This window comes from Cupriavidus sp. H19C3 (assembly GCF_049393815.1).
GTDB lineage: Bacteria > Pseudomonadota > Gammaproteobacteria > Burkholderiales > Burkholderiaceae > Cupriavidus.
On the sequence record NZ_CP184985.1, the window covers coordinates 3,713,641 to 3,770,355 of the forward strand.

Consider the following 56,715-nt stretch of genomic DNA (forward strand, 5'->3'; position numbering starts at 1 on the left):
GAGGGCAAGGCAGGCGAGGGCAAGGCAGGGGAGGGCGAGGCAGGGGAGGCTGCCGCGCGGCCCCACGGCGCGCCGCCCGCCGACGACCGCGTGCCGCACCAGCTCATGATGTCGGCCACGCCGATCCCGCGTACACTCGCCATGACCTACTACGCTGACCTCGACGTCTCGGTGATCGACGAACTGCCGCCCGGGCGCACGCCGATCGTCACGCGTCTGGTCAACGACGCGCGCCGCGACGAAGTGATCGCACGCGTGCACCACGCCGCCGCCGAAGGACGTCAGGTCTACTGGGTGTGCCCGCTGATCGAGGAGAGCGAGGCGCTGCAGCTGCAGACCGCGGTGGAAACTTTCGAGACGCTGGTGGCGGCGCTGCCCGACCTGCGCGTGGGCCTCGTGCACGGGCGCCTGCCGCCGGCCGAGAAGGCGTCCGTCATGGAAGACTTCAGCGCCAACCGGCTGCAGGTGCTGGTGGCCACCACGGTGATCGAGGTGGGCGTGGACGTGCCCAACGCCTCGCTGATGGTGATCGAGCACGCCGAGCGCTTTGGCCTGGCGCAGCTGCACCAGCTGCGCGGCCGGGTCGGGCGCGGCAGTGCCGAGTCGGTCTGCGTGCTGATGTACCAGGCGCCGCTGTCGCCCACCGCGCGCGAGCGGCTGGCCACCATGCGCGAGACCACCGATGGCTTCGAGATTGCCCGCCGCGACCTGCAGATTCGCGGTCCCGGCGAGTTCCTGGGCGCGCGCCAGTCGGGCGAGGCCATGTTGCGCTTTGCCGACCTGGAGACCGACGCCTGGCTGGTCGAGTATGCGCAGGAGGCGGCCGAGGCCATGCTGGCGCACTATCCCGAGGCGGTCGAGGCACATCTGTCACGCTGGCTGGGCGGCCGCGAGCATTTCCTCAAGGCCTGAACTTTGTATGGATTGCAGCACAATCACGCGCGGCTCTGACAGCGCCGGCAATAGAAGCTAAAATCTATCGCCTAACCGAACCTGATAAGTCATGACGCTCACCGAACTCAAGTACATCGTCGCCGTCGCACGCGAACGCCATTTCGGCCGCGCGGCCGAGGCGTGCTTCGTGTCGCAGCCGACCCTCTCGGTGGCCATCAAGAAGCTCGAGGACGAACTGAACGTCCAGATTTTCGAGCGCGGCACTTCGGAAGTCTCGGTAACCGCCATCGGCGAGCAGATCGTGGCCCAGGCCCAGCGCGTGCTGGAGCAGACCATGGCCATCCGCGAGATCGCCAAGCAGGGCAAGGACCCGCTGGCCGGACCGCTGCGGGTGGGCGTGATCTACACGATCGGGCCGTATCTGCTGCCGATGCTGGTCAAGCAGATGATCGAGACCGTCCCGCAGATGCCGCTGATGCTGCAGGAGAACTACACCAACAAGCTGATCGAGCTGCTCAAGCAGGGCGAGATCGACTGCGCGATCATGGCCGAGCCGTTCCCGGACTCGGGTCTGACGGTGCGTCCGCTGTACGACGAGCCGTTCGTGGTGGCGGTGCCGCGCGGTCACCAGCTGGCCGAGCAGCGCGCCGTGGATCCGGACGAGCTCAAGCAGCAGACCATGCTGCTGCTCGGCAGCGGCCATTGCTTCCGCGACCATGTGCTCGGCGTCTGCCCCGAGCTGTCGCGCTTCTCGCAGGCGGCCGACGGCATCCAGAAGACCTTCGAGGGTTCCTCGCTGGAGACCATCCGCCATATGGTGGCCAGCGGCGTCGGCATTACCGTGCTGCCGCGCACCTCGGTGCCGGACCTGAAGCCGCGCAACGACATGCTGGCCTACGTGCCGTTTGCCGACCCGGTGCCGGACCGCCGCGTGGTGCTGGCCTGGCGCAAGAGCTTTACCCGCCTGCCTGCCATGGAAGCGCTGGCTGCCGCAGTGGCGGCATGCGATCTGCCGGGTATTCGCAGGATCTCCGACAAGCCGGTTGCGGAGGCCGTGGCAGCCTGATCCCGCCGGCCTGGACCGAACTCCCGGTTGGGAACGTGCCCTTCCCCGTCTTGCCTTGTAGATGGCCTGGCGGGGAAGGGCACGTTGCATTGGGGCCTGTCGCTGGCCCGGCCGTATCCGGACGTTGAACGGTCGACATAGCTATCGCCTATGCAATAGTTATAGATAATCAACTTCTCGTTAATCATAGCCACGCCTACACTAGGCCCATCGGAACACTGCTTCCAACCACTGCATTCGACGTCAGCCGGGAGACCCCCATGAACCGAGCAAGGACCATCCGGCAATTCATGCACAACGTGGTCAGGTGCCTGGCCGGTGTAGCGGCGGCCTACTGAAGGCCCCCTGGGCAGGAAACACTGTGTTGACGCGGACGCCAACGAGGAGAGTTGCATCATGACCATGTTCAGACTGTTTTTGCACGACTACCGGCAATTGCGCACGGAGGCCGCAGCCGCCCCGCGCGCCAGCGAGGCGGCGCGGCTGCGGTACAAGCTGTGGCGCAAGGAAATCGGCCTCGCCGTTGTCACACTGGGCGCCATGGTGATGTTTCTGGATGCCACGCGCGTGCTGGCGGGACTGACTGGCTAGTGCGTGTGCAATTTCTGATGCGATAATGCCGCGACCCCTCGGGGTATCTCCTCGTGGCATGACTCGCATTACCGGAACGGAGCTGACCTACCATGGCAAAGAAGAATGAGATGAGTGTGAACATCGGCATTTCCGACAAGGACCGCAAGAAAATCGCGGAAGGGCTGTGCAAGCTGCTCGCGGATACCTACACCCTCTACCTCAAGACCCATAACTTCCACTGGAACGTAACGGGTCCGATGTTCAACACGCTGCATCTGATGTTCGAGCAGCAGTACAACGAACTGGCGCTGGCCGTCGATTCGATCGCCGAGCGTATCCGTGCACTGGGCTATCCGGCCCCGGGCACCTACAAGGAGTACGCCAAGCTGTCGTCGATCGCCGAGGAAGACGGCGTGCCCGAGGCAACCGAGATGATCCGCAAGCTGGTGGAAGGCCAGGAAGCCGTGGTGCGTACGGCGCGCTCGCTGTTCCCGGCAATCGATGCCGCCGGCGACGAGCCGTCCGCCGATCTGCTCACGCAACGCATGCAGACGCACGAAAAGACCGCGTGGATGCTGCGCGCGATGCTGGCCTGATGGCCACCGCGGCGGCGCTTCCATAGGCCGTCCGCGCCGCGCTGGTTTCCCCGCGACGCGCCCCGGGCATACAATGCCGGGGCGCGTTTCCGTTTCTGCTCTGTCAATCATGTCCCAGCCCGCCGCCGCCCCCCAATCGCCCAGCCGCCTGGCGCTCTACGCCAGACTGGTGCGCATCGACAAGCCCATCGGCACGCTGCTGCTGCTCTGGCCGACGTTATGGGCGCTGTGGATGGCGTCGGGCGGCGTGCCCGACTGGGGCATCTTCGCCATCTTCTTTGTCGGCACGTTCCTGATGCGCTCCGCGGGTTGCGCCATGAACGACTGGGCCGATCGCGACTTCGACAAGCATGTCAAGCGCACCCGGGAGCGGCCGCTTACCGCGGGGCTGATCGCAGGCTGGGAGGCGCTGGCCATCGCGGGCGGGCTGGCGCTGATCGCGTTCCTGCTGATCCAGCCGCTCAACGCACTGACCCGGTGGCTGTCGGTGGCGGCGCTGATCGTGGCCGGTACCTATCCGTTCTTCAAGCGGTTCTTCGCGATTCCGCAGGCCTACCTCGGCATTGCGTTCGGCTTTGGCATTCCGATGGCGTTTGCCGCCGTGCAGGGCACGGTGCCCGCGGTGGCGTGGGTGATGCTGGCCGCCAACGTGTTCTGGTCGGTGGCGTACGACACCGCGTATGCGATGGTCGACCGCGACGACGACCTGCTGCTCGGCATGCGGACGTCCGCCATCACCTTCGGCCGTTTCGATGTGGCCGCCATCATGCTGTGCTACGCCGGCTTTCTGGGCCTGATGGCATGGGCCGGCATGCAGTTCGATCTCGGCTGGCCGTACGCGCTGGGCCTGCTGGCGGCCGCGGGCTGCGCGCTCTATCACTACACGCTGATCCGCGGGCGCGACCGCATGCGCTGCTTTGCCGCGTTCCGCCACAACAACTGGCTCGGTGCCTGCGTGTTTGCCGGCACCGCGCTGGCATACGTGTGGCGCTAGGCGCGGCACGCGCCCCGGCGCTCGTCGCGCCAACGGGGCCGGGCCATACCCGACCCGATGGGCCGGGCGGCCCGCCGCTTCAATCCTTGCCGAACTCCGCGCCCATCTCGCGGCCACGCGCCGCCGCGGCATGCATGGCGCGCACGAAGGCATCGGCGATACCGCCGGCCGCCATCGTCGTGAGCGCGGCATAGGTGGTGCCGCCCTTCGAGGTTACGCGCTCGCGCAGCGTAGCCACCGGTTCGGTCGACTGGCCCGCCAGCGTGGCGGCGCCGCGGAAGGTCTCCACGGCGAGCTTGCGTCCCTGCTCGGCGCTCAGGCCAAGTTCGGTGGCGGCACGCTCCATCGCTTCGATGAAATAGAACACATAGGCCGGACCGCTGCCCGAAAGCGCGGTCACGGCGTCGATCTGCGCATCGTCCTCGACCCACACACACTGGCCGACCGCTTCGGCCACGGCGGTGGCGATCGCGCGGTCCTGCGGCGACAGTCCCACCGCCGCGGCCAGTCCGGTCATGCCCATGCCGGCCAGCGCCGGCGTATTGGGCATGGCGCGCACCAGGCGCGCATGGCCGCCGAACCAGCGCTGCATGTCCTGCAGGCGGATGCCGGCCGCCACGCTGATCACGAGGCCACCGCCATCGGCGCGCGCGGCCAGGTGCGGCGCGAGCTGGGCCGCCGCGTCGCGGAACTGCTGCGGCTTGATGGCGAGCACCAGCACATCGCTGGTGCCGAAGGCCGCGTCGGGGGCCTCCTGCGTGGGCACGCCAAAGGTTTGCGCCAGGCGCTTGCGCGCGTCGGCAAACGGATCGACCACGCGAATCGCGCCGGCCGGCACGCCGCGCGCGATCAGGCCGCCGATCAGCGCGGACGCCATGTTGCCGCCGCCGAGAAAGCCGAAGGTGAGGGTATCGAGCATCGTGTCTGTTCCGGTCGGAATGGAAGAATCTTGATCAGGGCGCACGTGCGGCAAGCCCGTACGTAAAGTGCAAACCACCGCGGCAAACCACCGCGGAAACCACCGCGGAAACCACCGCGGAAACCATCGCCCAAGCCTCAGGCGGTGCGCGGCCGCGCACCGAAGATCGCGGTGCCGATGCGGACCAGCGTGGCGCCCTCGGCGATGGCCGCGGCCATATCGCCGGACATGCCCATCGACAGCGTATCCACCTCGAGCCCCGCCTCGCGCAGCTGGCCGAGCAGCACGCGCATGGCGGCAAACGGACGGCGCTGCGCGGCGGGGTCGTGCGCCGGCGCCGGAATTGCCATCAGGCCGCGCAGGCGCAGCCGCGGCAGCGCCGCGATGGCGCGCGCGAGCGGCAGCACCTCGGCTGGCACCACGCCGCTCTTGCTGTCCTCGCCGCTGATATTCACCTGGATGCAGACCTGCAGCGGCGGCAGGGTGGCGGGGCGCTGGTCCGACAGGCGCGCGGCGATGCGGAGCCGGTCGATCGCATGCACCCAGTCGAAATGCTCGGCCACCGGGCGCGTCTTGTTGCTTTGCAGGGGACCGATGAAATGCCACTGGAGTTGCGCGCGCAGGTCGGCCAGCGCCGCGATCTTGTCGATGCCTTCCTGCACGTAGTTCTCGCCAAAGGCGGTCTGGCCGGCGTCGAAGGCGGCCCGTACCACGGCGGCGGGAACGGTCTTGGAAACGGCCAGCAGCGTGACCGCGGAGGCGGGTCTGCCGGCTTGTTGTGTGGCCGCCGCGATGTCATTTTTCACAGCTTGCAAGTTGGCGGAGATTGCAGACATAATCCGGCGGACATACCAAAAAGAAGTGCCAAAGGTCGGGTCCAAGGACGGTGTTTGAAACCCCAGGTGTAAAACCCCGGACCGGCACACAACAACAAGTCGTCAATTTAGGGTGGGGTCATTATAGATGGACATCGCGCAGCTATTGGCTTTCGCCGTCAAGAACAAGGCGTCCGATCTCCACCTCTCGGCGGACATGCCGCCGATGGTGCGTATCCACGGCGACATGCGCCGGATCAACGTTGCGGCAATGGGACACAAGGATGTCCACGCCATGGTGTACGACATCATGAGCGACGCGCAACGCAAGACTTACGAAGAACGGCTCGAGGTCGATTTCTCGTTCGAGATCGGCGGCCTGTCGCGTTTCCGGGTCAATGCCTACAACACGCAGCGCGGCGCCGCCGCGGTGTTCCGTACCATTCCGTCGAAGGTGCTGACGCTGGACGACCTGCGGGCGCCGGCCGTCTTCGCCGATCTGTGCATGAAGCCGCGTGGCCTGGTGCTGGTGACGGGACCGACCGGCTCGGGCAAGTCCACCACGCTGGCGGCGATGGTCGACCATCGCAACGATAACGACATGGGCCACATCCTCACGGTGGAGGACCCGATCGAATTCGTGCACAGCTCCAAGAAGAGCCTGATCAACCAGCGCGAGCTCGGGCCGCATACGCACTCGTTTGCCAACGCGCTGCGCTCGGCGCTGCGCGAGGATCCGGACGTGATCCTGGTGGGCGAACTGCGCGACCTGGAGACCATCCGGCTGGCGCTGACCGCGGCGGAAACCGGCCACCTGGTCTTTGCCACGCTGCACACGAGCTCCGCCGCCAAGACCATCGACCGTGTGGTCGACGTGTTTCCGCCCGAGGAAAAGGACATGGTGCGCACCATGCTGTCGGAATCGCTGGAAGCGGTGATCTCGCAGACGCTGCTCAAGACGCGCGACGGCAACGGCCGTACCGCGGCACACGAGATCATGATTGCCACCCCGGCCATCCGCCACCTGATCCGCGAGAACAAGATCGCGCAGATGTACTCGATGATGCAGACCAGCAGCGGGCTCGGCATGCAGACGCTGGACCAGTGCCTGTCGGACCTGATCAAGCGCGGCATGATCAACTACAACGACGCGCGGGCCATTGCCAAGAACCCCGACGCCTTCATGGGCTGAGGACGCGCCATGCTCGACAAGGATTCCGCCTCCAGGTACGTCAACGACCTGCTCGAACTGATGGTGAACAATCGCGGCTCGGACCTGTTCATCACGTCCGAGTTTCCGCCCGCCATCAAGGTCGATGGCAAGATCACGCCGGTCTCGCAGCAGCCGCTCAATCCGACCCAGGCGCTGGGTCTCGTGCGTTCGATCATGAACGAGCGCCAGGTGCAGGAGTTCGACCGCAGCAGCGAGTGCAACTTTGCCATCACGGCGCCCAACGCGGGCCGCTTTCGGGTCTCGGCGTTCATCCAGCAGGGCAAGGCCGGGATGGTGGTGCGGACCATCAATACGCGCATTCCGTCGGTGGCGGATCTCGACCTGCCCGAGTCGCTGCACGATATCGTGATGGCCAAGCGCGGCCTCGTGATCGTGACGGGCGCCACCGGCTCGGGCAAGTCCACCTCGCTGGCGGCGATGCTCGATCACCGCAACGCGCATTCGTACGGGCACATCATCACCATCGAGGATCCGATCGAATACGTGCACGCGCACCAGAACTGCATCGTGACGCAGCGCGAGGTCGGCATCGACACCGAGTCCTGGCACGTGGCGCTCAAGAACACGTTGCGCCAGGCGCCCGACGTGATCCTGATCGGCGAAATCCGTGACCGCGAAACCATGGAATACGCGATGCAGTACGCCGAAACGGGCCATCTGTGCCTGGCCACGCTGCACGCCAACAACGCCAACCAGGCGATCGACCGCATCGTCAACTTCTTCCCCGAGGAAAAGCGCCAGCAGTTGCTGATCGACCTCTCGCTGAACCTCAAGGCGATGATCTCGCAGCGCCTGCTGCCGCGTGCCGGCAGGAAGGGGCGCGTGCCGGCCGTGGAAATCATGATCGGCACGCCGATGGTGGCGGACCTGATCTTCAAGGGCGAGATCCACGAGCTCAAGGAAGTCATCAAGAAGTCGCGCGAGCAGGGCATGATCTCGTTCGACCAGGCGCTGTTCGAACTCTACGAGGACGAGAAGATCAGCTACGAGGACGCGCTCAAGAACGCCGACTCGCTCAACGACCTGCGCCTGATGATCAAGCTCCATAGCAAGCGGCACCGCGATACCGATATCGCGGCGGGCACCGAACACCTCAACGTGATCTGAGGCAGCCGCGCCGCGCCGGCCGCGGCACGGGTTTGCTATCCTCGCAGCTGCCGGGCCCGCTCCAGGGTCCGAGGGAGGCCGTCATGAGCAATGTCTACCAGTTCGAAGCCAATGCCCTGTCGGGCCAGCCGGTGCCGCTGTCCAACTTCCGGGGCAAGGTGCTGCTGATCGTCAATACCGCCAGCGAATGCGGTTTCACGCCGCAATACGCGGGCCTGCAGATGCTGCAGGACACCTATGCCGCGCGCGGCCTGGAAGTGCTGGGTTTTCCGTGCAACCAGTTCGGCAAGCAGGAGCCCGGCGATGCGGCGCAGATCGGTGCGTTCTGCGAAGCGCGCTTTCATGTCACCTTTCCGATGTTCGCCAAGATCGACGTCAATGGCGCCGATGCGCATCCGCTCTACCGCTGGCTGACCGCCGAGAAGCCCGGCGTGCTGGGCACGCAGGCGATCAAGTGGAATTTCACCAAGTTCCTGGTGCGGCGCGACGGCACGGTGTACAAGCGCTATGCGCCGACCACCAAGCCCGAGGAACTGCGGGCCGACATCGAGACGCTGCTGGCCGATCCGGGCGCGTAGGCGTCAGCGTGTCTGATTGCCCCATCGCCGTCAGCCTGCCCCGTCGCCCTCAGCGTGCCTCGCCGGCCTCGTTGGTCTCGCTGGTCCCGTCCGGCTGCATCGCGCGCAGGAAGCCGTTGAGCGAGCGGTCCGGGGTCTCGTGATAGTGCTGGTCGAGCATATGAATGGCGCGGCAACGGTCGAGGCGGAAGGTGCGATAGTCGCCGCGCGTCGTGCACCACGCCGCCAGCAGCCAGACATTGCCCCAGAAGAACAGCCCGAGCGGCTGCACCACGCGTAATGTCATGCGTTGCTGCGCATCGCAGTAGTCGAGCTGCAGCAGGCGCTGGGTGTTCATGCCCTGGTGCACCACGTCGAAAGCCTGTCGCACCGCGGGCTGGTTCAGATATTCGGGCGCAAAGATGCGGCTCTGCTGCGCCGCCACGCGGCGTGGCGGCGGCAGCGCGGCAACCAGCTTCTCGAGCGCGGGATCGGCGGCCGCGGCCAGCGAGCCGCCACCCCATGCCTTGAGCAGGCGCAGGCCGGCCACCATCGCCTCCACCTCGAGCCCGGAAAACATCAGCGGCGGCACTTCGTAGTCGGCACGCAGCCGATAGCCGATGCCGGCTTCACCCTCGACCGGCACACCGGACAGCGAAAGTGCCTGGATATCGCGATAGACGGTCCGTTCCGATACGCCGAGGCGCTGCGCGAGCAGGGCCGCGGTGGTCAACCGGCGGCCGCGCAGTACCTGCACGATCTGGAAGAGGCGGTCGGCGCGTCGGCTCATGGGCGCTGCGGTCAGGCGGCCGCCGGCTCGTGCAGGCCGATGCGGTTGCCCTCGCTGTCGGTGATATGGGCGTAGCGGCCCATGTCATCCGGTAACTGCACGGGGCCATGCACGGTGCGGCCGCCGGCGTACGCCACGCGCTGCAACACCGCGTCGAGGCCGGGCGCGTTGAGGTACGGCACCGGGCCGTAGAACGCGCTCGAACGGTAGCGTTCGCCGGAGACCAGCGCACCGGCCGGGCCGTCGTGCGGGAATACCGCGAGGTCGACGTCGCCGACGGTGGCGCGGCGCAGGCGCGTATCGAGCACCGTCTCGTAGAACTGAACGGCGCGTTGCATGTCGACGACTGGAATTTCCAGCCAGTTGATCAGGGCATTGGACATGATGGCTCTCCTCGGGCATCGATGGGAGTGCGCATCTTGCGCGGAGGCTCCTGACAACGTGCTGTCAGGAGCCTGTCAGGGGCCGGCACGCGCGTGCTCAGTGTGGCATCCATGCGGCGAGCAGCGGCACCATGATGGCGGTCAGCACGCCGTTGAGGCCCATGCCGAGCGCGGAGAACGCGCCTGCTTCCTGGTTGACCTGAAAGGCGCGCGCGGTGCCGATGCCGTGCGCGGCGACACCGGTGGCAAAACCGCGCACGGTGTAGTCGCGCACGCGCAGCAGATTGAGCAGCCCGGTGGTGCTGACCGCGCCGATGATGCCGGTGGCCATGACCAGCACCGCGGTCAGCGAGGGCAGGCCGCCGATCTTCTCGGCCACGCCCATCGCGATCGGAATGGTGACCGACTTGGGCGCGAGCGAGCGCACCACGTCGGGCGAGGCACCGAGCGCCCACGCGATGCCGACCGCCGACACCACCGCGACGAACGAACCCGCGAGCAGCCCGGCCAGCAACGGCAGTACCTGCGCGCGCAGCTTGGGCAACTGCAGGTAGAGCGGCACCGCGAGCGCCACCGTGGCCGGGCCGAGCAGAAAGTGCACGAACTGCGCGCCGTCGAAGTAGGTCTTGTACGGCGTGCCGGTGACGGTCAGCACCGTTACCAGCAGCGCCACCGAAATCATCACCGGATTCGCCAGCGGCGAGAAGCGCGCGCGCTCGTAGACGCGGTAGGCAAACACGTAGGCCAGCAGCGTGGCGGTCAGTCCGATCAGCGGGCTGGCGGCCAGGTAGACCCAGATCTCGTTGAGGCGCGGCGCCATCATGCGTCGTCTCCCGCCGGCGGCTTGCGCATCAGCGCGCGCGTGACCAGTGCCGTGGTGGCGATGGCGAGCCAGGTCGATATCACCAGCGAGACCACGATCGGCAGCCACTCACTGCCGATGGTGCGCGCATGGACCATGATGCCGACGCCGGCCGGCACGAACAGCAGCGACAGATGCTTGAGCAGCTCGCTGGTGGTGCCCTGGATCACGGGCAGCAGGCGGTTGTCGAAGGCCAGCCAGCCGAACAGCAGCAGCATGCCGATCACGGGGCCCGGTACGGGCAGGCGCAGCGCGTAGCTGATTACCTCGCCAATGGTCTGGAAGACCAGCAGAATCGCGAAGGTCTGGAGCATGGGGGCGTGGGGGCGTGGGGCACGGAGTCCGGATGGCCCCTATGTTACGCCGCTTGTGACGCCGCTTGTGACGCCGCTTGTGACGCCGCGTATGACACCTTTGGCGTGGTTGCCCCTGGCGTTGCGTCCGTGGCCATGCCGCGTGCCCGCGCCGGTGCCGGCACGGGCCCGGGCCCGGCCTGGCTCACCCAGGCAGAGCCGGCAGATCAGGCGGCCAGCATGCGGTCCACCAGCTCCACCCAGTGCATCACCGGCGTCTCCGTGCCGCTTTGCAGATGCGTGATGCAGCCGATATTGCCAGTCACGATGCTCTCGGGCTCGGTCGCCGCGAGCTTGGCCAGCTTGTCGTCGCGCAGACGGTACGACAATTCGGGCTGGAGCACCGAATAGGTACCGGCCGAGCCGCAGCACAGATGGCTGTCGGCGCAGAGCTTGACCTCGATGCCGAGCCCGGTCAGCAGCGCCTCCACCTTGCCCCGCACCTGCTGGCCGTGCTGCAGCGTGCAGGGCGGATGCCAGGCCACGCGCCGGCCGTCGCGCGGTACGGCCCCGGCCAGGCGATGGAGGTCGTCGGCGAACTCCGGCAGGATCTCGGCCACGTCGCGCGTGAGCGCGGACACGCGCGCGGCGCGCTCGGCGTAGGCCGGATCGTTGCGCAGCAGGTGGCCGTAGTCCTTGACCATCGCGCCGCAGCCCGAGGCGTTCATCACGATGGCCTCGACGCCGGCTTCAATATGCGGCCACCAGGCGTCGATATTGGTCCGCATGTTGTCGAGGCCGCCGGCGTGGTCGCCGGTATGAAAGCGGATCGCGCCGCAGCAGCCGGCTTCGCGCGCGACCACGGTCTGCACGCCCAGGCGGTCGAGCACGCGCGCGGTGGCCGGATTGATGTTGGGCGACATGGCCGGCTGCACACAGCCTTCGAGCAGCAGCATCTTGCGCGCATGCGCGGTTTGCGGCCACTTTTGCGGTATTTTGCCCGGCACGGCCATCCTGGTGGCGGCGGGTACCTTGTTGCGCAGCGTGGCCGGCAGCAGCGGGCGCACCAGTTGCCCCATGCGCAGCGCAGGGCCGAACAGCGCCGGACGCGTCAGGGTTTCGCGCAGCGCCCAGCGCTTGAGGCGGTCGGCGGGCCGGCGCTCGATGCCTTCGCTGGCGAGCACGTCGTCCACCACCTTGCGCCCGATATCGACCAGGCGCCCGTAGCGCACGCCCGACGGACAGGTCGATTCGCAGTTGCGGCAGGTCAGGCAGCGATCGAGATGCAGGCGCGTGGTCTCGGTGACGGGGCTGCCCTCGAACACCTGCTTCATCAGGTAGATGCGTCCGCGCGGGCCGTCGAGCTCGTCGCCGAGCAGCTGGTAGGTGGGGCAGGTGGCGGTGCAGAAGCCGCAGTGCACGCATTTGCCGACGATGGACTTGGCTTCCTCGCCCTCGGGGGTGTTGCGCAGGAATTCGGCCAGGGTGGTTTGCATGGTGGGACGATCGTTGCGGTTCAGAGACCGGGATACATGCGTTGCGGATTGAAGATGCCGGCGGGATCGAAGGTCGCCTTCAGGCGCTGGTGGATCGCCATCAGCGGCGACGCCAGCGGCGTGAACACACCCACCGACTTGTCGCCGTTGCGGAACAGCGTGGCATGGCCGCCGGCCGCCTGGGCGGCCGCGCGCACGGTCTCGGCGGTGGCGGTGCCATCGTCGGGGCCGAGCCACCAGCGCTGGCCGCCGCCCCATTCCACGAGTTGCGCGCCGGGCAGCGGCAGTACCGCGGCGGTGGTGGGCACCGCGATGCGCCACAGCGCGCGGCCTTGCGTGAGGGCCGGGGCAAAGAACGCATGGGTCTGCTCGCGCAGGCCCTGCCACAACGCTGCCGCTTCGGCGTCGTCGACGCGCTCGCCGCCGAGCTTCTCGCGCGCGGCGCGCACGGCCGCGGTGGCACCCGCCAGCCGCACATGCAGCACGCCGTCGTGCCATGCCGACGCCGCCACCGGCAGCGGCTGTCCGCCCCAGCCATTGAGACGGTCGAGCGCATCCGGCTGCGGCAGCGCAAAGCGCACGGTGGCATCGTCGAACGGCATCGGCAGTACCTTTACCGACACCTCGAGAATCAGGCCGAGCGTGCCGAGCGAGCCGGTCAGCAGGCGCGACACGTCATAACCGGCCACGTTCTTCATGACCTGGCCGCCAAAATTCATCACTTCGCCATGCCCGTCCATCAGCTGCGCGCCCAGCACGAAGTCGCGCAGCGCCCCCACCGCCAGGCGGCGCGGACCCGAGAGGCCGGTGGCGACCGCACCGCCCAGCGTGGCGGTGCCGGGCGCGGCAAAGTGCGGCGGCTCGAACGCGAGCATCTGGCGCCGGGCGGCCAGCGTGGCCTCGATCTCCGACAGCGGTGTGCCGCAACGCGCGGTGATCACGAGTTCGGCGGGATCGTATTCGACGATGCCGGCATGGCCGCGCGTGTCGAGGATGTCGCCCGCCAGGGCCTGGCCGTAGAAATCCTTGCTGCCGCCGCCACGCAGGCGCAGCGGTGCGCGCGCGTCGCTGGCGCGGCGGATGGCATCGCGAAATTCGTCGAGCATGGCTTGCATGGAAGACCGTGGGGAGAAGCGGAGATGGGGTTGTAATCGGTCACCGCCGCGTCAGAAGCGCGGTAGCTCCGGGTGGGGTAGCAGGCCACGGCTGACGTGCATCCTGCCGTATTCGGCGCAGCGCGCGAGCGTGGGAATGGCCTTGTCCGGATTGAGCAGCCGCGCCGGATCGAAGGCCGCCTTCACGCCGAAGAACGCCTCGCGTTCCGCCGGCGAGAACTGCACGCACATCGAGTTGAGCTTCTCGACGCCCACGCCATGCTCGCCCGTGACGGTGCCGCCGAGCTCGACGCACGATTCGAGAATATCGGAGCCGAACAGCTCGGCACGATGCCACTGGTCTTCGTCGGCACCGTCGAACAGGATCAGCGGATGCATGTTGCCGTCGCCGGCATGGAACACGTTGATGCAGCGCAGCCCGTACTTGTGCTCCATCTGCTCGATGCGCTTGAGCAGCGTGCCGATATGCTTGCGCGGAATGGTGCCGTCCATGCAGTAGTAGTCGGGCGAGATGCGGCCGGCGGCGGGGAACGCGTTCTTGCGTCCGCTCCAGAAGCGCAGGCGCTCGGCCTCGCTCTGCGACACCGTGATGCGCGTCGCGCCCGAGGCCCGCAGCACCTCGCTCATGCGTTCGATTTCCTCGGCCACTTCCTCGGGCGTGCCATCGGACTCGCACAGCAGGATGGCGGCGGCGTCGAGATCGTAGCCGGCCTGCACGAATTCCTCCACGGCGGCCGTGGCGGGCTTGTCCATCATCTCGAGTCCGGCCGGGATGATGCCGGCGGCGATCACGTCGGCCACCGCGTTGCCGCCTTTTTCCACGTCGTCGAAGCTTGCCATGATCACCTGCGCGAGCTGCGGCCTGGGAATCAGGCGCACGGTCACTTCCGTCACCACCGCGAGCATGCCTTCAGACCCGATCACCGTGGCCAGCAGGTCCAGGCCCGGCGCGTCGGGCGCCTCGGAGCCGAACACCACCACCTCGCCCTCCATCGTCACGCCGCGCACGCGCAGCACGTTATGAACGGTCAGGCCGTACTTGAGGCAATGCACGCCGCCGGAGTTCTCGCTGACGTTGCCGCCGATGGAGCAGGCGATCTGCGAGGACGGATCGGGCGCGTAGTACAGGTTGTAGGCACCGGCCGCCTCGGAGATGGCGAGGTTGCGTACGCCGGGCTGGACCACGGCCGTGCGCGCGCGCGGATCGATCTCGACGATGCGCTTGAACTTGGCCAGCGACAGCACCAGTCCGCCCGCGATCGGCATCGCGCCGCCGGAGAGGCTGGTGCCCGAGCCGCGCGGCACCACGGGCACCTGCAGCCGATGGCACAGGCGCAGGATCGCGCAGACCTGTTCCTCGTTGTCGGGCAGGACCACCGCGTCGGGCACCTGGCGATAGGCCGCGAGGCCGTCGCATTCGTAAGGCACGGTGTCTTCGGCGCGCCACAGGATGGCGGCCTCGGGCAGGATGCGGGCGAGTGCGGCCAGCAAGGCGTCGCGCCGGCCGGCGGCCGCATCGGGCGCGGGGGCTGGCTCGCTGGCAATCGTGGTGGCGTCGTACGGGGCGTTCATGGCAACTCCTGTGGCGATGCGGCAGGCAAGCGGCGCCATGCCGGGATCGAGCGGCTGACTATAGCGCAGGCCCCATGCGGCCGGCGCGTCGGCCAGCGTGAATTCGGCATGGCAGCCCGATCAAAAATGCTCATGCCGGCGTGGGCGGCGGCGCTGCCCGCGCGCACCCGGGGCGCGCCTGCCGGGCCGTGGCGGCGCCCTTTTGTCGCGGCGCCGGGCGCATTGCCGCCGCGCGTGCCGCGCGGCCCTCTCCAGCTTAGATCACCAGTCCAGACCCAGCAGCCAGTCGACGAAATAGCGCGCCTCGGGCTTGAGCGGCGCCTGCTCGCGCTCGACGATGTAGTAGCCGTGCGGCGACACCGACTCGACGTCGAGCAGCTTGATCATGGTGCCCGCCTGCAGCCACTGGCGCGCCATGCGCTGGCGCACCAGCGCCACGCCCTGGTTGGAGGCGATTGCCTCCAGCAGCAGGCCGATATCGTTGAACTGGGGCCCGGTCTGCGGCTCCGGCCAGTCGAGCCCGGCGGTCTCGAACCACGGCCGCCACGGTTCCAGCGGGCTGCGCAGCAGCACGAGGTTGTGCAGATCCTCGGGCCTGGCGATGGTGCGGCCGTTGATGCGGTCGTAGTACTCGCGCCCGCACGCCGGGAACACCGGCTCCACCAGCAGGCGCGTGGTCTTGAGGTCCGGGTAGCGCCCGGTGCCGTAGCGGATCTCGACGTCGGTATCCTCGGCCTTGACGTCGAGGAACGGAATGGCGAGATGCAGTTCGAGGTCGATATGCGGGTACAGCGCGCCGAACTCGGGCAGCCGCGGCACCAGGTGCTGGCGCCCGAACGTGGGCGGAATGGCCACACGCAGGCGCGTGCGCATCTTGTTGTACTCGGGGCGCGCGAGTTCGTTGAGCGACTTGAGCGCATCCTGCACATTGCGCTGGTAGCGCGTGCCCGCCGCGGTCAGGCGCAGCGCGGCATTGGAGCGCACGAACAGGTCCTCGCCCCACAGCTCCTCGAGGTTCTTGATGCGGTGCGACACCGCGCTCGGCGTGACCGAGAGCTCCTCGGCCGCGCGCGCAAAGCTGCCCAGCCGCGCCGCCGCCTCGAAGGCGATCAGCAGGTGCAGCGGCGGGACGCGCTGAAAAACCGATGCCATCGGCGGCCTCCTAGCGCGGCGCGTGCGCGTCGGGCGCAGCGTGCGGCTCGCGCACGGCGCTGAAGATCTTGCCCGGGTTGAGGATATGGTTCGGGTCGAGCGCGTCCTTGATCGCGCGCATCAGGTCGAGCGCATCCTCGCCGTGTTCCTGTACCAGGAAGTCCTTCTTGTGCAGGCCCACGCCGTGCTCGCCGGTACACGTGCCGCCCATCGCCAGCGCGCGCTCGACGATGCGCCGGTTGATCGCTTCCGCCTCGGCCATTTCCTCGGGCCGGGCCGGGTCGACCAGGATCGCCACGTGGAAGTTGCCGTCGCCGACATGGCCGACGATCGGGCACGGCAGGGACGAGGCCAGCAGGTCGCGCTCGGTTTCCGTCACGCACTCGGCCAGGCGCGAGATCGGCACGCACACGTCGGTGGTCACCGACTTGCAACCGGGCTTGAGCTGCAGCATGGCGAAGAACGCGGTATGGCGCGCGTTCCATAGCCGGCTGCGGTCCTCGGGACGCGTGGCCCACTCGAAGCCCTGGCCGCCGTGTTCGGCGGCGAGCTGCTGCACGGTCTCGGCCTGCTCGCGCACGCCGGCCTCGGTGCCGTGGAATTCGAAGAACAGGTGCGGCGTCTCGGCCATGGTCATGCCGTCGTGCCGGTTGATGGCGCGAATGGCCAGCGTATCGAGGAATTCGACCCGCGCCACCGGCACGCCGAGCTGGATCGTCTCGATGGTGGCGCGTACCGCGTCGCCCATGCTCGGGAACGCGCACACCGCGGCGGAAATCGCCTCGGGCTGCGGATACAGGCGCACGGTCACCTCGGTGATGATGCCGAGCGTGCCTTCGCTGCCGACGAACAGCCGGGTGAGATCGTAGCCGGCCGACGACTTGCGCGCCTGCGTGCCGGTGCGGATCACGCGGCCGTCGGCGGTGACCACCGTCAGTGCCAGCACGTTCTCACGCATGGTGCCGTAGCGCACCGCGTTGGTCCCTGACGCGCGCGTGGCGCACATGCCGCCGAGCGACGCATCGGCGCCCGGATCGATCGGGAAGAACAGGCCGGTGTCCTTGATTTCCTGGTTCAGCTGCTTGCGCAGCACGCCGGTCTGCACGGTCGCGGTCAGATCCTCGGCATGCACCGCGAGCACGCGGTTCATCTGCGACAGGTCGAGGCTGATGCCGCCCGCCACGGCGAGCAGGTGGCCTTCCAGCGAGGAGCCGGCGCCGTAGGGGATCAGCGGCACCCCATGCGCGTTGCACAGGCGGGCCACCTCGGCCACTTCCCCCGTGGTGCGGGCAAAGACCACGGCGTCCGGCAGCGCGGGCGGAAACGGCGACTCGTCGCGGCCATGATGCTCGCGTACGCCGGCGGACACGCTGAAGCGGTCGCCGAAGCGGGCGGCCAGCGTCTGGGCCACGCGCTCGGGCAACGGGCGGCGCGCGAGCGCGGCGGCAGGGGTGGGGTGGTTCATGCGCAGGTCTCCGGCTTGGATGCGGCGGCTCGCCAGGATCGCCAGGGTCGCCGGGATCGGGAAGACCCGGGCAGCCGCCGGAATCCGCCTGGCTCCGCTGGGGAAGGGGGCGCCGTCAATGGAATGAGCGACATTCTACGCCGGCCGGCACCCGCGACCCCGCCAGTGTTTCCCGCAGTGCGCCCGCGCACCCGTCGCGGCGCGCATAATGTGCGCCACATCGTCCGCGCCAGCCGGGCGGCACCACCGGCGTGGATCCGCCGCGTGGACTACGGCCGCGTGGATGACCGAAGCGTGGATGACCGAAGCGGATCGCGCGGATCCACCTGACCCCCTGAACCCCCTGGACCAACGAGGAGACGGCATGGGCAACCGCCTGTCGAAGATTGCCACCCGCACCGGCGATGCCGGCACCACCGGCCTGGGCGACGGCAGCCGCACCGGCAAGGACAGCCTGCGCATCGCGGCCATCGGCGACGTCGACGAACTCAACTCCCACCTCGGCCTGCTGCTGACCGAGCCGGGCGTGCCCGACGACGTGCGCGCCGCGCTGCTGGAGGTCCAGCACGACCTCTTCGATCTCGGCGGCGAACTGTCGATCCCCGGGTATACCCTGTTGCAGTCCGCGCAGGTGGCCCGGCTCGATGGGTGGCTCGACCACTACAACGCCGCGTTGCCGCGGCTGGCCGAATTCATCCTGCCCGGCGGCGCGCGCGCGGCCGCCAGCGCCCACGTCTGCCGCACGGTATGCCGCCGCGCCGAGCGCGCGCTGGTGGCGCTGGCGGGCGCGGAGCCCGTCAACGAGGCGCCGCGCCAGTACCTGAACCGCCTGTCCGACCTGCTGTTCGTGCTGGCGCGCGTGCTCAACCGCGCCGCCGGCGGCGACGACGTGCTGTGGCAGCGCGGGCGCCCGGGCTGAAAAGTTATACGTGAAGCACTATCCGCACGTCCACGTGACAGGGCGCGACCTCGCGATTAGCCGAGAAAATTACTCGGATTTGTCATTTTGGCCCTTGAAATGGCCCCGGACGGCCACATTTCGCCCTCAGGTTGAATTGCAGCCCCCTCCTGAATGGCGGGCTCAATAGGAGAGAACACAAATGGGTAAGATCATCGGTATCGACTTGGGTACCACCAACAGCTGCGTTGCGGTGCTGGAAGGCAACACGCCCAAGGTCATCGAAAATTCGGAAGGTGCGCGCACGACGCCCTCGATCATCGCGTACATGGAAGACGGCGAGATCCTGGTCGGTGCTCCCGCCAAGCGCCAGGCCGTGACCAATCCGCGCAACACGCTCTACGCCGTGAAGCGCCTGATCGGCCGCAAGTTCGAAGAGAAGGAAGTCCAGAAGGACATCGGCCTGATGCCGTACGCCATCGTCAAGGCCGACAACGGCGACGCATGGGTGGGCGTGCGCGACCAGAAGCTGGCGCCGCCGCAGGTGTCCGCCGAAGTGCTGCGCAAGATGAAGAAGACCGCCGAGGATTACCTGGGCGAGCCGGTCACGGAAGCCGTGATCACGGTGCCAGCCTACTTCAACGATTCGCAGCGCCAGGCGACCAAGGACGCCGGCCGCATCGCGGGCCTCGACGTCAAGCGCATCATCAACGAGCCGACCGCGGCCGCGCTGGCGTTCGGCATGGACAAGAACGAGAAGGGCGACCGCAAGATCGCCGTGTATGACCTCGGCGGCGGCACCTTCGACATCTCGATCATCGAGATCGCGGACGTGGACGGCGAGAAGCAGTTCGAAGTGCTGTCGACCAACGGCGACACCTTCCTCGGCGGCGAGGACTTCGACCAGCGCCTGATCGACTACATCATCGCCGAGTTCAAGAAGGAACAGGGCGTCGACCTGTCGAAGGACGTGCTTGCGCTGCAGCGCCTGAAGGAAGCGGCCGAAAAGGCCAAGATCGAGCTGTCGAGCTCGCAGCAGACCGAGATCAACCTGCCGTACATCACGGCCGATGCCTCGGGTCCGAAGCACTTGAACCTCAAGATCACGCGCGCCAAGTTCGAGGCGCTGGTCGAGGAACTGATCACGCGCACGATCGATCCGTGCCGCACCGCGATCAAGGACGCCGGTGTGCGCGTGTCCGACATCGATGACGTGATCCTGGTGGGCGGCATGACCCGCATGCCCAAGGTGCAGGAGCAGGTGCGCGAGTTCTTCGGCAAGGAAGCCCGCAAGGACGTGAACCCCGATGAAGCGGTAGCCGTGGGTGCCGCGATCCAGGGTTCGGTGCTGTCGGGCGACCGCAAGGACGTGCTGCTGCTGGATGTGACGCCGCTGTCGCTGGGCATCGAGACGCTGGGTGGCGTGATGACCAAGATGATCAGCAAGAACACGACCATCCCGACCAAGCATGCGCAGGTGTTCTCGACCGCCGACGACAACCAGCCCGCGGTGACCATCAAGGTCTACCAGGGCGAGCGCGAAATGGCCACCGGCAACAAGCTGCTGGGCGAGTTCAACCTCGAGGGCATTCCGCCGGCACCGCGCGGCACGCCGCAGATCGAGGTGTCGTTCGACATCGACGCCAACGGCATTCTCCATGTGGGCGCCAAGGACAAGGCGACCGGCAAGGAAAACCGCATCACCATCAAGGCGAACTCGGGTCTGTCGGAAGACGAGATCCAGCGCATGGTGAAGGATGCCGAGGCCAATGCCGAGGAAGACCGCAAGGCCCGCGAACTGGCGGACGCGCGCAACCAGGCCGATGGCCTCGTGCACTCGACCCGCAAGGCGCTGACCGAGCATGCCGACAAGCTGGAGCCGGGCGAGAAGGAAAAGATCGAGACCGCGATCCGCGAGCTGGAAGAGGCCGCGCGTGGCGGTGACAAGGCGGACATCGACACCAAGGTGACCGCACTGTCCGAAGCCGCGCAGAAGCTCGGCGAGAAGGTCTACGCCGACATGCAGGCCAAGGCCGGCGAGGGTGCCGCGGGTGCCGCGGGCGCCGGTGCTGCGGGCGCGCAGCAGGCGCAGCCGCAGGACGACAACGTCGTGGACGCCGAATTCAAGGAAGTCAACGACAAGAAGTAATCGGGAGCGGGCGGCGGTGCAGGTGATGCCGGTGCCGCCCCCGACCCCACGCCGGGCGACGGAGGTTCGACATTCGCGGTGCCAACCGCGGTCGGATACCGCGCTCGGCTTTTTTGCTTATTTTTCTGCTTACAGCGTGCCGTCGTGCGAACGCGCGACGGCAGGCCAATCAGGTAAGAGCCACCATGGCAAAACGTGACTACTACGAAGTGCTCGGGGTAGGCAAGAACGCGAGCGACGACGACATCAAGAAGGCCTATCGCAAGCTCGCGATGAAGTATCACCCGGACCGCAATCCGGACAACAAGGATGCCGAGGAGCATTTCAAGGAGGCCAAGGAGGCCTACGAGATGCTCTCCGACCCCGACAAGAAGGCGGCGTACGACCAGTACGGCCACGCCGGCGTGGACCCCAACATGGCCGGCGGCTTTGGCGGCGGCCAGGGCTACGGCGGCTTTGCCGAGGCCTTCGGCGATATCTTTGGCGACATCTTCGGCCAGCAGGCCGGGCGCCGCGGCAATGGCCCGCAGGCCTACCGCGGTACCGACCTGCGCTACAGCATGGAGATCTCGCTGGAGCAGGCCGCGCATGGCCACGAGGCGCAGATCCGCGTGCCGCACTGGGACGAGTGCGACCACTGCCACGGCAATGGCGCCGAGCCCGGTTCGTCGGTGGAAACCTGCCCGACCTGCAACGGCATTGGCCAGGTGCGGGTGTCGCAGGGCTTCTTCACGATGCAGCAGACCTGCCCGAAGTGCCACGGCAGTGGCAAGTTCATTCCCAAGCCGTGCACCAAGTGCCACGGCCAGGGCAAGCTCAAGTCGCAGAAGACGCTCGAGGTCAAGATTCCGGCCGGCATCGACGAAGGCATGCGCATCCGCTCGTCGGGCAACGGCGAACCCGGCATCAACGGTGGCCCCCCGGGCGATCTGTATGTCGAGGTCCATATCAAGCCCCACCCGGTATTCGAGCGTGACGGCGACGACCTGCACTGCCAGATGCCGATCTCGTTCGCGACGGCGGCGCTGGGCGGCGACATCGAGGTGCCGACCCTGAGCGGGCGCGCCAGCTTCCCGGTGCCGGAAGGTACCCAGGCCGGCAAGACCTTCCGCCTGCGCGGCAAGGGCATCAAGGGCGTGCGCTCGGGTTACCCGGGCGACCTCTACGTGCATGTGGCCGTGGAGACGCCGGTCAAGCTGACCGAGTCGCAGAAGGAGCTGCTGCGCCAGTTCGACCGTTCCGTGCACGAAGGCGGCTCGCGGCACAGCCCGCAGGAGCAGTCGTGGCTGGACAAGGTGAAGAGCTTCTTCAGCTGAGTCCGGTGGCGGAGGTGCCAGCGCAGGTGCTGACGGCCTCCGTCGCGCCCTTCGTCCTGCTCGACGATGCCACCGCCGCACCTGGCACGCGTGCATCGCGGCGCTACACCGGGTTCGTGCGCGAAGACGTCGTGCCCGCCGGCACGTCGATGCCGGCGCTCGACGCGCTGCTCGCCGCAGGCTGGCGCGACGGCCTGCATGTGGCGCTGTTCGCGCCGTACGAATTTGGCGGCGCGCTGGTCGATGCGCCCGTCCACACCGGGCACGAGCTGCCGTTCCACGATGGCGCGCTGCGCCTGCTGTGGTTTCGCACGCTGCATCGTCTCGATCGCGATGAGGTTGCGGCGTGGCTTGCCACCGCCGAAGGCCCGGCCGGCGCGCTCGACGTGCGGAGCACCACGCCGTGGCCCGCCTATGCCGCGGATATCGCGCGCATCCACGCCTGGATCGAGGCCGGCGATACCTACCAGGTCAACTACACGCAACGGTTGCGCTTTGCCGCGTTTGGCCACCCGGCCGCGCTGCATGCGGCGCTGCGCGCCGCGCAGCCGGTGCCTTATGGCGTGCTGGCGTGCCTGCCCGGGGACCGCTGGGTATCGTCGCTGTCGCCGGAGCTGTTTGTCGCTCACGATGGCGCCGGTCATCTGGTGGCGCGGCCGATGAAGGGCACCGCGCCGCGTAGCGGCGACGAGGCGCGGGACGCGCAGGCGGCCCGCCGGCTCGCGGCCGATCCCAAGAACCGCGCCGAAAACGTGATGATCGTCGACCTGCTGCGCAACGATCTTGGCCGCGTGGCGCAACCGGGCAGCGTGCAGGTCCCCGAGCTGTTCGCGGTGACGCCGTTCGGCCGCGTGCTGCAGATGACCTCGACCGTCACCGCCACCGTCCCGCCGGGCACCGGTTTTGGCGCGCTGTTCGGCGCGCTGTTTCCGTGCGGTTCGATTACCGGCGCGCCCAAGCGCCGCACCATGGAGATCATCGCCGCGCTGGAACGCGCGCCGCGCGGTCTCTATACCGGCGCCATCGGCTGGCTCGATGCGGACGGGTCCTTTGCCCTGTCGGTGGCGATCCGCACGCTGGTGCTCGGTCCGGTCGGTGCCGACGGATTGCGGCCGGGCGAGATGGGCGTGGGGGGCGGCATCGTCCACGACAGCGTGGCGGCCGACGAATACGACGAATGCGGCTGGAAGGCGCGCTTTCTGACCGGGCATGATCCGGGCCTGACGCTCTTCGAGACCATGCATGCGCGCGATGGCGTCTGCCTCCATGGCGAGCGCCACCTCGCGCGGCTGGCGCAGGCGGCCGCGTCGTTCGGCTTTGCTTTCGACCCGCCCGCGGCACGCGCCGCGGTGCAGGCGCAAGCCGCATGTTTGGGTGCCGGCGATTGGCGCTTGCGTGTGAGCGTGAACAAGGCCGGCACGCTCGCGTTTGCGAGCGGCGCGCTGGTGCCGCTCACCCAGCCCGTGCGCGTCGATTGCGCGCGCGAGGCGCTGCCCGATGTCGATCCGCTGCGGCGCTACAAGACCAGCGCGCGCGCGGTGTATGACGCGGGCTGGCAGGCCGCCGAACGCGCGGGCGGGTTTGACCGCTTGTTCTTCAATACGCGCGGCGAGCTGCTGGAAGGCGGCCGCAGCTCGGTGTTCGTCAAGGTCGACGGGGCGTGGCTGACGCCGCCGCTGGCGGCCGATATCCTGCCGGGCGTGATGCGCGCGGCGATACTGGAGCAGGGCGACCCGCTGCTCGACGGCCCCGCGCGCGAGGCCGTGATCACGCGCGCGATGCTCGCGCGCGCGGAAGCGGTGGTGGTGGCCAACGCGTTGCGCGGCGCGATGCGCGCCACGCTGGCGCCCTGACGCCGGTCAGGCCGAAAACGTATGCTCGACCGCCGGGAAGCTGCCGTCCTTGACGGCGGCCACGTACGCGCGGATCGCGCCCTCGATCGAGGTCTGGCCCGCCATGAAGTTGCGTACGAACTTCGCCTTGCGGCCCGGATAGACGTTGATCATGTCCTGCAGCACCAGCACCTGGCCCGAGCAGTCCACGCCCGCGCCGATGCCGATGGTCGGAATGCGGAGCAGGGTGGTCACCGTGGCGGCCAGCGCGGCCGGCACCGCTTCCATCACGATCAGCTGCGCACCGGCGTCCTGCAGCGCCACCGCGTCGCGCTTGAGCTGCGCGGCGCTTTCATCGGTCTTGCCCTGCACCTTGAAGCCGCCGAGCGCGTGCACGGACTGCGGCGTCAGGCCGATATGCGCGCACACCGGAATGCTGCGCTCCACCAGAAAGCGCACGGTCGGCGCCACCCATTCGCCGCCCTCGATCTTGACCATCTGCGCGCCCGCGCGCATCAGTTCCACGGCGCTGGCAAAGGCGGCCTCGGGGGTGGGATAGGTGCCGAACGGCAGGTCCGCCACGAGCAGCGCGGTCTGGTTGCCGCGCGCCGCACATTCGGTGTGATACGCCATCTGGGCAAGGGTGACCGGCAGCGTGGTCTGCTGGCCCTGCATCACGTTGCCGAGCGAATCGCCAACCAGAATCACTTCCACGCCGCAGAAATCGAGCAGCGCGGCAAAGCTCGCGTCGTACGCGGTCAGCATGACGATCTTTTCGCCAGCGTCGCGCATGGCCTGCAGCTTGGGAATCGTGACGGTCTTGCGGGAAGGGTCGAGGAGGTAGCTCATGGCAGTCCCATGGTGAGGGCGGTGTCGGTAGCCCGTGATCGTGTGCGCGTGGCCGCGATCGTTGTATGAATGGTTATCGCTGACGTCGTGGCGGCACGCGCCTTGCGGCGGGTGGCGGAACCTGTCGTGGAACTTCTCGTGGAATTTGTCGTGGATCTTGGAACTATCGCGCGGCGAAGTTCAGGAAGGCCCGGCGGCCCCGCATGGTCTCGATGCGCGACACTAGTGTACGGAAATCCCCGTCGTTGTCCACCGGATTGAAATGCGCGGTATCCACGATCATCACGGGCGCGTCGTCGTAGCGATGGAACAGTTCGCCATAGGCGTCGACCAGCCGCTGCAGGTAGGCCTCGTCGACATGGGCCTCGCCCGGCAGCCCGCGTCGCGCAATGCGCTCGCGCAACAGCGACGGCGTGGCCTGCAGCATGATCACCAGGTCTACGCGCTGCTGCGGCGGCGCCATGCGCGCGGCCAGCGCATCGTAGAGCGCCAGTTCGTCGGCCTCGAGCGTGAGCGAGGCGTACAGGCGGTCGCGTGCGAACAGGAAGTTGGTGATCATGCGCTGCGTGGCCAGCATCGCGGCATGCCACTGCTCGAGCTGCAGCACGCGCGCGTTGAGGCAGGCCAGCTGCATGGGCAGCGCATAGCGCTGTGGCTCGCGATAGAAGCGTTCGAGAAACGGATTGCGGCGCGCACCGTCGGGCAGTTCGCCCGCGTGCAGGGCCTGCGCGAGGCGCTGGGCCAGGGCGCTCTTGCCGGAGCCGACGGGACCTTCGATGACAATGCGGCGCAGATGATCGAGCATGGCGGCAGCGCGCGAAAAGCTACGCGCTCAGGAAGCGGCGCCGGCGTCCTGCTGGGCCTGGCGCGTGCATTTGCATGACGAGAATTTCTCAATGCGCTGGTCTTGTACGCCAGGCAGATAGCTGGCCGCGCGGCCGCGGCCAGGGATGACGAGGTCGGCGTCGATCTCGACCAGCGGCACCAGCACGAAGGCGCGCTCGGTAATACGCGGATGCGGCACCGTGAGCGGTTCGCTGTCGATGATCTGCTCGCCGAACAGCAGCAGGTCGAGGTCCATCGTGCGCGGCGCATTGCGGAACGGGCGCTCGCGGCCGAACTGGTCTTCGATGTGCTGGCAGATGCGGAGCAGCTGCGGCGCGGTGAAGGGTGTTTCCACCTTGACCACCGCATTGAAATAGTCGCCGCCGCCGGCATCGACCGGTGCGGTGCGATAGAACGAGGATTTCGCCAGTACCGTGACACCGACCTGCTGGGCCAGGCACACGATGGCATCCTTCAGTGCCTGGCGGGCATCGCCGAGATTGGCGCCGATGCCGATATAGGCAAATGTCATTGTGATTCCTCCGGCTGGGCGCGGCCGGACCCTGATGCTGCGGCCTGACCCCCATCCGCCGCGTCCGTGTCGCTCCGGGAGGAAACTTTATCCGATTTCCGCGGACTGCGCCGACGCCGCTTCTTGCGCGGCGCCTCGCCGTCGGCCGCCGGCGCGCCGCGCACCGGGCGCACCGCGTCGATCAGGTCTTCGCGCTGGTCGGGCGGCGCATTCTGGAAGTCGCTCCACCATTGCGCCAGCTCGGCCGGCAACTCGCCCGATTCGCAACGCAATTGCAGGAAGTCGAAGCCGGCCCGGAAGCGCGGCGATTCGAGCAGGCGGAACGGCATGCGGCCCACGCGCTTCTCGAAGCGCGGCTGCATGCCCCAGATGTCGCGCATGTCGGTCACAAAGCGGCGCTGGATCGCGAGCTGGCCGGTCTGCTTCTCGAGCACCATGTCCATCGCGGTGTTGAGCGCCGCGATCGGGTGCTCGCCCTCCTCGCGCAGCCGGGTCCAGCGTTGCAGAACGTGGTGCCAGAGCAACGATGCGAACAGGAAACCCGGCGACACGGGTTTGCCGGCCTGCACGCGGCGGTCGGTATTGTCGAGCGCCAGCTGCACGAAGCGCTGCCCCATCGGCTGCTCGATGGCGACGTCGAGCAGCGGCAGCAAGCCCTTGTGCAGGCCCGCCTTGCGCAATTCCTGCAGCGAGGCCCAGGCGTGTCCCGACATCAGCAGCTTGAGCATTTCGTCGAACAGCCGCGCGCTCGGGACGTTGTGGATCAGCGACGCGAGGCCCGCGATGGGCTCGCGTGTATGTTCGTCGATGCCGAAGCCGGTCTTGGCGGCAAAGCGCACCACGCGCAGCATGCGCACCGGATCCTCGCGATAGCGCGTGACCGGGTCGCCGATCATGCGCAGCGTGCGCGCGCGGATGTCTTCCATGCCGTGATGGTAGTCATGCACGGTCTGCGCGGCCGGATCGTAGTACATCGCGTTGATGGTGAAGTCGCGGCGTTCCGCGTCTTCCGCCTGCGAACCCCATACGTTGTCGCGCAACACGCGGCCCGAGGCGTCGATTGCGTGGGTCTTGCTGTCGAGTTCGGCGCGCTTGAGGCGGCGTCCCTCGGGCAGCGTCTCGCTGGCCACCGCGTCCACCAGCGCGCGGAAGGTCGAGACTTCGATGATCTCCTGCTCGCGCCCGCCGTAGAAGGTCACGTGCACGATCTGGAAGCGGCGTCCGATGATGCGCGAGCGGCGGAACAGGGCCTGCACCTCTTCCGGCGTGGCGTTGGTGGCCACGTCGAAATCCTTCGGCTTGATGCCGAGCAGCAGGTCGCGTACCGCGCCGCCGACGATAAAGGCCTGGAAGCCGGCCTGCTGCAGCGTGGAGGTGACCTTGACCGCGTTGCGCGAGATCAGCGTGGGGTCGATCCGGTGTTCGTCCACGCCGACGATGCGGGGCGTGTGGGCGCGGCCGGTGCGGCGCTGTTTGGGCCCGGGCTTGCCCAGCAGCCGGTTGATGAGCTTCTTGATCACGTCAGAACAGATCCATGATGCGCCAGCCGGCCGCGGCGGCATGATGGCGCAGGCGGTCGTCCGGGTTGGCGGCGATCGGCTCGCTGACCTTCTCGAGCAGCGGCAGGTCGTTGGCGGAATCGCTGTAGAAGGTCGTGGTGCCAAAGTCGTCCCAGCGTGCGCCGAGGCTCTTGAGCCAGTTCTCCACGCGCGTGATCTTGCCCTCGCGGAAGCTCGGCACGCCCGCCACTTCGCCCGTGAATGCGCTCTCGGGCTTGCCGTCGACGGTGGCCGGCTCGGTCGCGATCAGGTGCTTGATACCGAACGCGGCGGTGATCGGCGCCGTGACGAAACTGTTGGTGGCGGTCACCACCGCGCACAGGTCGCCGGCTTCCAGGTGCTTGTACACCAGCGCGCGCGCCTGCGGCGTGATGACCGGGTCGATGACCTCGCGCATGAAACGGCCGCGCCATTCCTCGAGGCGGTCGCGCGGATTGGCCGCCAGCGGCGCCAGCGCAAACCGCAGGAACGCCTGGATATCGAGCGTGCCCGCCTTGTACTGGGCGTAGAACTCGTCGTTCTTGCGACGGTGGGATTCCGCGTCGACGACCCCCATGCGGGCCAGGAAGCGGCCCCATTCGTGGTCGCTATCGGTCGGGATCAGGGTGTGGTCGAGGTCAAACAGTGCCAGATTCATGGGCGGCGATTTTACCTTAAGGTGCATGAGGCGGTCGGGGCGGTGCTGGGGTGCGGCGCACGCGCGCTGCGCCGGCGGTCCCGCTACTCCCGCAATTCCGCGAACATCTCGCGCAGCAGCGGCAGCGTGACCGCGCGCTTGCGTTCGAGCGAATAGGTGTCGAGGGCGTCCAGCAGGGCCATCAGGCTCGGCATGTCGCGGTAATGGCGCGTCACCAGCCAGTGGGGGATTTCCGGCGAGAGCTGCAGGCCGCGCTCGCGCGCGGCCTGGATCAGCGCGGCCATCTTGTCGTCGTCGGACAGCGAGGCCACCTGGTAGACCAGGCCCCAGCCGAGTCGTGTGCGCAGATCTTCACGTACGGGCATGGCGCGCGGCGCGGCGCCGCCGGCGACCACCAGCGCGGTACGCACGTGCGCGCGCACCTCGTTGTAGAGCGAGAACACCGCGATCTGGCGCGCCTCGTCGAGCAGTTCGACGTCATCCACCGTGTAGAGCTGGCAGGACGGATCGAAGATGAAGTCGGCCAGCGCGTGGTGCGGGCTCAGGTAGCGGCAGTCCAGGCCGGTATGGAAACCGGCGTCGCACAGCGCGTGCAGCAGGTGCGTGCGGCCCGAGCCGACCTCGCCCCACAGGTAGATCAGACGGTCGTCGGCGTGCTCCCGTGCCAGCGCGCCGGGCAAGTCGCGCAGGCGTTGCACGGGCTCCCGGTTCGATGCCACGAAGAAATTCTCGAACGTCGACGGCGGCGGGCTGCCGAGTTCGAGAGAGAGCTGCTTGGGACGCGATAACATGACTTGGGGTCAGACAGGCACCACAACGGTGCATGTGAAATTCTCGATAGGGGTAAGCTGGGCCGCCCGGTGCCGGCGCCGTTTCAACGCAGTGTCCACGCCGGCCCGCCTAGTTGCGATAGAGGTCGCTCGCCACGTACACCCGCCGCAACTGGCGCGCGGCCACCAGCAGCACCGCGCAGGTCGGCAGCGCCAGCAGCACGCCGAAGAAGCCGAACAGCTGGCCGAACGCCAGCAAGGCAAAAATCACCACCAGCGGGTGCAGCCCGATGCGCTCGCCCACCAGCCGCGGCGTCAGGTAGAAGCTTTCCACGAATTGGCCGATGCCGTATACCACCGCGACCGCCCCGATGCCGTACCAGTTGCCGAATTGCAGCAGTGCGGCCAGGATCGCCAGCGCCAGGCCCACGCCGAAGCCGATATAAGGTATGAACACGGCCAGCCCGGTGAAGATGCCGACCGGCACGCCCACGTCGAAGCCGGCCAGGGTCAGGCCGATCGAGTAGAGCGCCGCGAGGATCACCATCACCAGGATCTGCCCGCGCAGGTACTGCGACAGCAACCTGTCGGTCTCGTTGGTCAGCTCGCGCACCTTGGGCACCCAGCGGCGCGGCACCAGCCGCTCGATGCGCTGCATCACCATGTGCCAGTCCATCATCAGGTAGAACATGACGATCGGCACCACGAACAGCAGACCGGCCACTTCCAGCAGCGCCGAGCCGGACACGCGCGCATAGTTCAGCAGCATGGTCAGCAGGTCTTCGGGACTCGCCGCAAAGCGGTCCGACAGCATGTTGCGCAGGCCCGGGAAGTCGAAGCGCACGCGCACGCCGAACTCCGCCAGGCGCGGCGCCACCACGTTGTTGAGTTTCTGCAACAGGATCGGCAGCTGCTCGCGCAACTGCGGTACCTCGCGCTGGAGCACGGCGATCAGCAGCAGCACCAGCAGCACCAGGACGACCGCCAGCAGCCCGATCATCAGCGTCACGCCGAGGAAGCGCGGCACGCGCCGCCGCTGCAGCCAGTCCACCCCGGGATTGAGGATATAGGCGAAGATGAACGCGATCAGGAACGGCGTCAGCACCGGCGCCAGGGCCACGATTGCGGCAAACAGCGCCGCGGCCACCACGATCCACACGAGGATACGTTTGGCGTCTTGCGAGAGCAGGGGAGCGTTCATCGGGGGAGGGCCGCCGGGGGCCGCGCGGGCCGGAACTGGAAGCCGGGTGCCTGTATCCGTTAAAATCGCGATTCTACTGGACTCTCGCCTGCCTCCCGCATCACCCGCGGCAGCCCCCGGCGGTCCGGACCCAACTCCTCCAAGTCAAGCAGGACTCCTATGAGCGCATCTTCGCCCACCGGCCAGGCAGGCCTTTCCTACCGCGACGCCGGTGTTGACATCGACGCCGGCGACGCCCTGGTCGACCGCATCAAGCCCTTTGCCAAGCGCACCCTGCGCGAGGGCGTGATGGCGGGCATCGGCGGCTTCGGCGCGTTGTTCGAGCTGTCGAAGAAATACCAGGAGCCGGTGCTGGTGTCCGGCACCGACGGCGTGGGCACCAAGCTCAAGCTGGCGTTCCAGCTGAACCGTCACGACACGGTGGGCCAGGACCTGGTGGCCATGAGCGTCAACGACATCCTCGTGCAGGGCGCCGAGCCGCTGTTCTTCCTCGACTACTTTGCCTGCGGCAAGCTCGACGTGGACACCGCCGCCACCGTGATCCAGGGCATCGCCCATGGTTGCGAGCTGGCCGGCTGCGCGCTGATCGGCGGAGAGACCGCCGAAATGCCGACCATGTACCCGGACGGCGAGTACGACCTGGCCGGCTTTGCGGTAGGCGCGGTGGAAAAGCGCAAGATCATCGACGGCAAGTCGATCGCCCCGGGCGACGTGGTGCTCGGTCTGGCGTCCTCGGGCGCGCATTCCAACGGCTATTCGCTGGTGCGCAAGATCATCGAGGTGGCCCGTCCCGACCTCGACGCGGACTTCCACGGCCAGCGCCTGCAGGACGCCATCATGGCGCCCACGCGCATCTACGTGAAGCCGCTGCTGTCGCTGATCGAGACGCTGCCGGTCAAGGGCATGGCCCATATCACCGGCGGCGGCCTGACCGAGAACGTGCCGCGCGTGCTGCCCGAGAACCTCGCGGCGGTGATCCAGCGCGACGCCTGGACGCTGCCGCCGCTGTTCCAGTGGCTCCAGGCCCAGGGCCGCGTGGCCGACGCCGAGATGCACCGCGTGTTCAACTGCGGCATCGGCATGGTGGTGATCGTGGCCAAGGACGACGCCGAACGCGCGCTCCGTCATCTGCAGGCCGCTGGCGAGGCGGTGTGGCAGATCGGTGAGATTCGCGAGCGCGCCGAAGGCCAGCCGCAGACGGTCGTGGTGTAACGACCGTACTGGATGTAACGGGTACCGGGGGTGGCACGGGGAGGGGGCTCAGCCCTCCCAGTCGAACACCCGTCCCCGGTTCAGGATTCCCGCCGGATCGAGCATTCGCTTGATCCGCCGCATCGTCTCCAGCTCCGCGGCCGTGCGCGAGTACGCGAGATACGGCTTCTTGTGGAAGCCGATGCCATGCTCGGCCGACACGCTGCCGCCAAAGCGCCGCACCACCTCGTAGACTGCCGCCTCGATCGCATGGCCGGGAAACCCCGCGGCATCGACGCCGGGCAGGTGCACCCCGACATGCAGGTTGCTGTCGCCCACATGGCCGAAGTTGACCAGCTCGGCAGCCGGCCAGCGGGCGCGCACGTCGTCGCGTATCGCGTCGGCAAAGCGGCCGATGGCGCCGATCGGCACGCTCACATCGAAGCCCGCATTGGGCGCCCAGCGCTGCGGAAATTCCGCCACCGCGTCGCGCAGTTGCCAGAAGCTGTCGGCCTCCTTGTGGCTGGCGGCGATGGCCGCGTCGGCGATCAGGCCCGCGTCCATCGCGGTTTCCAGCATCCGCTCGAAGGCGGCGGCGTCGGCGGCATCGTCGCCCCCCTGCAGGTCGAGCAGTACGTAGTGCGCATGCCCGGGCGGCAGCGGCGCGCGCACGCCTGGCATGCGCGTGGTGACCAGTCGGTAGTAGTCGGACCACATGACCTCGAAGGCGGAGACGCGGCCCGCCAGCGCATGCTGCGCATGACGCAGCAGTCCGACCACGGCTTCATAATCGCCCAGCGCGCATAGCGCGGTCTGGGTGGCGCCGGGCAGCGGCGCCAGCCGCAGTACCGCGCGCGTGATCACGCCGAGCGTGCCTTCGCTGCCGATAAACCACTGGCGCAGGTCGTAGCCGGCATTGTTCTTCTGCATCTTGTTGAGCGAGGTCAGCACCGTGCCGTCGGCCAGCACCACCTCGAGCCCGAGCACCTGCTCGCGCATCATGCCGTAGCGGATCACGCGGTTGCCGCCTGCGTTGGTGGCGATATTGCCGCCGATCTGGCAACTGCCGCGCGCGCCGAGGTCCACCGCGAGCAGCCATCCCGCCGCGCGCGCGGCGTCCTGCGCGGCCTGCAGGGTGGTACCCGCCAGCACGGTCATGGTGCCCGCCGCCGTGTCGATCTCCTCGATGCCGCGCATGCGTTCGAGCGACAGGACCACTTCGCCCGTGGTCGGGGGTGGCCGCGCCGGCCAGGCCGGTCAGGCCGCCTTGTGGCACCACCGGCTGGCCATGACGCTGACAGCAGGCGAGCACCGCCGCGACCGCGTCGGTGGTGCGGGGGCGCGCCACCGCCAGCGGTGGCGTGTCGGGCGTGTCCGGCGCGCCGTACCAGTCGCGGTAAAAGCGCGGCTCGATCGTGGAACCTGTTTGCAGGGCGCCCGGGTCGAGATGCGTATTGAGGTGCGCGGCAAGTTCGGAGAGCAGCGTGTCGGCAGGCATTGGACGTCGGCAGGAACGGAAGCCTGCCATCGTAGGCGCCGGCGACGGCGCGGGTAAGAGCCAATCGCCGCCGGCGCCATGGCGCCACCGCCGGATGCGGTCCGTGTCCGACGTGAGCCACCTGCACCACCTGCGCCCGGCTAAGCGCCGCTCCACGCCTCCGCGCTGATGCGGTCCGCGATCGACCGGCGCGGTTCCTGCGTGCGCGCGAGATGTTCGAGCGCGGGCTCGATGACCTCGGCCAGCTTGCGGAACGCGGGCGCGATCTCCGCCTCGGGCACGCACGCGTAGCCGAGCAGCAGGCCCTGCTGCACCTGGGCGCCCTCGCTGTAGTAGCGCGACAGCGGCCGCGCCGACAGTCCCTGCGTGCGCGCGGCCATGCTGATGCCGAGGTCGTCGGCATCGCGCGGCAGGTGCATCACCATATGCAGGCCGGCCTCGTGCGTCGAGGTGGGCCAGTCCTCGCCAAAGCGCGTGGCGATCGCCTCGCGCAGCAGCGCCTGCCGCTGTGCATAGCGTTGCCGCATGCGGCGGATATGCGTGGCGTAGTGGCCTTCCTCGATAAAGTCCGCCAGCACCGCCTGCTGCACGAGCTGGCCTTCGCGATAGAGCTCGGACAACGCCATGGCGAAGTGCGGCGCGAGCGGTTTGGGCAGCACCATGAAGCCCATGCGCAGGCCCGGGAACAGGGTCTTCGAGAACGTGCCCATGTAGATCACGCGGTCGTTGTCGTCGAGCCCCTGCAGCGATGCCACCGGGCGGCCCTCGAAGCGGAACTCGCTGTCGTAGTCGTCCTCGACGATCCACGCGCCGCGCTGGCGCGCGTATTCGAGCAGCATGCGCCGGCGCGACAGGCTCATCATCATGCCGAGCGGATACTGATGCGACGGCGTGACGAAGATAAAGCGCGGCGGGTCCTGCAGGGTGGCGGCGTGCGGCGCGATGCCTTCGTCGTCCACCGGCACCGGAATCGGCTCCACGCCCGCGCTGTGCAGCAGGCTGCGCGTGCCCCAGTAGCCAGGGTCCTCCATCCAGGCCTTGTCACCGGGGTCCGCCAGCAGTCGCGCGATCAGGTCCACCGCCTGGTGAATGCCGGTGGTCAGGATGATCTGGTCCGGCTCGCATCGCACCGAGCGCACCAGGCGCAGATGTTCCGCCAGCAATTTCTTGAGCGGCGCGTAGCCGCCGTTGTGCGCATACGTCAGCAGTTGCGGGCTGGGATGACGCCAGTGCTTGTTCAGCAGCCGCGCCCACACGCCATGCGGGAACAGCGATACATCGGGCACGCCCGCGACGAACGCACCCCATTGGCGATCCGATGCACTCGCGTGGGAAACCAGATGCTGGCCGCGGCGCGATAACGCAAAGCGGTTGGGATTCTGCTGCGGTGCTGGCACATCGATGGTGCCATGGTGCGCACTGGCGTTGTGCAATGCACGATGGTCGGGAACGGTATGCGACACGAAGGTGCCACTCCCGGTCGAGGCCGTGACATAGCCTTCCGCCAGCAGTTGCTCGTACGCATAGAGCACCGTGTTGCGCGAGACCCCGATGTCCTTCGCCAGCATGCGCGAGGCCGGCAGCTTGCTGCCCGCGGGCACTGCGCCAGCAAGGATTTCCTGGCGAATGATGGCGTACAGCTGGCGGTTCATGTGTTCGCCCGATTTGCCCGTCAGCGCGTGGTCACGGCGCTCCAGACGTTGCAGCAGCAGCTCCGAAAGCAGGGTCTCTTTCAAAATGGCTCCGGGCAAAAATGAAAACATGGACCTACCGATGGTACCAACCATCGGCTACTTTTCCATCCGTGTTGACGAAGTTTTTCTTGCCGGAGGGTTCATGTCGAATGCCGCAGCCCTGGCATCAGCCGATGCCGCGACGCTGTCCACCGAGACCATTGCCGCCGCCGTACGCGCGCTGACGCCGTACATGGTGACCACGCTGTCGGACCTGGTGGCCGCGCCGAGCCCGTCCGGCAAGGAGCAGCCGGCGGTCGACGTGATGGAGCGCCTGCTTGCCGAGCTTGGCCTGGCCTCCGAGCGCATCGTGCTCGACAGCGCCGCGCTCAGGTCGCTGCCGCTGTACTCGCCCGCGTGCTGTCCCGACGGTGGCCGCTACAACCTGCTCGCCACGCATCGTCCCGCCGCGCGTGGCGGCCGCTCGGTGCTGTTCAACGGCCACCTCGACGTGGTGCCGACCGGACCCGAGTCGATGTGGCGCCGCCCACCGTTTGCGCCTTACGTCGAGGATGGCTGGCTGTTCGGCCGCGGCGCCGGCGACATGAAAGCCGGCATCGTGTGCGCGCTGGCCGCGTACAAGGCGCTGCGCGAGCTTGGCGTGCAACCGGCGGGTGCGGTGGGGTTCAACGCGGTGCTGGAGGAAGAGAACACCGGCAACGGCGCGCTCGCGAGCGTGGCCGCGCTGCGCCACGCCGTGGGCGCGGGCAAGCTGGCATCGTTCGATACCGTGCTGATTCCCGAGCCGCTTGGCGAAGGACTGATGAGCGCGCAGATGGGCGTGTTCTGGATGTTCGTCGAACTGACCGGGCATCCCGCGCACGCGGCCTACATGACCACCGGCGTGAACCCGATCGAGGCCGGTGTGGCGGTGATGGCGGACCTGCGCGAGCTCGAAGCGGAGTGGAACCTGCCCGAGAACCGTCCCGCGGTCTATCGCGATCATGCCCACCCGATCAACTTCAATCTGGGCCAGATCCATGGCGGCGAGTGGAACTCGTCGGTGCCGTGCACCTGCACTCTCGGCGTGCGCATCGGCTTCTATCCGCACATGGACGTGAACGATGCCAAGGCCGCCGTGGCCGCGCGCGTGCGCGCGACGGTGGCGCGGCTGGCCAGCAACCTGTCGCTCGAGATCCGTTACGAAGGCTTCCACGCGCCCGGCTGCGAGTTCGATCTCGAGGTACCGCCGATGCAGGCACTGGACGCGGCGCACCGCAAGGTGCACGGCGTGCCGGCACCGCGCCAGGCTTCCACCGCCACCACCGACGCGCGCCACTTCCGCCTCACGCTCGATACGCCGGTCACCTGCTACGGCCCCGAGGCACGCAATATCCACGGCATCGACGAGTCGGTGTCGATCGAGAGCATGGTGCGCGTCGCCACCACGTTCGCGCAGTTCCTGCACGACTGGTGTGGCGTGGAGCCCGCCGTGGACTGATTCCGCACCGCTTCTTTTCTCACCCGTAGCAGTACCGCCCCTGGAACACGAGCCGCATGGCGCGGCCGGTAGCCGTTGCCCGCGCTCGTCCAGAAATCGTCCAGAGAACGTTCGAAGATACAAGGAAAGACCGATGAAACGCATCACTGCCAGCGTCAAGACGCGCATCAGGGGGAGCCTGATGTCGATGGCCTTTCTCGCGGCGGCCACGCTCGCGAGCGGCGCCGCGCCAGCCCAGACCACGGGCGGCACACTGTCCGGCATCGTCCAGCCCGAGCCGCCCACGCTCGTCAGCGCGCTCAATTCGCAGGCGCCCACGCAATACGTCGCCGGCAAGATCTACCAGGGCCTGCTGACCTATGGCCCCGACCTCAAGCCGCACCCCGAGCTGGCCAAATCGTGGAAGATCTCGCCCGATGGCCTGACCTACACCTTCGAGCTGCAGAACGGCGTCAAGTGGCATGACGGCAAGCCGTTCACATCCGCCGACGTGGTGTTCTCGATCGACAAGCTGCTGCGCGAGGTGCACGTGCGCACGCGCGCCGTCATCAACAAGTACATGGAGTCGATCCGCGCGGTCAACGACACCACGGTCGAGATCAAGCTCAAGGAACCGTTCCCGCCGTTCATCTCGATGTTCGAGACCGGCACCATGCCGATGATGCCGAAGCATCTCTACGAAGGCACCGACTACCGCAACAACCCCGCCAACCAGAAGCCGGTGGGCACCGGTCCGTTCATGTTCAAGGAATGGAAGAAGGGCGCCTATATCAAGCTGGTGAAGAACCCGAACTACTGGAAGAAGGGCAAGCCCTACCTCGACGAGCTCGTGTTCTACGTGATTCCCGACTCGGCCTCGCGCGCGGTGGCGTTCGAGAAGGGCGACGTGCAGGTGCTGCGCGGCGGCGATGTCGACAACGTCGACGTCAAGCGCCTGCGTGCGCTGCCCAACGTGGAGTACACCACCAAGGGCTGGGAGCTGTTCGCGCCGATGGCGAGCATGCTGCTCAACGAGCGCAAGCCGCCGTTCAACAATGTGAAGGTGCGCCAGGCGGTCATGCATGCGCTCAACCGCAAGCTGATCGTCGACAACATCTTCTTCGGCATGGGCAAGCCCGCGGTCAGCCCGTTCGCCTCGTCGACGCTGTTCTTCGACAAGAACATGCCGTCGTACGACTTCAACCTCAAGCGCGCCCGCGAGCTGATCAAGGAGTCGGGCGTGGACGTGAGCCAGTACCCGGTCAAGATCCTGTCGACCTCGTACGGCGCCAACTGGGATCGTCTCGACGAATACGTCAAGCAGATGCTCGGCCAGCTTGGCTTCAACATCAGCATCGAATCGGCCGACGCCGGCACCTGGGCCGCGCGCACCGGCAACTGGGACTTCGACCTCACCATCACCTACACGTATCAGTACGGCGATCCCGCGCTGGGCGTCGAGCGCCTGTACGTGACGCGCAATATCGTCAAGGGCACGCCGTTCGCCAACGTGCAGGGCTACAGCAACCCGCAGGCCGATGCGCTGTGGGCCAAGGCCGGCGTGACCATGGATCCCGCCGAGCGCCAGAAGCTGTATAGCGAGGTACAGAAGATCCTGGTGACGGACGTGGCCAACGCCAACCTGTTCGAGATCGAATTCCCGACGCTGTACCGCAAGAACGTCAAGAACCTCGTGACCACCGCGATCGGTCTCAACGAGTCGTTCGACAACGTGTCGATCGAGAAGAACTGAGGCCGCGGCGCCGCTCGCCTGCCGTCTCCCCGCTGCCGCCCCGCGGTCACGCCGCAATGACGCAGCCGTGGCGCCACAGTGGCGCAGCAGTGGCGTCACAGTGGCGCCGCAGTGGCTGACGGCAGCGGGCGAGCGGCCCACTAGTGCGGCCAGGCCGTTCCATCCGTTTCCGCTCCCATCGTTCATCGCCACGGAGGTTGCCGTGAATTTCCTGTCGTTTTTCCTGTCCCGGCTCGGCAAGGCCATCGTGGTGGTGCTGGGCGTGGTGATCATCAACTTCTTCCTGATCCGGCTGGCGCCGGGCGACCCCGCCACCGTCATGGCGGGTGAGGCCGGTGCCGGCGACGCGACCTACGTGGCGCAGTTGCGCGAGCAGTTCGGCCTCGATCAGCCGGTGATCACGCAGCTCGGCATCTATCTCAAGGGCGTGGCGCGGCTCGACCTCGGCTACTCGTACCGCAACCACCTGCCGGTGCTGGACCTGATCCTGGACCGCCTGCCGGCCACGTTCCTGCTGATGAGCGGCGCCTTCGTGTTCTCCATCGTGCTGGGCGTCCTGCTGGGCGTGCTGGCGGCGCGCACGCGCTACGAAAACCGCCGGCGCTGGATCGACAGCGCGGTGATGTCCGGCGCGCTGCTGCTCTATGCCACGCCGCTGTTCTGGCTGTCGCTGATGGCCATCATCCTGTTCTCGGTGGTGCTGGGCTGGCTGCCCGCGTTTGGCATGGAGTCGGTCGGGGCCGGCTATACGGGCCTGGCGCGCGTGCAGGACATCGCGCTCCACCTGGTATTGCCGACCGTCTCGCTCGGCTGCTTCTTCATGGCGGTGTACGTCCGCCTCACGCGCGCCTCGATGCTCGAGGTGATGGGCATGGACTTCGTCAAGACCGCGCGCGCCAAGGGCGTGCCGGCCCGCCGCGTGATCCGCGTGCACGTGCTGCGCAACGCGCTGCTGCCGGTCATCACCTTCGCGGGCATCCAGCTCGGCCAGATGGCCGGCGGCGCGGTGCTGACCGAAACCGTGTTCTCGTGGCCCGGCATCGGCCGGCTGATGTTCGACGCGCTGCTGCAGCGCGACTACCAGCTGCTGCTCGGCATCTTCTTCGTGACCTCGACGCTGGTGGTGTTCTTCAACCTCGTCACCGACCTGATCTACCGCCTGATCGACCCCCGTATCGCCGTGGGCGGCAAGGAGGCTACCGCATGACTTCGTTCTTCCGACGCTACTGCCGCAACTACGGCGCCGTGGCGGGCCTGCTGGTGCTGCTCGCCGTGATCGCGGTGTCGTTCCTGGCGCCGCTGCTCTACGAGGAGTCGCCATGGCTGATGGTGGCGGACCCGCTGCTGAAGCCATTCACCGATGCCGCCTACCCGTTCGGCACCGACATGCTCGGCCGCGACATTACCGCCGGCCTGCTCTACGGCGCGCGCGTCTCGCTGCTGGTGGGCGTGATCTCCACCGCGGTGGCGCTGGTGCTCGGCGTGCTGGTGGGGGCGGTGGCCGGTTATTGCGGCGGCCGCATCGACGACGCGCTGATGCGCTTTACCGAATTCTTCCAGACCATTCCGCAGCTGGCGATGGCGGTGGTGATCGTGGCCATCTTCAACCCGTCGATCTACTCGATCGTCGGCGCGATCTCGGTGGTGTCGTGGCCGCCCGTGGCGCGCCTCGTGCGCGGCGAGTTCCTCTCGCTCAAGCAGCGCGAATTCGTCCAGGCCGCGATCGTGATCGGCCAGCGTCCGCTGCGCATCATCCTGACCCAGATCCTGCCCAATGCGATGTCGCCGATCATCGTGTCGGCGTCGTTCATGGTGGCCACCGCGATCCTGACCGAGTCGGCGCTGTCGTTCCTCGGCCTGGGCGACCGCAACATGATGAGCTGGGGCTTCATGATCGGCGCCGCGCGCACCATGATCCGCGAGGCGTGGTGGATGAGCGTGTGGCCCGGCGTGGCCATCCTGCTCACGGTGCTGGCCATCAACCTGATCGGCGAAGGGCTCAACGACGCCATGAACCCCCAGCTGCGCCGGCGCGGCGAGTGAGGTCCTCCATGAATACGCCTACCCCCTCCACGATGGAACCGCTGCTGTCCATCCGCGACCTGTCGATCGCCCTGCCGGCGGGCGGAGACCGCCCCCATGCGGTCCGCGATATCTCGTACGACCTCCATGCCGGCGAGATCCTGTGCATCGTCGGCGAATCCGGCTCGGGCAAGTCGATGAGCGCCAACGCGATCATGGGCCTGCTGCCGTCCTATCTCAGGCCCGAGCGCGGCCAGATCCTGTTTCAGGGCAAGGACCTGCTGACGCTGGACGAAGCCACGCTGCTCGGCATGCGTGGCAAGGACATGGCGATGGTGTTCCAGGAGCCGCTGTCGGCGCTGAACCCGGTCATGACCGTCGGCGAGCAGATTGCCGAGGTCATGCGCGTGCATCGCGCCTATCCTGGCGAGGCGCGCATGCGCCGGGTGCTGGAGTTGCTGGCCTTCGTCGGCCTGCCCGATCCGGCCACGCTCGTGCACGCGTATCCGTTCCGGCTGTCGGGCGGCCAGCGCCAGCGCGTGGTGATCGCGATGGCGCTCGCGCTCGAACCCGCGCTGCTGATCGCCGACGAGCCCACCACGGCGCTCGATGTCACCACGCAGGCGCAGATCCTGGCCCTGATCCGTCGCATCCAGGCCGAGAAAGGCATGGGCGTGATGTTCGTCACCCACGACTTCGGCGTGGTGGCGGAGATCGCCGATCGCGTGGCCGTGATGGAAAAGGGCGTGCTGGTCGAGATCGGCGCGGCCGACCAGGTGCTCAATCACCCGCAGCATCCCTATACGCGCCGGCTGATCGGCGCGGTGCCGCACGGCCGCGCCCGCGAGATGGCGCGCGACGACGAGCGCACCGTGCTGGAGGTGCGCAACCTGCGCAAGACATATGTATCCGGCGGCGGACTGTTCAGCAAGAAGCGCGTGACCCATGCCGTCGACGGCGTGAGCTTTCGCGTGCGGCGCGGCGAGACGCTCGGCATCGTGGGCGAGTCCGGCTCCGGCAAGTCGACCATCGGCAAATGCCTGCTGCGGCTGACCGGGGTCGATGGCGGCGAGATCCTGTTCGACGGCCGCGATCTCGCGCAGTTGTCGGAGCGGCAGTTCCGCCCGATGCGGCGCTCGGTGCAGATGATCTTCCAGGATCCGTTCGCCTCGCTCAATCCGCGCCATACCGTGGGCCGCATCATCACCGACGGCCCGGTCGCCAGCGGCGTGCCGCTGGCCAGCGCGCAGGCGCGCGCACGCGAGCTGCTGGAGCTGGTCGGGCTCGAGGCCGCGGCCTTCGACCGCTACCCCAACCAGTTCTCGGGCGGGCAGCGCCAGCGCATCGGCATCGCGCGCGCACTGGCGCTGGAGCCGCGCCTGCTGGTGGCCGACGAATCGGTGTCCGCACTCGACGTCTCGGTGCAGGCGCAGGTGCTCAAGCTGCTCGCCGACCTGCAGAAGCGCCTCGATATCGCGCTGATCTTCATCACGCACGACCTGCGCGTGGCCGCGCAGATCTGCCATCAGGTCATCGTCATGCATCGCGGGCGCGTGGTCGAGGCCGGCCCGCCCGCGCAGATCTTCGATGCCCCGCAACACGACTACACGCAGCGGCTGATCGACGCGATTCCCGGCAAGAGCTGGGACCCGGCGCTGATCCGCGCGGCCGCATGACCTTTCCTGTCCGATCACAAGTTTCTCCTGGAGCCACCGAATGAAGAACGCCGAACTGGTCCGCCGCAAGGACGCCGCCACCCCGCGCGGGGTAGGCGTGATGTGCAATTTCTATGCTGACCGCGCCGAGAACGCCGAGATCTGGGATGTCGAGGGCAAGCGCTATATCGACTTTGCCGCCGGCATCGCGGTGCTCAATACCGGCCACCGCCATCCGCGCCTGGTGGCCGCGCTGCAGCAGCAGCTGGAACGCTTTACCCATACCGCGTACCAGATCGTGCCGTATGCGAGCTATGTGGAGCTGGCCGAACGCATCAACCAGCGCGCGCCGGGCCGCTCCGCGCGCAAGACCGCGTTCTTTACCACCGGCGCCGAGGCGGTCGAGAATGCCATCAAGATCGCGCGCGCGGCCACCGGCCGCCCCGGCGTGATCGCGTTCTCGGGCGGCTTTCATGGCCGCACCATGATGGGCATGGCGCTGACCGGCAAGGTCGTGCCGTACAAGGTGGGCTTCGGGCCGTTTCCGGGCGAGGTCTATCACGCGCCGTATCCGTCGGCCTTGCATGGCGTGACCGTGGCGGACGCCGCGGCCGCGCTGCAGCACCTGTTCAAGGCCGATATCGATCCGCGCCGCGTGGCCGCGCTGATCTTCGAGCCGGTGCAGGGCGAGGGCGGCTTCAACGTGGCGCCGCCCGAATTCGTGCGCATGCTGCGCGCGGTGTGCGACGAGCACGGCATCGTGCTGATCGCCGACGAGGTCCAGACCGGCTTTGGCCGCACCGGCAAGCTGTTTGCGATGGAACACTACGACGTGGTGCCCGACCTCACCACCATGGCCAAGAGCCTGGCCGGCGGCATGCCGCTGTCCGCGGTTTGTGGCCGCGCCGAGATCATGGACGCGCCGGCGCCCGGCGGACTCGGCGGCACCTATGCGGGCAATCCGCTGGCGGTGGCTTCGGCGCTGGCCGTGCTCGACGTACTCGAGGAAGAACAGTTGATCCCGCGCGGCGCCGCGCTGGGCGAGCGCCTGATGGCGCGGCTGGAAAGCCTCAAGCCGCGCGTGCCGCAGATTGCCGAGGTACGCGGCATCGGCGCGATGGTGGCGGTGGAGTTCCGCCGCGCCGACGGCAGTCCCGATCCGGAATTCACGCGCGAAGTCCAGAACCGCGCGCTCGCACGTGGCCTGCTGCTGCTCTCGTGCGGCGTGTACGGCAACGTGATCCGCTTCCTCTTTCCGCTGACCATTCCCGATGCGGTCATGAACGAGGGGCTCGACATTCTTGCCGACGTCCTCACGCGCTAGGAGCCCGCCATGACCCGACCCAAGGCTGTACCGACCGTGCAGGTCGACAACGAGCGCGTGGCCGTGACCGAATGGCGCTTCGCGCCCGGTGCCGAGACCGGCCGCCATCGCCATGGCTACGACTACGTGGTGGTGCCGATGACGACCGGTCCGCTGCTGCTGGAGACGCCCGACGGCCAGGTCACGAGCCAGCTCGTGGCAGGGCGCGCCTACTATCGGCCGGCCGGCGTCGAGCACAACGTGATCAACGGTCACGACGGCGAATGCGTGTTCGTCGAGATCGAGATCAAGACGCCCGGAGGAACCCATGCCTAGTCCGCTGCGCGCGCGCAATGGCGGCCAGATCCTGGTGGAGCAGCTGCGCATCCAGGGCGTCAGGCGCGTGTTCCTGGTGCCCGGCGAAAGCTACCTGCCGTGCATCGACGCGCTCTACGATCACCAGGATGCGATCACCCCGGTGGTGTGCCGGCAGGAGAGCGGTGCCGGCTATATGGCCGAGGCGCATGGCAAGCTGACCGGCGAGCCCGGCGTCTGCTTCGTGACGCGCGGCCCCGGCGCGACCAATGCGAGCATCGCCGTGCATACGGCGTTCCAGGATTCGACGCCGATGATCCTGTTTATCGGCCAGGTCGGCAACGACTTCATCGAGCGCGAGGCGTTCCAGGAAGTCGACTACCGGCGCATGTTCGGCCAGATGGCCAAGTGGGTCGCGCAGATCGACCGTACCGACCGCATTCCTGAATTCATTGCGCGCGCGTTCGCGGTGGCCACCAGCGGTCGCCCCGGCCCGGTGGTGCTGGCGCTGCCCGAGGATACGCTGTGGGGCACCGCCACGGTGCCGGACATGCCGCGCTACCAGCGCGCGGCCAGCGCGCCCACGCCGGCCGCGCTCGACGCGCTGGCCGGCGAACTGGCCCGGGCCGAGCGCCCGTTCCTGCTGGTCGGCGGCTCGGGCTGGACGCCGGCCGCGCTGCGCCAGATCGAGGGCTTTGCCGAACGCTTTGCCTTGCCGGCAGGGGTGGCATGGCGGCGGCTCGAATGCTTCGACAACGATCATCCGAACTTTGCCGGCCATGTCGGCTGGGGCATGCAGGAGGACCTGCGCGCGCGCATCCGGGCGGCGGACCTGCTGATCGCGGTCGGTACGCGCATGGGCGAGGCCACCACCGAAGGCTATACGCTGGTGGAGAGCCCGCTGCCGCGCCAGCGGCTCGTCCACGTCTACCCGGATGCCAACGAACTGGGCCGCGTGTTTCGTGCCACGGTGCCGATCGCGGCCGATGTGGTCTCGTTCGCCGCGGCGGTGTCGACGCTGGGGCCGCCATCGACGCTGCCATCCGCGCCATCACCCGCCGCGCGCGTGGCGGAAGCCCATGCCGGTTTCCTGGCGGCGCAGGTACCCCAGGACGCGCCCGGTGCCCTCAACCTGAACCGCGTGGCGTGCCATGTGCGCGACCACGTGCCGGCCGATGCCTGCATCACGGTCGGCGCCGGCAACTACGCGTTGTTCGCCCATGCGCATCACCGCTTTCATGGCGTGGGCACCAGCCTCGCGCCGACCGTCGGCTCGATGGGCTACGGCCTGCCGGCCGCGATCGCGGCCAAGCTCGAAGATCCCGAGCGCACCGTGGTCTGCTATGCCGGCGACGGCTGCTTCCAGATGAACCTGCAGGAACTCGGGGTCGCCATGCAGTACCGGCTTGGCATCGTGATCCTCGTGTTCAACAACGGCATGTGGGGCACCATCCGCGCGCACCAGGAGCGCGAGTTCCCGGGCCGCACCATTGCGCTCGGCTTCGACAACCCCGAGTTCGCCGCGCTGATCCGTGCCTACCGCGGCCACGGCGAGGTGGTCGCGCGCGACGAGGATTTCGGTGCCGCTTTTGCGCGGGCGCTCGCGTTCGCGCGGCAGGAGCGTCTGCCCGCGCTGATCGAGCTGCGCTACGAGCCCGACGGCATCGCGCCGGGCGTCACGCTGTCGGGGATACGCGCGGCCGCGCTGGCACGCCAGCAGGCGGAGGCGGCATCCTCATGAGCCACACCATGCGCGCCTTCTTCTCGGATGACCAGTTGCTGCACCAGCCGCGCCAGTTCATGCGCGTGGGCCGCCTGGCCGAGCCGACCGACGTACCCGCGCGCGCCGCCGCGCTGCAGCGCGCGCTTGCTGCGCGCGCGATCAGCGTGGTGGCGCCGCCGGATTACGGCCGTGCCCCGCTCGAGACCGTGCACAGTCCGGCCTATCTCGACTTCCTGGCCAGCGCCTATGCACGCTGGATGGCGCTGGCCTCGCCCACGCTCGAGCCCGGCCTCGAAGTCCTGCCGAACCTGTCGCCGTACCTCAACGGACGCATCGACAAGACGCGGCGCGGTCCGTGTCCGTCGGACAGCGTGATCGCACAGGCCGGCTACTACCTCGGCGACCTGAGTTGCCCGCTGGGCGCGCACAGCTGGCGCGCGATCCAGCGCTCGGCACACAGCGCGGTGGCGGCCGCGCGCCATGTGTGCGCGCGCAACGACGGCAACGGCATGGCCTATGCGCTGTGCCGTCCTTCGGGCCACCACGCGCACAGCGATCGCGCGAGCGGCTTCTGCTACGTCAACAACTCGGCCATCGCCGCGCAGACGCTGCTGGAGCGCTTCGACAAGGTGGCCGTGCTCGATGTCGACGCGCACCATGGCGACGGCACGCAGCAGATCTTCTATCAGCGCTCCGACGTCATGACGATCTCGCTGCACGCGGACCCGAACGGCTACTACCCGTTCTACACCGGCTACGCCACCGAGCGCGGGCATGGCGCCGGCTACGGCTACAACCTCAACTTTCCGCTTGCGCACGGCACCGCCGATGCCGGCTTTCTGTCCGCGCTCGACAGCGCGCTCGACGCGTTGCGCGACTACCGGCCGCAGGCGCTGGTGCTGCCGCTCGGCTTCGATACCTATCTGCACGATCCGATCAGCGTGCTGCGCGTGAGCCTCGACGCCTATCGCGGTATTGGCGAGCGTATCCATGCGCTGGGCGTGCCCACCGTGGTGGTGCAGGAGGGCGGCTATGAGGTCGATGCGATCGGCATGGCGCTGGAGTCGTTCCTGGCCGGCTTTGCGCCGGCCCTGGCCTGAACAGGAGATCCGATGACAACGATGCAGATCAACCGGGAGCGGCTGTGGCAGTCGCTGATGACGCTGGCCGGGATCGGCGCGACCCCCAGGGGTGGCAACGCGCGCCTGGCCCTGACCGCGCTCGACGGGCAGGGACGCGACCTCGTGACCGGCTGGATGCGCGCGGCCGGCCTGACCGTCAGCGTCGACCGTGTGGGCAATATCTTCGGCCGCCGCGCCGGCCGCGACAACCGCCTGCCGCCGGTGATGACCGGCAGCCATATCGACACGCAGCCGACCGGCGGCAAGTTCGACGGCTGCTTCGGCGTACTGGCCGGGCTCGAAGTCATGCGCACGCTCGACGATCACGGCGCGGTCACCGAGGCGCCGCTCGAACTTGCCATCTGGACCAACGAGGAAGGCACGCGCTTCGTGCCGGTGATGATGGGCTCGGGGGTGTTCGCGGGCAAGTTCCCGCTGTCGGTCGCGCTGGAGGCGACCGACAGCGCCGGACTGCGCGTGGCCGACGAGTTGCGCGCGATCGGCTATGACGGCGAGCTGCCGGTCGGCGGGCGCGAGGTCGGCGCCTATTTCGAGGCCCATATCGAGCAGGGCCCGATCCTGGAGGCCGCCGACAACGTGATTGGCGTGGTCACGGGCTCGCTCGGGCTGCGCTGGTACGACGTGACCGTGACCGGCATGGAAGCGCATGCCGGTCCCACGCCGATGCCGCTGCGGCGCGATGCGCTGTATGGCGCCACCCACCTGATGCAGGAGGTGGTGAAGATTGCGCAGGACTTTGCGCCGCATGGGCGCGGCACGGTCGGCGTGGTCAACGTCCACCCGTCGTCGCGCAACGTGATTCCTGGCGCGGTCACGTTCTCGGTGGACCTGCGTCACCAGGATGCGGCACAACTGGCCGAGATGGACGCGCGCCTGCGCGCGGCGTGCGCGGCGCTGGCGAGCGGGACCCTGAGCGGCCAGGCCGGGGGTGCGCTCGCGGTGGAGGTGGTCGACGTGCAGTACTTCCCGCCCACCCCGTTCGCTCCGGCGCTGGTGGCGCAGGTGCGCGACGAGGCCGCGCGGCGCGGCTATCGCCACCAGGACATCGTGACCGGTGCCGGCCACGACGCGGTCTATCTCGCCGGCGTGGCGCCCACCGCGATGATCTTCGTGCCGTGCAAGGACGGCATCAGCCATAACGAAATCGAGGACGCCCGGCCCGAGCACCTGGAAGCCGGCGCCAACGTGCTGCTCGGCGCCATGCTCGCGCGCGCGGGCGGCTGTACGACCTCCCGCACGACCCCTTGACGGAGACCCCTTGACGGAGACCCCGCGATGAGCGACGACCTGCACAACCTGCGCGACCTGGCCTGGTGGCGCGAGCGCGCCCGCACGCTGCGCATCCCCGCGCGCGCCTATATCGACGGCGCGTGGACCGATGCCGCCGATGGCGCCACCTTCGACTGCATCAATCCGGCCACCGGCGAGCGCCTGGCCCGCGTTGCCGCCTGCGGCGCGGCCGACATCGATCGCGCGGTAGCGGCCGCGCGCCGCGCGTTCGAGGCGGGGGTCTGGGCCGGCCTGCCGCGCCGCGAACGCAAGGCCGTGCTGATGCGGCTCGGCGCGCTCATCGACGCCCACCGGGAGGAACTGGCGCTGCTGGAAACGCTCGACATGGGCAAGCCGATCGCCGACTCCATGCTGTTCGACATTCCCGAGGCCGCGCGCACCTACGCGTGGTACGGCGAGGCGATCGACAAGGTCTACGACGAGATTGCGCCGACCGATCCCGGCACGCTGGCTACCATCACGCGCGAACCGGTCGGCGTGGTGGCGGCGGTGGTGCCGTGGAACTATCCGCTGCTGATGGCGAGCTGGAAGGTGGCGCCCGCGCTGGCCGCCGGCAACAGCGTGGTGCTCAAGCCCGCCGAGCAGTCGCCGCTGACGGCGCTGCGGCTGGCCGAACTGGCCGCGCAGGCGGGCGTGCCGGCCGGCGTGCTCAGCGTGGTGCCGGGGCTGGGCGCGGCAGCGGGGCAGGCGCTGGGCCGCCATGCCGATGTCGACTGCATCGCGTTCACGGGCTCCACCGCCACCGGCAAGCGCTTCATGGAATACAGCGGGCAGTCGAACCTCAAGCGGGTCTGGCTCGAATGCGGCGGCAAGTCGCCGCATATCGTGTTCGACGACTGTCCCGACCTCGACCGCGCCGCGCAGGCCGCGGCGATCGGCATCTTCAACAACCAGGGCGAGATCTGCATCGCGGGTTCGCGCCTGTACGTGCAGCGCGGCATTTACGACGCGTTCATGGCCAGGCTCGAGGCGCATGCGGCGGCGATGCAGCCCGGCGATCCGCTCGATCCGTCATCGGCCATGGGCGCGATCGTCGACGGCCGCCAGTTCGACCGCGTGATGTCGTACGTCGAGGCCGGCGTGCGCGAAGGCGCCACGCTACGCGCCGGCGGGCAGCGCGCGCGCACCGGCAGCGGCGGCTGGTTTCTGCAGCCGACCATCTTCGAGTGCCCGTCGCAGACGCTGTCGATCGTGCGCGAGGAGATCTTCGGCCCGGTGCTCGCGGTGACGGTGTTCGAGCACGAGGCGGAGGTGGTGCGCATGGCCAACGACTCGCCGTATGGGCTTGGCGCCGGCCTGTGGACCGCGGATCTGTCGCGCGCGCACCGCGTCTCCCGGCTGTTGCGCGCGGGACTGGTGTGGGTCAACTGCTATATGGACGGCGATATCACGGTACCGTTCGGCGGCGTCCGGCAGTCGGGTTCCGGCCGCGACAAGTCGTTGCACGCACTCGACAAGTACCAGGACCTCAAGACCACCTGGATCAGGCTGTAGCGAGCTGGTCGAGCGCGTCGCCGGTCACGCGGCAGATGCGCCAGTCGGGCATCACGTCGGCGCCCATGGCGCGGTAGAACCGGATCGACGGTTCGTTCCAGTCCAGCACCGACCATTCGAAGCGGCCGCAGCCGCGCGCCACCGCGAGCGCGGCGAGGTACCGCAGCATCGCCTTGCCGAGGCCATGGCCGCGCCATGCGGGTTCGACGAACAGGTCTTCGAGGTAGAGCCCCGGCTTGGCCAGGAAGGTCGAGAAGTTGTGGAAGAACAGCGCAAAGCCGACCGCCTTGCCGTCCACCTCGGCGACGATGGCCTCGGCATGCGGGCGCGCGCCGAACAGCGCCTGTTCAATCTTCTCCGGGGTGGCTTCGACCAGGTGCGTCAGCTTTTCGTATTCGGCCAGCGCGGCGATCAGGCGGAACAGGGTGGCGCTGTCGGCGGGGGTGGCGGGGCGTAGCGTGTACTGGGTGGACATGGGGGTTCAGGGATGTTGAAGCGCAAGCGTCGCGACCTGCGCCACGTAGTCGGCGGCCAGGCAATCGACGGTGATCCGCTCCGGCGTGCTGCGCAACCAGGTAATCTGACGCTTGCATAGCTGGCGCGTGGCCGCGATACCGTGCTCGCGCATGGTGGCCGCATCGGTCTGGCCATCGAGATATTCCCACACCTGCCGGTAGCCGACACAGCGGATCGACGGCAAGCCCGCATGCAGGTCACCGCGCGCGCGCAGGCGCTGCACCTCGTCGATCAGGCCATGGGCAAGCATGGCATCGAAGCGCGCGGCAATGCGCGCGTGCAGCACCGCACGGTCGGACGGCTCCAGCGCAATCACGCGGTAACGCGCATCGGCCGCGCCGGTGAAGGTGCGCGCGGCCGCCGCGCGCGCCAGCAGGGCCGACATCGGCTGGCCCGTGAGGCGATGGATCTCGAGCGCGCGCTGGATCCGCTGGGCATCGTTGGGGGCAAGGCGCGCGGCGGTGACCGGGTCGGCCTCGGCCAGCATCGCATGCAGCGCCGGCCAGCCGCGTTCCGCCGCCAGCGCGTCGAGTTCCGCGCGTAGCATGGGGTCGGCCTGCGGCAGATCGTTGAGTCCCTGCGTCAGCGCCTTGTAGTAGAGCATGGTGCCGCCCACGATCAGGGGCATATGTCCGCGCGCGCGAATCTCGCCGATCAGCCGCTGCGCATCGGTGACGAACTGCGCGGCCGAATAGCGCTCGGCCGGGTCGATGATATCGATCAGATGGTGCGGTACCGCCGCAAGTTCGGCCGGGGCCGGCTTGGCGGTGCCGATGTCCATGCCGCGATAGACCAGCGCGGAATCGAGGCTGATGATCTCGATCGGCGCGCGCTCGGCCAGCGCCAGCGCTGCCGCGGTCTTGCCGGAGGCGGTCGGACCCAGCAGGCAGACGATCGGGGGCAAATGGTCGGATGCGCTCACTGGCCGCGCAGGAACAGGCGGTCGAGTTCCGCCACCGACAACTGCACCCAGGTCGGGCGGCCGTGGTTACACTGGTCCGCGCGCTCGGTCTGCTCCATCTCGCGCAGCAGCGCGTTCATTTCTTCGTGGGTGAGCTTGCGATTGGCGCGCACCGCGCTATGGCAGGCCAGCGTCGCCAGCAGCTCGTTCTGGCGCTCGGCCAGCACGCGCGAACCGCCGTAGGCCTGCAGGTCGCGCAGCACGTCGCGGGCCAGCGCCTCGGCATCGGCCTGCTTGAGCAGCGCCGGAATCGCGCGCACCGCCAGCGTGGTCGGCGACACCGGTGCGATATCGAAGCCGAGCAGCGTCAGCGTGTCCTGGTGTTCCTCGGCCGCGCCGATCTCGACCGGGCTGGCCGGCAGCGTCACGGGAATCAATAAGGGCTGCACCGCGAGCTCGCGCGCGTCGAGCGCGGTCTTGATCTGCTCGTAGAGAATGCGCTCGTGCGCGGCGTGCATATCGACCAGCACCAGCCCGCGCGCGTTCTGCGCCAGCACGTAGATGCCGTGCAGCTGCGCGATCGCATAGCCGAGCGGATGCCCGTCATCCTCCGGCTGCGCATCGAACGTGGTGGTCGCGCGCGGCAGGCGGTCGAGCAGTCCCGGCGGCTCGTCGGCCCGCGCCGCCTGCGCGTCGGCCAGCCATGCCGGCGGCTGCGCCGACGGCACAGAGGGCCGCGCGGCGGGTGGGTGATGGTCGCCGCCGGTGGCCTCGCGCACCATGCCCAGATACGCCTGGCGCGGTTGCGCGATGCCGAGTTCGGTCTGCCGGCCGGCCGAGTAATTGATCCATTGCGGGGCGGCGCCGCTGCCGCCGGGGGCCGGGCGTGCCGTCGGCATGGCCGCGGGACCGGTGGCCGGCGTGGTGTGCAGGCTGTCGCCCAGCTCGCCCGCCTGGCGCGCCAGGCAGCGCTGCACCGCGTGGTAGACGAACTGGTGCACCGCGCGCGATTCGCGGAAGCGCACCTCGATCTTGGACGGGTGGACATTCACGTCCACCATCTCGGGCGGCAGGTCCAGGCACAGTACGTACGACGGAAAGCGGTCGCCGTGCAGCACGTCCTGATAGGCGCTGCGCACCGCATGGTTCAGCAGCTTGTCGCGCACAAAGCGCCCGTTGACGAAGAAATACTGCTGGTCCGGGCGCCCGCGCGAGGCGGTCGGCAGGCCGGCAAAGCCATACAGGTGCAGGGTGTCCGCATGCTCGTCGAGCGGCAGGCGCGCCTGCGCAAAGTCGTCGCCGAGCACCTGCGCCGTGCGCATACCGACGTCGCCGGCGTTCCAGTGCTCCAGCGGCTTGCCGTTGTGGTGGACCGTGATGGCGACATCGGGCCGCGCCAGCGCCACGCGACGTACCATTTCCAGGCAATGGCCAAGCTCGGTCTGTTCCGATTTGAGGAACTTTCGGCGCGCCGGCGTGTTGAAGTACAGGTGCTGCACGTCGACCATGGTGCCGACGCCGCCGGAGGCCGGCTGCACATGGCCGGTGTCGGCGCTGACCTGCATCGCGTGCGGCATGTCCGCGGTGCGGCTGGTCATGACGAGGTGCGAGACCGAAGCGATCGAGGCCAGCGCCTCGCCGCGAAAGCCGAGCGTCAGCACGGCTTCGAGTTCGTCGAGCGAGGCGATCTTGCTGGTGGCATGCCGCATCAGCGCGACCGGCAGTTCGTCGGCGGGAATGCCGCAGCCGTTATCGGTGATGACGATGCGGCGAACGCCGCCTTCCTCGAGCCGGACGCCAAGCTGCGTGGTGCCGGCATCGAGCGCGTTCTCGAGCAGTTCCTTGACCACCGAGGCCGGGCGCTCCACCACCTCGCCGGCGGCGATCTGGCTGATCAGCTGGTCGGGCAGCGCGCGGATCGGGCGCATGGGCTGGCGGGGCAGAGGGGCGTCGGCAGGCATGCCGGCGATTATACGTGGGGCCGGACACATTCCGGGCACAGGTTGGCAGGCGGCAAGCCGGTCTGGAACGGTCCCGATAAGGTTGGCTTCAGGCGGCTCTTGTATGATGGGGGCCTTCATCCGCAGCGAGGCTTGATTTGGATACCGCAATGCAACTGCTCGACATGGTGCTCCATGTCGATAAATTCCTGGGTCAGTTCGTCCAGGACTATGGCGTCTGGGTGTACGGCATCCTGTTCGCGATCGTATTCGCCGAAACCGGCCTGGTGGTGCTGCCGTTCCTGCCGGGCGACTCGCTGCTCTTCATCGCGGGCGCCATGTGCGCTACCGGCGCGATGAACGAATGGGTGCTGGCCGGCCTGCTGCTGGTGGCCGCGGTGACCGGCAATACCGTCAATTACATGGTGGGAAGCTGGATCGGGCCCAAGGTGTTCGACCACCAGTGGCGCTTCCTGGACCAGCAGAATCTGCGCCGCACGCACGACTTCTATGAACGCCACGGCGGCAAGACGCTGGTCATGGCGCGCTTTATCCCGATCGTGCGCACGTTTGCGCCGTTCGTGGCGGGCGTGTCGCAGATGACGTTTGCGCGCTTCCAGCTGTTCAATGTGCTGGGCGCGCTGCTGTGGGTCGTGGGCCTGGTGTTTATGGGCTACTTCTTCGGCAATCTGCCCTTTATCAAGCAGTACCTGAACCTGATCGTGCTGGCCGGTATCGGCGCCGCGGTCGTGCCGCTGGTGCTGGGCGGGCTGTGGCGCCTGGTGCGCGGCGGCAAGCGCCGCGCGCCGGCGGACCAGTAAGGGCACGCGCCGCGCGCCGGTGCTCAGTTGAGGCTGCGGCTCATCATCCGCAGCGCCGGCATGCGGTCGCGGATCTGCGTGGTGTCGGCCGCGTCCGGCCGCGCCTGCACATAGGCTTCCAGGTCCTCGAGCGCGGGCCGGAAGCACTCGAGGTTGGCATAGGCCAGCCCGCGGTCGCGCACTTCCTCGATCGAGTTCGGCAGCAGGATCACCAGGCGGTTCTGCACCGCCAGCAGACGCTGCCAGCGCGACTCCTGCAGATAGATCGCCTTGAGGTTGCGCAGCATGCGCGCGACGATCTCGCGGTGGCTCGCCACCTGCAGGAACAGGCCCAGCGGCACCTGATTCGGGTCGCCGATGCCTTCGCGCTCCAGGTACGGATCGAGCATCTCCTGCAGCTGTTCCTTCGACAGCGTCTCGCCGGTGAGCGGGTCCAGCACCACCTCGCCGGCCGGGATCGACATCCGCACCAGGAAATGATTGGGGAACGAGACCCCTTTCAACGGCAGGCCGATCTGCTGGCCCAGCTCCATGTACAGCACCGCAAGCGAGATCGGAATGCCGCGGCGCTGCTTCATCACCACGTTCAGGTACGAATTGTCGGGATCGTAGTAGTCGTTGGCGTTGGCGCCGAAACCGAGGTCCCGATAGAAGAAATGGTTGAGCAGGCGCAGGCGCTGGATGGCCGGCGTGCCCTCAGCAATGCGGCGCTTGAGACGGACCGCGAGCATGTCGAGCGCGGCGAGTTCGGACTGCAGGTCCAGATCGGGGTAGGCGTCCTGGGCGAGGGAGAGCGCGGTTTCGGTAAGCGGGATGGCGTGTTCGTCCGCCACGAGACTGGCGAAGTAATCCAGGACTTTCGTGGATGTCATTGCGGGTTCCTGATGGCGGCCTGTGATGCGCTGCGGCGTAAACCTATGTGGCCCCGGTCGCTACGACCGGAACCCTAGCCGGCTCTCCGCCTGAAAGCGGAATACCTCAGCCCCATGAGCCACAGTGTACCGAAGTAGACCACCGCCGCAAGTACCAGGCACGACGCCATCAGCGCGATGCGCAGGCCCGGCGTCGCCCCCATGCCGATCCAGTCGAAACTGCGGGTAAACCACAGCAGCATGCCCGCCAGGATCAACACCGCCGCGAGCAGTTGCAGCAGGAACAGGCCCCAGCCCGGCGCGGGCCGGTAGAAGCCGCGGCGGCGCAGACCGAAGAACAGCAGCAGCGCGTTGACGGTGGCGCCGAAGCTGATCGACAGGGCCAGCCCCGCATGGCCGAGTCTGGGCACGAAGACGTAGTTCGAGGCCTGCGTGATGGCCAGCACCAGCAATGCAATCTTCACCGGCGTGCGAATGTCCTGGCGCGCATAGAAACCCGGCGTCAGGATCTTGATCAGGATCAGGCCAAGCAGGCCGACGCCGTAGGACACCAGCGCCTGGCGCGTCATCTCCACCGCGTGCGCATCGAAGCGGCCATAGTGGAACAGCACCGCGGTCAGCGGCGTGCCGAACACGAACAGGCCCACCGCGCATGGCATGGCGAGCAGGAAGGTAAGGCGCAGGCCCCAGTCGAGCAGCCCCGAATACTCGGCGCGATCGTCCTCGGCGCTGGCGCGCGACAGGCTCGGCAGCAGGATGGTGCCGAGCGCCACACCGAGCAGCGCGGTCGGAAACTCCATGAGGCGGTCGGCGTAGGTCAGGTACGACACGCTGCCGGCCGCGAGGTGCGACGCGATATTGGTATTGATGATCAGGCTGATCTGCGCCACCGACACCGCCAGCAGGGCCGGTAGCATCTGCCGGATCACGCGGCGCACGCCCGGGTGGGCCCAGGCCGCCCGCACGTTGAACGAGAGGCGCGGCATCACGCCGAGCCTGCGCAGCGCGGGCACCTGGATCGCGAGTTGCAGCACGCCGCCCACCAGCACACCCCAGGCCTGCGCGTAGATCGGCTGCGCCATATGCGGGCCGACGAAGAGCGCCGCCACGATCAGGCAAAGGTTGAGCAGTACCGGCGTGAACGCGGGCACGCCGAAGTTGCGCCACGTATTGAGAATGCCCGAGGCAAGTGCCACCAGCGAGATCAGGCCGATATAGGGAAACATCACGCGGGTCATGAAGACCGCCGCATCGTACGTTTCGCTCTGGCCGCGGAAGCCGGTGGCCACCGCCGTCATCACCAGCGGGGCGCCGATCACGCCGAGCGCGGACACGCCTATCAGCACCCAGGTCATCAGCGTGGACACCGCGTCGATCAGCGCGTGCGTATCGTCGGTGCCGCGCTTGCCGTGGTACTCGTTGAGGATCGGCACGAACGCCTGCGAGAACGCGCCCTCGGCAAACACGCGGCGCAGCAGGTTGGGAATACGGAAGGCCACGTTGAACGCGTCGGTCATGTCCGAGGCGCCGAACGCGCGGGCGATCAGGATTTCGCGCACCAGGCCGGTGATGCGCGAGAGCATCGTCAGGCTGCTGATGGTGGCAAGCGCTTTGAGCAGGTTCAAGATGAGTCGGAAAGCGAGGCGTGGGCCGGCATGGCGGGGCGGGGACGCGAGTCTGACGCCCGCCGCGCCACAAAGTTGCCATGCGGCCACGCCCGGGGTCGGAGGCGACGCGCCTGGGGCGGCACTTGGTGTGGCGCATATTATACGGAGGCGGGCCGCGCGGACGCCGTTTCCGCCGATGGCGGGTTTCGTGGTCCGGCGGCCCCGCGCCGGCGCCGGCGCCGGCCTGGCGCCGAGGGCGGCTCACACAGGGGTGCGGCGTCGGCGGGGTGCGGCATCGGCGCTTGCCTGCCTGACCGGGCTATGTGTATAATCGCCGATTCGCAAGGACAGTCGCGTTCCGGATTCGTGTGTCAGAACATCCCGGGTCGCACGATGTGACTTAATTGTTGCGTCCCGAAATTTTGCGTCCCTAAATATTTCGCGTCGCCCCGGGGCACGCATCTGAATTCAGGAAAAGAGATCAAATGGCAAATTCCGCACAAGCTCGCAAGCGCGCGCGTCAAGCCGTCGCTCAGAACGCCCACAACTCCAGCCTGCGCTCGCGTCTGCGCACCGCCGTCAAGGCCGTTCGCAAGGCCATCGACGCCGGCGACAAGGCTGCCGCTGCTGAAATGTTCAAGCAGTCGCAAGCCGTGATCGACAGCATCGCCGACAAGAAGATCGTGCACAAGAACAAGGCTGCACGTCACAAGTCGCGTCTGTCGGCCGCCATCAAGGCCATGGCTGCCTGATAGCGGCGCGTGCAGCGGGTGCCACCCGGCGGTGGTGCCTGCCTGCCACGCGGTGGCCCCAGCGGGTGCACCCGCATAAAAAAAGCTCGTCGTTCGACGAGCTTTTTTGTTTTCTGCCGCACCGCCTGGCCCGCCGCGGCGGGCGCCCCCTCCCCTCAGTCGAGGTAGCACGCCTCCACCACCTGCAGGTCATTGTCGCGTGCGAAGTTCAGCACGAAGTCGAGCGCCTTCGGCTCGATATCGCGCAGTCGCACGTCCACCACCACGTTCTTGACGTTACCGATGATGACGGGCCGGACGTACGGCGAATAGGTGT

Annotated in this window: 50 protein-coding genes and 2 pseudogenes (2 of these 52 cut by a window edge); 26 read left to right on the top strand and 26 right to left on the bottom strand. The window is 68.0% G+C overall.

Annotated features, from left to right (window positions below; translation table 11 throughout):
• The 5 genes and pseudogenes from recG to ubiA form a co-directional block, all read left to right on the top strand.
• A pseudogene (gene recG, locus DFLDMN_RS17190) lies at positions 1–912 on the top strand (ATP-dependent DNA helicase RecG) (it extends 1,388 nt beyond the left edge of the window).
• 91 nt (positions 913–1,003) lie between these two features.
• Positions 1,004–1,960 carry a LysR substrate-binding domain-containing protein gene (locus DFLDMN_RS17195; RefSeq protein ID WP_423196076.1) on the top strand — a complete coding sequence of 319 codons (957 nt, stop codon included), beginning with the start codon at positions 1,004–1,006 and terminating at the stop codon, positions 1,958–1,960.
• Positions 1,961–2,356: 396 nt separating this feature from the next.
• Entirely contained in the window at positions 2,357–2,551 is a 195-nt protein-coding gene (locus DFLDMN_RS17200) for a hypothetical protein (RefSeq protein WP_423196077.1), read from the top strand.
• 92 nt (positions 2,552–2,643) lie between these two features.
• Entirely contained in the window at positions 2,644–3,129 is a 486-nt protein-coding gene (locus tag DFLDMN_RS17205; protein ID WP_423196078.1) for a Dps family protein, read from the top strand.
• A 109-nt stretch (positions 3,130–3,238) separates the two neighbouring features.
• Positions 3,239–4,123, top strand: a complete 885-nt coding sequence (gene ubiA / locus DFLDMN_RS17210; protein WP_423196079.1) for a 4-hydroxybenzoate octaprenyltransferase — start codon at positions 3,239–3,241, stop codon at positions 4,121–4,123.
• Positions 4,124–4,202: 79 nt separating this feature from the next.
• Here the strand turns inward: ubiA and proC are convergent, their stop codons facing one another.
• Together proC and DFLDMN_RS17220 are read right to left on the bottom strand one after the other, a co-directional pair.
• Positions 4,203–5,042, bottom strand: coding sequence for a pyrroline-5-carboxylate reductase (gene proC / locus DFLDMN_RS17215; RefSeq protein ID WP_423196080.1), 840 nt, complete (start codon positions 5,040–5,042; stop codon positions 4,203–4,205).
• A gap of 137 nt (positions 5,043–5,179) precedes the next feature.
• Complete coding sequence (locus tag DFLDMN_RS17220) at positions 5,180–5,878, bottom strand: YggS family pyridoxal phosphate-dependent enzyme (protein ID WP_423196081.1); 699 nt, start codon at positions 5,876–5,878, stop codon at positions 5,180–5,182.
• 127 nt (positions 5,879–6,005) lie between these two features.
• On the opposite strand from DFLDMN_RS17220, the gene DFLDMN_RS17225 reads away from it, so the two are divergent.
• The 3 genes from DFLDMN_RS17225 to DFLDMN_RS17235 all read left to right on the top strand — a co-directional run bounded on the left by DFLDMN_RS17225 (position 6,006) and on the right by DFLDMN_RS17235 (position 8,776).
• Positions 6,006–7,049 carry a type IV pilus twitching motility protein PilT gene (locus tag DFLDMN_RS17225; protein ID WP_423196082.1) on the top strand — a complete coding sequence of 348 codons (1,044 nt, stop codon included), beginning with the start codon at positions 6,006–6,008 and terminating at the stop codon, positions 7,047–7,049.
• A 9-nt stretch (positions 7,050–7,058) separates the two neighbouring features.
• Positions 7,059–8,198, top strand: a complete 1,140-nt coding sequence (locus DFLDMN_RS17230) for a PilT/PilU family type 4a pilus ATPase (protein WP_423196083.1) — start codon at positions 7,059–7,061, stop codon at positions 8,196–8,198.
• An 83-nt stretch (positions 8,199–8,281) separates the two neighbouring features.
• Positions 8,282–8,776 (top strand): glutathione peroxidase, encoded by a 495-nt coding sequence (locus DFLDMN_RS17235; protein ID WP_423196084.1) that lies wholly within the window; start codon positions 8,282–8,284, stop codon positions 8,774–8,776.
• A gap of 49 nt (positions 8,777–8,825) precedes the next feature.
• Here the strand turns inward: DFLDMN_RS17235 and DFLDMN_RS17240 are convergent, their stop codons facing one another.
• The 9 genes from DFLDMN_RS17240 to DFLDMN_RS17280 all read right to left on the bottom strand — a co-directional run bounded on the left by DFLDMN_RS17240 (position 8,826) and on the right by DFLDMN_RS17280 (position 17,883).
• Positions 8,826–9,545 (bottom strand): helix-turn-helix transcriptional regulator, encoded by a 720-nt coding sequence (locus DFLDMN_RS17240; protein WP_423196085.1) that lies wholly within the window; start codon positions 9,543–9,545, stop codon positions 8,826–8,828.
• 11 nt (positions 9,546–9,556) lie between these two features.
• A complete protein-coding gene (locus tag DFLDMN_RS17245; protein WP_423196086.1) occupies positions 9,557–9,928 on the bottom strand; it encodes a VOC family protein in 372 nt (123 codons plus the stop codon).
• Between the two features lie 97 nt (positions 9,929–10,025).
• A complete protein-coding gene (locus tag DFLDMN_RS17250) occupies positions 10,026–10,751 on the bottom strand; it encodes an LrgB family protein (protein WP_423196087.1) in 726 nt (241 codons plus the stop codon).
• Positions 10,748–11,104 (bottom strand): CidA/LrgA family protein, encoded by a 357-nt coding sequence (locus tag DFLDMN_RS17255; protein WP_423196088.1) that lies wholly within the window; start codon positions 11,102–11,104, stop codon positions 10,748–10,750. The genes DFLDMN_RS17250 and DFLDMN_RS17255 overlap by 4 nt, the downstream gene beginning before the upstream one ends.
• Before the next feature lie 206 nt (positions 11,105–11,310).
• Positions 11,311–12,579 carry a glycolate oxidase subunit GlcF gene (glcF, locus tag DFLDMN_RS17260; protein ID WP_423196089.1) on the bottom strand — a complete coding sequence of 423 codons (1,269 nt, stop codon included), beginning with the start codon at positions 12,577–12,579 and terminating at the stop codon, positions 11,311–11,313.
• 20 nt (positions 12,580–12,599) lie between these two features.
• A complete protein-coding gene (gene glcE / locus DFLDMN_RS17265) occupies positions 12,600–13,694 on the bottom strand; it encodes a glycolate oxidase subunit GlcE (protein WP_423196090.1) in 1,095 nt (364 codons plus the stop codon).
• Between the two features lie 51 nt (positions 13,695–13,745).
• Positions 13,746–15,266, bottom strand: coding sequence for an FAD-linked oxidase C-terminal domain-containing protein (locus DFLDMN_RS17270; protein WP_423196091.1), 1,521 nt, complete (start codon positions 15,264–15,266; stop codon positions 13,746–13,748).
• A gap of 261 nt (positions 15,267–15,527) precedes the next feature.
• The gene (locus tag DFLDMN_RS17275; RefSeq protein WP_423196092.1) at positions 15,528–16,418 is read right to left on the bottom strand and encodes a LysR substrate-binding domain-containing protein; all 891 of its coding nucleotides are present in this window, start codon (positions 16,416–16,418) and stop codon (positions 15,528–15,530) included.
• Between the two features lie 10 nt (positions 16,419–16,428).
• Positions 16,429–17,883: an FAD-binding oxidoreductase gene (locus tag DFLDMN_RS17280; RefSeq protein ID WP_423196093.1), complete on the bottom strand. Its 1,455-nt coding sequence runs from the start codon at positions 17,881–17,883 to the stop codon at positions 16,429–16,431.
• Positions 17,884–18,247: 364 nt separating this feature from the next.
• Here DFLDMN_RS17280 and DFLDMN_RS17285 point away from each other — a divergent pair, with 364 nt between their 5' ends.
• From DFLDMN_RS17285 to DFLDMN_RS17300, 4 genes are all read left to right on the top strand, one after another.
• Positions 18,248–18,802, top strand: a complete 555-nt coding sequence (locus DFLDMN_RS17285) for a cob(I)yrinic acid a,c-diamide adenosyltransferase (protein WP_423196094.1) — start codon at positions 18,248–18,250, stop codon at positions 18,800–18,802.
• Positions 18,803–18,983: 181 nt separating this feature from the next.
• Positions 18,984–20,930 carry a molecular chaperone DnaK gene (gene dnaK, locus DFLDMN_RS17290; RefSeq protein WP_423196095.1) on the top strand — a complete coding sequence of 649 codons (1,947 nt, stop codon included), beginning with the start codon at positions 18,984–18,986 and terminating at the stop codon, positions 20,928–20,930.
• A gap of 185 nt (positions 20,931–21,115) precedes the next feature.
• Positions 21,116–22,246, top strand: a complete 1,131-nt coding sequence (gene dnaJ, locus DFLDMN_RS17295; protein ID WP_423196096.1) for a molecular chaperone DnaJ — start codon at positions 21,116–21,118, stop codon at positions 22,244–22,246.
• Positions 22,247–22,395: 149 nt separating this feature from the next.
• Positions 22,396–24,099 carry a chorismate-binding protein gene (locus tag DFLDMN_RS17300; RefSeq protein ID WP_423198455.1) on the top strand — a complete coding sequence of 568 codons (1,704 nt, stop codon included), beginning with the start codon at positions 22,396–22,398 and terminating at the stop codon, positions 24,097–24,099.
• 6 nt (positions 24,100–24,105) lie between these two features.
• Here the strand turns inward: DFLDMN_RS17300 and panB are convergent, their stop codons facing one another.
• From panB to DFLDMN_RS17335, 7 genes are all read right to left on the bottom strand, one after another.
• Complete coding sequence (panB, locus tag DFLDMN_RS17305; RefSeq protein WP_423196097.1) at positions 24,106–24,927, bottom strand: 3-methyl-2-oxobutanoate hydroxymethyltransferase; 822 nt, start codon at positions 24,925–24,927, stop codon at positions 24,106–24,108.
• A gap of 163 nt (positions 24,928–25,090) precedes the next feature.
• Positions 25,091–25,732: a deoxynucleoside kinase gene (locus DFLDMN_RS17310; RefSeq protein ID WP_423196098.1), complete on the bottom strand. Its 642-nt coding sequence runs from the start codon at positions 25,730–25,732 to the stop codon at positions 25,091–25,093.
• Between the two features lie 27 nt (positions 25,733–25,759).
• Positions 25,760–26,284 carry a 2-amino-4-hydroxy-6-hydroxymethyldihydropteridine diphosphokinase gene (folK, locus tag DFLDMN_RS17315; RefSeq protein WP_423196099.1) on the bottom strand — a complete coding sequence of 175 codons (525 nt, stop codon included), beginning with the start codon at positions 26,282–26,284 and terminating at the stop codon, positions 25,760–25,762.
• Complete coding sequence (gene pcnB, locus DFLDMN_RS17320) at positions 26,281–27,804, bottom strand: polynucleotide adenylyltransferase PcnB (RefSeq protein ID WP_423196100.1); 1,524 nt, start codon at positions 27,802–27,804, stop codon at positions 26,281–26,283. Before pcnB ends, folK begins: the two co-directional genes overlap by 4 nt.
• A 1-nt stretch (position 27,805) precedes the next feature.
• Positions 27,806–28,480, bottom strand: a complete 675-nt coding sequence (locus DFLDMN_RS17325; RefSeq protein WP_423196101.1) for an HAD family hydrolase — start codon at positions 28,478–28,480, stop codon at positions 27,806–27,808.
• A gap of 83 nt (positions 28,481–28,563) precedes the next feature.
• Entirely contained in the window at positions 28,564–29,271 is a 708-nt protein-coding gene (hda, locus tag DFLDMN_RS17330; RefSeq protein ID WP_423196102.1) for a DnaA regulatory inactivator Hda, read from the bottom strand.
• Between the two features lie 109 nt (positions 29,272–29,380).
• Positions 29,381–30,451, bottom strand: a complete 1,071-nt coding sequence (locus DFLDMN_RS17335; RefSeq protein ID WP_423196103.1) for an AI-2E family transporter — start codon at positions 30,449–30,451, stop codon at positions 29,381–29,383.
• A 159-nt stretch (positions 30,452–30,610) separates the two neighbouring features.
• Between DFLDMN_RS17335 and purM the strand changes: the two genes are divergently transcribed.
• Positions 30,611–31,663 (top strand): phosphoribosylformylglycinamidine cyclo-ligase, encoded by a 1,053-nt coding sequence (gene purM / locus DFLDMN_RS17340; RefSeq protein WP_423196104.1) that lies wholly within the window; start codon positions 30,611–30,613, stop codon positions 31,661–31,663.
• 48 nt (positions 31,664–31,711) lie between these two features.
• Here purM and DFLDMN_RS17345 read toward each other — a convergent pair.
• Positions 31,712–33,140, bottom strand: a pseudogene (locus tag DFLDMN_RS17345) (FAD-binding oxidoreductase).
• A 140-nt stretch (positions 33,141–33,280) separates the two neighbouring features.
• Positions 33,281–34,876, bottom strand: coding sequence for a PLP-dependent aminotransferase family protein (locus DFLDMN_RS17350; protein WP_423196105.1), 1,596 nt, complete (start codon positions 34,874–34,876; stop codon positions 33,281–33,283).
• A 100-nt stretch (positions 34,877–34,976) separates the two neighbouring features.
• On the opposite strand from DFLDMN_RS17350, the gene DFLDMN_RS17355 reads away from it, so the two are divergent.
• The 11 genes from DFLDMN_RS17355 (at position 34,977) to DFLDMN_RS17405 (ending at position 48,990) form a co-directional block, all read left to right on the top strand.
• Positions 34,977–36,314 carry an ArgE/DapE family deacylase gene (locus tag DFLDMN_RS17355; protein WP_423196106.1) on the top strand — a complete coding sequence of 446 codons (1,338 nt, stop codon included), beginning with the start codon at positions 34,977–34,979 and terminating at the stop codon, positions 36,312–36,314.
• A gap of 133 nt (positions 36,315–36,447) precedes the next feature.
• Positions 36,448–38,046, top strand: a complete 1,599-nt coding sequence (locus tag DFLDMN_RS17360; protein WP_423196107.1) for an ABC transporter substrate-binding protein — start codon at positions 36,448–36,450, stop codon at positions 38,044–38,046.
• Positions 38,047–38,248: 202 nt separating this feature from the next.
• Positions 38,249–39,253 (top strand): ABC transporter permease, encoded by a 1,005-nt coding sequence (locus DFLDMN_RS17365; RefSeq protein WP_423198456.1) that lies wholly within the window; start codon positions 38,249–38,251, stop codon positions 39,251–39,253.
• Positions 39,250–40,089 carry an ABC transporter permease gene (locus DFLDMN_RS17370; protein WP_423196108.1) on the top strand — a complete coding sequence of 280 codons (840 nt, stop codon included), beginning with the start codon at positions 39,250–39,252 and terminating at the stop codon, positions 40,087–40,089. The genes DFLDMN_RS17365 and DFLDMN_RS17370 overlap by 4 nt, the downstream gene beginning before the upstream one ends.
• 8 nt (positions 40,090–40,097) lie before the next feature.
• Positions 40,098–41,744: an ABC transporter ATP-binding protein gene (locus DFLDMN_RS17375; RefSeq protein WP_423196109.1), complete on the top strand. Its 1,647-nt coding sequence runs from the start codon at positions 40,098–40,100 to the stop codon at positions 41,742–41,744.
• A 40-nt stretch (positions 41,745–41,784) separates the two neighbouring features.
• Positions 41,785–43,047 (top strand): 4-aminobutyrate--2-oxoglutarate transaminase, encoded by a 1,263-nt coding sequence (gene gabT, locus DFLDMN_RS17380; protein WP_423196110.1) that lies wholly within the window; start codon positions 41,785–41,787, stop codon positions 43,045–43,047.
• A gap of 9 nt (positions 43,048–43,056) precedes the next feature.
• The gene (locus DFLDMN_RS17385) at positions 43,057–43,362 is read left to right on the top strand and encodes a cupin domain-containing protein (protein WP_423196111.1); all 306 of its coding nucleotides are present in this window, start codon (positions 43,057–43,059) and stop codon (positions 43,360–43,362) included.
• Positions 43,355–45,082, top strand: coding sequence for a thiamine pyrophosphate-binding protein (locus DFLDMN_RS17390; RefSeq protein WP_423196112.1), 1,728 nt, complete (start codon positions 43,355–43,357; stop codon positions 45,080–45,082). Before DFLDMN_RS17385 ends, DFLDMN_RS17390 begins: the two co-directional genes overlap by 8 nt.
• Positions 45,083–45,090: 8 nt before the next feature.
• Positions 45,091–46,164: a histone deacetylase family protein gene (locus tag DFLDMN_RS17395; protein ID WP_423198457.1), complete on the top strand. Its 1,074-nt coding sequence runs from the start codon at positions 45,091–45,093 to the stop codon at positions 46,162–46,164.
• 12 nt (positions 46,165–46,176) lie between these two features.
• On the top strand, positions 46,177–47,454 hold the full coding sequence (locus DFLDMN_RS17400) for a Zn-dependent hydrolase (protein ID WP_423196113.1): 1,278 nt from the start codon (positions 46,177–46,179) through the stop codon (positions 47,452–47,454).
• Between the two features lie 27 nt (positions 47,455–47,481).
• A complete protein-coding gene (locus DFLDMN_RS17405; protein ID WP_423196114.1) occupies positions 47,482–48,990 on the top strand; it encodes an aldehyde dehydrogenase in 1,509 nt (502 codons plus the stop codon).
• Here DFLDMN_RS17405 and DFLDMN_RS17410 read toward each other — a convergent pair.
• The 3 genes from DFLDMN_RS17410 to mutL are packed head-to-tail and all read right to left on the bottom strand — an operon-like array spanning position 48,980 to position 52,368.
• Complete coding sequence (locus tag DFLDMN_RS17410) at positions 48,980–49,465, bottom strand: GNAT family N-acetyltransferase (RefSeq protein WP_423196115.1); 486 nt, start codon at positions 49,463–49,465, stop codon at positions 48,980–48,982. The genes DFLDMN_RS17405 and DFLDMN_RS17410 overlap by 11 nt on opposite strands.
• Before the next feature lie 6 nt (positions 49,466–49,471).
• Positions 49,472–50,428, bottom strand: coding sequence for a tRNA (adenosine(37)-N6)-dimethylallyltransferase MiaA (gene miaA / locus DFLDMN_RS17415; RefSeq protein ID WP_423196116.1), 957 nt, complete (start codon positions 50,426–50,428; stop codon positions 49,472–49,474).
• Positions 50,425–52,368, bottom strand: a complete 1,944-nt coding sequence (mutL, locus tag DFLDMN_RS17420) for a DNA mismatch repair endonuclease MutL (protein WP_423196117.1) — start codon at positions 52,366–52,368, stop codon at positions 50,425–50,427. Before mutL ends, miaA begins: the two co-directional genes overlap by 4 nt.
• A gap of 149 nt (positions 52,369–52,517) precedes the next feature.
• Between mutL and DFLDMN_RS17425 the strand changes: the two genes are divergently transcribed.
• The gene (locus DFLDMN_RS17425) at positions 52,518–53,168 is read left to right on the top strand and encodes a VTT domain-containing protein (protein ID WP_423196118.1); all 651 of its coding nucleotides are present in this window, start codon (positions 52,518–52,520) and stop codon (positions 53,166–53,168) included.
• A gap of 23 nt (positions 53,169–53,191) precedes the next feature.
• On the opposite strand, the gene DFLDMN_RS17430 is transcribed toward DFLDMN_RS17425, so the two are convergent.
• Both DFLDMN_RS17430 and murJ read right to left on the bottom strand, forming a co-directional pair.
• Complete coding sequence (locus DFLDMN_RS17430) at positions 53,192–54,040, bottom strand: SirB1 family protein (RefSeq protein WP_423196119.1); 849 nt, start codon at positions 54,038–54,040, stop codon at positions 53,192–53,194.
• Between the two features lie 74 nt (positions 54,041–54,114).
• Positions 54,115–55,665: a murein biosynthesis integral membrane protein MurJ gene (murJ, locus tag DFLDMN_RS17435; RefSeq protein WP_423196120.1), complete on the bottom strand. Its 1,551-nt coding sequence runs from the start codon at positions 55,663–55,665 to the stop codon at positions 54,115–54,117.
• A 467-nt stretch (positions 55,666–56,132) separates the two neighbouring features.
• Between murJ and rpsT the strand changes: the two genes are divergently transcribed.
• Positions 56,133–56,399, top strand: coding sequence for a 30S ribosomal protein S20 (gene rpsT / locus DFLDMN_RS17440; RefSeq protein WP_423196121.1), 267 nt, complete (start codon positions 56,133–56,135; stop codon positions 56,397–56,399).
• A gap of 155 nt (positions 56,400–56,554) precedes the next feature.
• Here the strand turns inward: rpsT and DFLDMN_RS17445 are convergent, their stop codons facing one another.
• A protein-coding gene (locus DFLDMN_RS17445) for a DUF3579 domain-containing protein (RefSeq protein ID WP_423196122.1) crosses the window boundary here: on the bottom strand, positions 56,555–56,715 show its 3' portion. The gene runs 139 nt beyond the window's last position; only the last 161 of its 300 coding nucleotides appear in the window; its start codon lies off the right edge, out of view; the stop codon is at positions 56,555–56,557.

Bases quoted from the DNA above. Each gene is read 5' to 3' on its own strand.
- DFLDMN_RS17195 (WP_423196076.1), top strand. From the start codon at position 1,004: ATGACGCTCACCGAACTCAAGTACATCGTCGCCGTCGCACGCGAACGC.
- DFLDMN_RS17200 (WP_423196077.1), top strand. From the start codon at position 2,357: ATGACCATGTTCAGACTGTTTTTGCACGACTACCGGCAATTGCGCACG.
- DFLDMN_RS17205 (WP_423196078.1), top strand. From the start codon at position 2,644: ATGGCAAAGAAGAATGAGATGAGTGTGAACATCGGCATTTCCGACAAG.
- ubiA (WP_423196079.1), top strand. From the start codon at position 3,239: ATGTCCCAGCCCGCCGCCGCCCCCCAATCGCCCAGCCGCCTGGCGCTC.
- proC (WP_423196080.1), bottom strand. From the start codon at position 5,042: ATGCTCGATACCCTCACCTTCGGCTTTCTCGGCGGCGGCAACATGGCG.
- DFLDMN_RS17220 (WP_423196081.1), bottom strand. From the start codon at position 5,878: ATGTCTGCAATCTCCGCCAACTTGCAAGCTGTGAAAAATGACATCGCG.
- DFLDMN_RS17225 (WP_423196082.1), top strand. From the start codon at position 6,006: ATGGACATCGCGCAGCTATTGGCTTTCGCCGTCAAGAACAAGGCGTCC.
- DFLDMN_RS17230 (WP_423196083.1), top strand. From the start codon at position 7,059: ATGCTCGACAAGGATTCCGCCTCCAGGTACGTCAACGACCTGCTCGAA.
- DFLDMN_RS17235 (WP_423196084.1), top strand. From the start codon at position 8,282: ATGAGCAATGTCTACCAGTTCGAAGCCAATGCCCTGTCGGGCCAGCCG.
- DFLDMN_RS17240 (WP_423196085.1), bottom strand. From the start codon at position 9,545: ATGAGCCGACGCGCCGACCGCCTCTTCCAGATCGTGCAGGTACTGCGC.
- DFLDMN_RS17245 (WP_423196086.1), bottom strand. From the start codon at position 9,928: ATGTCCAATGCCCTGATCAACTGGCTGGAAATTCCAGTCGTCGACATG.
- DFLDMN_RS17250 (WP_423196087.1), bottom strand. From the start codon at position 10,751: ATGATGGCGCCGCGCCTCAACGAGATCTGGGTCTACCTGGCCGCCAGC.
- DFLDMN_RS17255 (WP_423196088.1), bottom strand. From the start codon at position 11,104: ATGCTCCAGACCTTCGCGATTCTGCTGGTCTTCCAGACCATTGGCGAG.
- glcF (WP_423196089.1), bottom strand. From the start codon at position 12,579: ATGCAAACCACCCTGGCCGAATTCCTGCGCAACACCCCCGAGGGCGAG.
- glcE (WP_423196090.1), bottom strand. From the start codon at position 13,694: ATGCAAGCCATGCTCGACGAATTTCGCGATGCCATCCGCCGCGCCAGC.
- DFLDMN_RS17270 (WP_423196091.1), bottom strand. From the start codon at position 15,266: ATGAACGCCCCGTACGACGCCACCACGATTGCCAGCGAGCCAGCCCCC.
- DFLDMN_RS17275 (WP_423196092.1), bottom strand. From the start codon at position 16,418: ATGGCATCGGTTTTTCAGCGCGTCCCGCCGCTGCACCTGCTGATCGCC.
- DFLDMN_RS17280 (WP_423196093.1), bottom strand. From the start codon at position 17,883: ATGAACCACCCCACCCCTGCCGCCGCGCTCGCGCGCCGCCCGTTGCCC.
- DFLDMN_RS17285 (WP_423196094.1), top strand. From the start codon at position 18,248: ATGGGCAACCGCCTGTCGAAGATTGCCACCCGCACCGGCGATGCCGGC.
- dnaK (WP_423196095.1), top strand. From the start codon at position 18,984: ATGGGTAAGATCATCGGTATCGACTTGGGTACCACCAACAGCTGCGTT.
- dnaJ (WP_423196096.1), top strand. From the start codon at position 21,116: ATGGCAAAACGTGACTACTACGAAGTGCTCGGGGTAGGCAAGAACGCG.
- DFLDMN_RS17300 (WP_423198455.1), top strand. From the start codon at position 22,396: ATGCCGGCGCTCGACGCGCTGCTCGCCGCAGGCTGGCGCGACGGCCTG.
- panB (WP_423196097.1), bottom strand. From the start codon at position 24,927: ATGAGCTACCTCCTCGACCCTTCCCGCAAGACCGTCACGATTCCCAAG.
- DFLDMN_RS17310 (WP_423196098.1), bottom strand. From the start codon at position 25,732: ATGCTCGATCATCTGCGCCGCATTGTCATCGAAGGTCCCGTCGGCTCC.
- folK (WP_423196099.1), bottom strand. From the start codon at position 26,284: ATGACATTTGCCTATATCGGCATCGGCGCCAATCTCGGCGATGCCCGC.
- DFLDMN_RS17325 (WP_423196101.1), bottom strand. From the start codon at position 28,480: ATGAATCTGGCACTGTTTGACCTCGACCACACCCTGATCCCGACCGAT.
- hda (WP_423196102.1), bottom strand. From the start codon at position 29,271: ATGTTATCGCGTCCCAAGCAGCTCTCTCTCGAACTCGGCAGCCCGCCG.
- DFLDMN_RS17335 (WP_423196103.1), bottom strand. From the start codon at position 30,451: ATGAACGCTCCCCTGCTCTCGCAAGACGCCAAACGTATCCTCGTGTGG.
- purM (WP_423196104.1), top strand. From the start codon at position 30,611: ATGAGCGCATCTTCGCCCACCGGCCAGGCAGGCCTTTCCTACCGCGAC.
- DFLDMN_RS17355 (WP_423196106.1), top strand. From the start codon at position 34,977: ATGTCGAATGCCGCAGCCCTGGCATCAGCCGATGCCGCGACGCTGTCC.
- DFLDMN_RS17360 (WP_423196107.1), top strand. From the start codon at position 36,448: ATGAAACGCATCACTGCCAGCGTCAAGACGCGCATCAGGGGGAGCCTG.
- DFLDMN_RS17370 (WP_423196108.1), top strand. From the start codon at position 39,250: ATGACTTCGTTCTTCCGACGCTACTGCCGCAACTACGGCGCCGTGGCG.
- DFLDMN_RS17375 (WP_423196109.1), top strand. From the start codon at position 40,098: ATGAATACGCCTACCCCCTCCACGATGGAACCGCTGCTGTCCATCCGC.
- gabT (WP_423196110.1), top strand. From the start codon at position 41,785: ATGAAGAACGCCGAACTGGTCCGCCGCAAGGACGCCGCCACCCCGCGC.
- DFLDMN_RS17385 (WP_423196111.1), top strand. From the start codon at position 43,057: ATGACCCGACCCAAGGCTGTACCGACCGTGCAGGTCGACAACGAGCGC.
- DFLDMN_RS17390 (WP_423196112.1), top strand. From the start codon at position 43,355: ATGCCTAGTCCGCTGCGCGCGCGCAATGGCGGCCAGATCCTGGTGGAG.
- DFLDMN_RS17395 (WP_423198457.1), top strand. From the start codon at position 45,091: ATGCGCGCCTTCTTCTCGGATGACCAGTTGCTGCACCAGCCGCGCCAG.
- DFLDMN_RS17400 (WP_423196113.1), top strand. From the start codon at position 46,177: ATGACAACGATGCAGATCAACCGGGAGCGGCTGTGGCAGTCGCTGATG.
- DFLDMN_RS17405 (WP_423196114.1), top strand. From the start codon at position 47,482: ATGAGCGACGACCTGCACAACCTGCGCGACCTGGCCTGGTGGCGCGAG.
- DFLDMN_RS17410 (WP_423196115.1), bottom strand. From the start codon at position 49,465: ATGTCCACCCAGTACACGCTACGCCCCGCCACCCCCGCCGACAGCGCC.
- mutL (WP_423196117.1), bottom strand. From the start codon at position 52,368: ATGCCTGCCGACGCCCCTCTGCCCCGCCAGCCCATGCGCCCGATCCGC.
- DFLDMN_RS17425 (WP_423196118.1), top strand. From the start codon at position 52,518: ATGCAACTGCTCGACATGGTGCTCCATGTCGATAAATTCCTGGGTCAG.
- DFLDMN_RS17430 (WP_423196119.1), bottom strand. From the start codon at position 54,040: ATGACATCCACGAAAGTCCTGGATTACTTCGCCAGTCTCGTGGCGGAC.
- rpsT (WP_423196121.1), top strand. From the start codon at position 56,133: ATGGCAAATTCCGCACAAGCTCGCAAGCGCGCGCGTCAAGCCGTCGCT.